At 66.9% G+C, this 57,448-nt stretch carries 47 protein-coding genes (1 of these 47 cut by a window edge); 26 read left to right on the forward strand and 21 right to left on the reverse strand.

All coding sequences use genetic code 11. The annotated features are described in order from the left end of the window. Positions 1–119: 119 nt before the first annotated feature. Positions 120–1,034, reverse strand: coding sequence for an SPFH domain-containing protein (locus ACAH41_RS27050; protein ID WP_370538685.1), 915 nt, complete (start codon positions 1,032–1,034; stop codon positions 120–122). A gap of 23 nt (positions 1,035–1,057) precedes the next feature. Beyond that, on the reverse strand, positions 1,058–1,480 hold the full coding sequence (locus tag ACAH41_RS27055) for an NfeD family protein (protein WP_370538686.1): 423 nt from the start codon (positions 1,478–1,480) through the stop codon (positions 1,058–1,060). Between the two features lie 142 nt (positions 1,481–1,622). Here ACAH41_RS27055 and ACAH41_RS27060 point away from each other — a divergent pair, with 142 nt between their 5' ends. Together ACAH41_RS27060 and ACAH41_RS27065 are read left to right on the forward strand one after the other, a co-directional pair. Then, positions 1,623–3,887, forward strand: coding sequence for an Orn/Lys/Arg decarboxylase N-terminal domain-containing protein (locus ACAH41_RS27060; RefSeq protein WP_370538687.1), 2,265 nt, complete (start codon positions 1,623–1,625; stop codon positions 3,885–3,887). 51 nt (positions 3,888–3,938) lie between these two features. After that, a complete protein-coding gene (locus ACAH41_RS27065) occupies positions 3,939–5,042 on the forward strand; it encodes a GGDEF domain-containing protein (RefSeq protein ID WP_325653097.1) in 1,104 nt (367 codons plus the stop codon). A gap of 80 nt (positions 5,043–5,122) precedes the next feature. Here the strand turns inward: ACAH41_RS27065 and fabI are convergent, their stop codons facing one another. Beyond that, positions 5,123–5,914 (reverse strand): enoyl-ACP reductase FabI, encoded by a 792-nt coding sequence (gene fabI / locus ACAH41_RS27070; protein WP_325653096.1) that lies wholly within the window; start codon positions 5,912–5,914, stop codon positions 5,123–5,125. Between the two features lie 294 nt (positions 5,915–6,208). Between fabI and rimP the strand changes: the two genes are divergently transcribed. From rimP to ACAH41_RS27110, 8 genes are all read left to right on the forward strand, one after another. Continuing rightward, positions 6,209–6,811 carry a ribosome maturation factor RimP gene (gene rimP, locus ACAH41_RS27075; protein ID WP_325653100.1) on the forward strand — a complete coding sequence of 201 codons (603 nt, stop codon included), beginning with the start codon at positions 6,209–6,211 and terminating at the stop codon, positions 6,809–6,811. Continuing rightward, entirely contained in the window at positions 6,808–8,286 is a 1,479-nt protein-coding gene (gene nusA, locus ACAH41_RS27080) for a transcription termination factor NusA (protein WP_325653095.1), read from the forward strand. Before rimP ends, nusA begins: the two co-directional genes overlap by 4 nt. A 56-nt stretch (positions 8,287–8,342) precedes the next feature. Continuing rightward, positions 8,343–11,339 carry a translation initiation factor IF-2 gene (gene infB / locus ACAH41_RS27085; RefSeq protein WP_370538688.1) on the forward strand — a complete coding sequence of 999 codons (2,997 nt, stop codon included), beginning with the start codon at positions 8,343–8,345 and terminating at the stop codon, positions 11,337–11,339. 97 nt (positions 11,340–11,436) lie between these two features. Beyond that, positions 11,437–11,823, forward strand: coding sequence for a 30S ribosome-binding factor RbfA (gene rbfA, locus ACAH41_RS27090; RefSeq protein ID WP_325655357.1), 387 nt, complete (start codon positions 11,437–11,439; stop codon positions 11,821–11,823). A 31-nt stretch (positions 11,824–11,854) separates the two neighbouring features. Beyond that, positions 11,855–12,835 (forward strand): tRNA pseudouridine(55) synthase TruB, encoded by a 981-nt coding sequence (truB, locus tag ACAH41_RS27095; protein WP_325655356.1) that lies wholly within the window; start codon positions 11,855–11,857, stop codon positions 12,833–12,835. A 13-nt stretch (positions 12,836–12,848) separates the two neighbouring features. Further along, positions 12,849–14,672, forward strand: coding sequence for a translational GTPase TypA (gene typA, locus ACAH41_RS27100; protein WP_370538689.1), 1,824 nt, complete (start codon positions 12,849–12,851; stop codon positions 14,670–14,672). A gap of 268 nt (positions 14,673–14,940) precedes the next feature. Further along, complete coding sequence (locus ACAH41_RS27105; RefSeq protein ID WP_370538690.1) at positions 14,941–15,861, forward strand: DMT family transporter; 921 nt, start codon at positions 14,941–14,943, stop codon at positions 15,859–15,861. 135 nt (positions 15,862–15,996) lie between these two features. Beyond that, positions 15,997–17,157, forward strand: coding sequence for an enoyl-CoA hydratase/isomerase family protein (locus ACAH41_RS27110; RefSeq protein WP_325655353.1), 1,161 nt, complete (start codon positions 15,997–15,999; stop codon positions 17,155–17,157). Positions 17,158–17,388: 231 nt separating this feature from the next. Here the strand turns inward: ACAH41_RS27110 and ACAH41_RS27115 are convergent, their stop codons facing one another. Further along, a complete protein-coding gene (locus ACAH41_RS27115) occupies positions 17,389–19,500 on the reverse strand; it encodes a phosphocholine-specific phospholipase C (RefSeq protein ID WP_325655352.1) in 2,112 nt (703 codons plus the stop codon). 156 nt (positions 19,501–19,656) lie between these two features. Here ACAH41_RS27115 and ACAH41_RS27120 point away from each other — a divergent pair, with 156 nt between their 5' ends. The 3 genes from ACAH41_RS27120 to ACAH41_RS27130 all read left to right on the forward strand — a co-directional run bounded on the left by ACAH41_RS27120 (position 19,657) and on the right by ACAH41_RS27130 (position 22,941). Next, positions 19,657–20,880, forward strand: a complete 1,224-nt coding sequence (locus ACAH41_RS27120; protein WP_325655351.1) for an ROK family transcriptional regulator — start codon at positions 19,657–19,659, stop codon at positions 20,878–20,880. Between the two features lie 86 nt (positions 20,881–20,966). Further along, the gene (locus ACAH41_RS27125; RefSeq protein WP_325655350.1) at positions 20,967–21,404 is read left to right on the forward strand and encodes a hypothetical protein; all 438 of its coding nucleotides are present in this window, start codon (positions 20,967–20,969) and stop codon (positions 21,402–21,404) included. Positions 21,405–21,408: 4 nt separating this feature from the next. Next, the gene (locus tag ACAH41_RS27130; RefSeq protein ID WP_325655349.1) at positions 21,409–22,941 is read left to right on the forward strand and encodes a patatin-like phospholipase family protein; all 1,533 of its coding nucleotides are present in this window, start codon (positions 21,409–21,411) and stop codon (positions 22,939–22,941) included. Between the two features lie 9 nt (positions 22,942–22,950). On the opposite strand, the gene ACAH41_RS27135 is transcribed toward ACAH41_RS27130, so the two are convergent. Both ACAH41_RS27135 and ACAH41_RS27140 read right to left on the reverse strand, forming a co-directional pair. Beyond that, a complete protein-coding gene (locus ACAH41_RS27135) occupies positions 22,951–23,313 on the reverse strand; it encodes a GFA family protein (RefSeq protein ID WP_325655348.1) in 363 nt (120 codons plus the stop codon). Between the two features lie 86 nt (positions 23,314–23,399). Next, positions 23,400–24,320 (reverse strand): AraC family transcriptional regulator, encoded by a 921-nt coding sequence (locus ACAH41_RS27140; protein ID WP_325655347.1) that lies wholly within the window; start codon positions 24,318–24,320, stop codon positions 23,400–23,402. A 114-nt stretch (positions 24,321–24,434) separates the two neighbouring features. Between ACAH41_RS27140 and ACAH41_RS27145 the strand changes: the two genes are divergently transcribed. From ACAH41_RS27145 to xylA, 6 genes are all read left to right on the forward strand, one after another. Further along, positions 24,435–24,821 (forward strand): VOC family protein, encoded by a 387-nt coding sequence (locus tag ACAH41_RS27145; RefSeq protein ID WP_325655346.1) that lies wholly within the window; start codon positions 24,435–24,437, stop codon positions 24,819–24,821. Positions 24,822–25,029: 208 nt separating this feature from the next. Further along, positions 25,030–26,073: a D-xylose ABC transporter substrate-binding protein gene (gene xylF / locus ACAH41_RS27150; protein WP_325655345.1), complete on the forward strand. Its 1,044-nt coding sequence runs from the start codon at positions 25,030–25,032 to the stop codon at positions 26,071–26,073. 33 nt (positions 26,074–26,106) lie between these two features. Further along, positions 26,107–27,351 (forward strand): sugar ABC transporter permease, encoded by a 1,245-nt coding sequence (locus tag ACAH41_RS27155; RefSeq protein ID WP_325655344.1) that lies wholly within the window; start codon positions 26,107–26,109, stop codon positions 27,349–27,351. Then, positions 27,351–28,160, forward strand: coding sequence for an ATP-binding cassette domain-containing protein (locus ACAH41_RS27160; protein ID WP_325655343.1), 810 nt, complete (start codon positions 27,351–27,353; stop codon positions 28,158–28,160). The genes ACAH41_RS27155 and ACAH41_RS27160 overlap by 1 nt, the downstream gene beginning before the upstream one ends. A 63-nt stretch (positions 28,161–28,223) precedes the next feature. Next, on the forward strand, positions 28,224–29,705 hold the full coding sequence (gene xylB, locus ACAH41_RS27165; RefSeq protein ID WP_325655342.1) for a xylulokinase: 1,482 nt from the start codon (positions 28,224–28,226) through the stop codon (positions 29,703–29,705). A 53-nt stretch (positions 29,706–29,758) separates the two neighbouring features. Beyond that, positions 29,759–31,081, forward strand: a complete 1,323-nt coding sequence (gene xylA, locus ACAH41_RS27170; RefSeq protein ID WP_325655341.1) for a xylose isomerase — start codon at positions 29,759–29,761, stop codon at positions 31,079–31,081. Positions 31,082–31,327: 246 nt separating this feature from the next. Here xylA and ACAH41_RS27175 read toward each other — a convergent pair whose 3' ends face one another. Next, complete coding sequence (locus ACAH41_RS27175; RefSeq protein ID WP_325655340.1) at positions 31,328–31,837, reverse strand: hypothetical protein; 510 nt, start codon at positions 31,835–31,837, stop codon at positions 31,328–31,330. A 691-nt stretch (positions 31,838–32,528) separates the two neighbouring features. On the opposite strand from ACAH41_RS27175, the gene ACAH41_RS27180 reads away from it, so the two are divergent. Continuing rightward, the gene (locus ACAH41_RS27180; protein ID WP_325655339.1) at positions 32,529–33,470 is read left to right on the forward strand and encodes an AraC family transcriptional regulator; all 942 of its coding nucleotides are present in this window, start codon (positions 32,529–32,531) and stop codon (positions 33,468–33,470) included. Between the two features lie 19 nt (positions 33,471–33,489). Further along, complete coding sequence (locus ACAH41_RS27185; RefSeq protein ID WP_325655338.1) at positions 33,490–33,879, forward strand: VOC family protein; 390 nt, start codon at positions 33,490–33,492, stop codon at positions 33,877–33,879. A 44-nt stretch (positions 33,880–33,923) separates the two neighbouring features. On the opposite strand, the gene paoC is transcribed toward ACAH41_RS27185, so the two are convergent. The 3 genes from paoC to paoA are packed head-to-tail and all read right to left on the reverse strand — an operon-like array spanning position 33,924 to position 37,750. Continuing rightward, positions 33,924–36,131, reverse strand: coding sequence for an aldehyde oxidoreductase molybdenum-binding subunit PaoC (paoC, locus tag ACAH41_RS27190; RefSeq protein WP_325655337.1), 2,208 nt, complete (start codon positions 36,129–36,131; stop codon positions 33,924–33,926). Between the two features lie 3 nt (positions 36,132–36,134). After that, complete coding sequence (locus tag ACAH41_RS27195) at positions 36,135–37,094, reverse strand: xanthine dehydrogenase family protein subunit M (protein ID WP_325655336.1); 960 nt, start codon at positions 37,092–37,094, stop codon at positions 36,135–36,137. Continuing rightward, a complete protein-coding gene (paoA, locus tag ACAH41_RS27200) occupies positions 37,091–37,750 on the reverse strand; it encodes an aldehyde dehydrogenase iron-sulfur subunit PaoA (protein ID WP_325655335.1) in 660 nt (219 codons plus the stop codon). The genes ACAH41_RS27195 and paoA overlap by 4 nt, the downstream gene beginning before the upstream one ends. Positions 37,751–37,956: 206 nt before the next feature. Here paoA and ACAH41_RS27205 point away from each other — a divergent pair, with 206 nt between their 5' ends. Beyond that, complete coding sequence (locus ACAH41_RS27205; protein ID WP_325655334.1) at positions 37,957–38,202, forward strand: hypothetical protein; 246 nt, start codon at positions 37,957–37,959, stop codon at positions 38,200–38,202. A gap of 14 nt (positions 38,203–38,216) precedes the next feature. Here the strand turns inward: ACAH41_RS27205 and ACAH41_RS27210 are convergent, their stop codons facing one another. Continuing rightward, positions 38,217–38,564, reverse strand: coding sequence for a hypothetical protein (locus tag ACAH41_RS27210; RefSeq protein WP_325655333.1), 348 nt, complete (start codon positions 38,562–38,564; stop codon positions 38,217–38,219). 169 nt (positions 38,565–38,733) lie between these two features. Between ACAH41_RS27210 and dusA the strand changes: the two genes are divergently transcribed. The 4 genes from dusA (at position 38,734) to ACAH41_RS27230 (ending at position 44,213) form a co-directional block, all read left to right on the forward strand. Next, entirely contained in the window at positions 38,734–39,774 is a 1,041-nt protein-coding gene (dusA, locus tag ACAH41_RS27215) for a tRNA dihydrouridine(20/20a) synthase DusA (protein WP_325655332.1), read from the forward strand. Next, positions 39,771–40,655, forward strand: coding sequence for an S-methyl-5'-thioadenosine phosphorylase (locus ACAH41_RS27220; RefSeq protein ID WP_325655331.1), 885 nt, complete (start codon positions 39,771–39,773; stop codon positions 40,653–40,655). Before dusA ends, ACAH41_RS27220 begins: the two co-directional genes overlap by 4 nt. 220 nt (positions 40,656–40,875) lie before the next feature. Then, positions 40,876–42,735, forward strand: a complete 1,860-nt coding sequence (locus ACAH41_RS27225) for a DUF1800 family protein (protein ID WP_325655330.1) — start codon at positions 40,876–40,878, stop codon at positions 42,733–42,735. A gap of 32 nt (positions 42,736–42,767) precedes the next feature. Continuing rightward, positions 42,768–44,213: a DUF1501 domain-containing protein gene (locus ACAH41_RS27230; protein WP_325655329.1), complete on the forward strand. Its 1,446-nt coding sequence runs from the start codon at positions 42,768–42,770 to the stop codon at positions 44,211–44,213. Between the two features lie 93 nt (positions 44,214–44,306). On the opposite strand, the gene ACAH41_RS27235 is transcribed toward ACAH41_RS27230, so the two are convergent. From ACAH41_RS27235 to ACAH41_RS27280, 10 genes are all read right to left on the reverse strand, one after another. Further along, a complete protein-coding gene (locus ACAH41_RS27235; RefSeq protein WP_325655328.1) occupies positions 44,307–46,877 on the reverse strand; it encodes a response regulator in 2,571 nt (856 codons plus the stop codon). Between the two features lie 97 nt (positions 46,878–46,974). Further along, positions 46,975–47,844 (reverse strand): DMT family transporter, encoded by an 870-nt coding sequence (locus tag ACAH41_RS27240; RefSeq protein ID WP_370538733.1) that lies wholly within the window; start codon positions 47,842–47,844, stop codon positions 46,975–46,977. 59 nt (positions 47,845–47,903) lie between these two features. Then, entirely contained in the window at positions 47,904–49,238 is a 1,335-nt protein-coding gene (glnT, locus tag ACAH41_RS27245; protein WP_325655326.1) for a type III glutamate--ammonia ligase, read from the reverse strand. Between the two features lie 4 nt (positions 49,239–49,242). Beyond that, entirely contained in the window at positions 49,243–50,733 is a 1,491-nt protein-coding gene (locus ACAH41_RS27250) for an aldehyde dehydrogenase (protein ID WP_325655325.1), read from the reverse strand. 125 nt (positions 50,734–50,858) lie between these two features. Continuing rightward, complete coding sequence (locus ACAH41_RS27255) at positions 50,859–52,232, reverse strand: DUF3138 family protein (RefSeq protein ID WP_325655324.1); 1,374 nt, start codon at positions 52,230–52,232, stop codon at positions 50,859–50,861. Positions 52,233–52,348: 116 nt separating this feature from the next. Further along, positions 52,349–53,194, reverse strand: coding sequence for an ABC transporter permease subunit (locus ACAH41_RS27260; protein WP_325655323.1), 846 nt, complete (start codon positions 53,192–53,194; stop codon positions 52,349–52,351). Next, entirely contained in the window at positions 53,194–54,144 is a 951-nt protein-coding gene (locus ACAH41_RS27265) for an ABC transporter permease subunit (RefSeq protein ID WP_325655367.1), read from the reverse strand. The genes ACAH41_RS27260 and ACAH41_RS27265 overlap by 1 nt, the downstream gene beginning before the upstream one ends. An 8-nt stretch (positions 54,145–54,152) precedes the next feature. Then, positions 54,153–55,295, reverse strand: a complete 1,143-nt coding sequence (locus ACAH41_RS27270) for a polyamine ABC transporter ATP-binding protein (RefSeq protein ID WP_325655322.1) — start codon at positions 55,293–55,295, stop codon at positions 54,153–54,155. A 16-nt stretch (positions 55,296–55,311) separates the two neighbouring features. After that, entirely contained in the window at positions 55,312–56,394 is a 1,083-nt protein-coding gene (locus tag ACAH41_RS27275) for a polyamine ABC transporter substrate-binding protein (RefSeq protein ID WP_325655366.1), read from the reverse strand. Positions 56,395–56,698: 304 nt separating this feature from the next. After that, a protein-coding gene (locus tag ACAH41_RS27280) for an aspartate aminotransferase family protein (protein ID WP_325655321.1) crosses the window boundary here: on the reverse strand, positions 56,699–57,448 show its 3' portion. 663 nt of this gene lie beyond the right edge of the window; the window shows 750 of its 1,413 coding nt (coding positions 664–1,413); the start codon falls outside the window, past its right edge; the stop codon is at positions 56,699–56,701.

The following is a 57,448-nucleotide window of genomic DNA, read 5'->3' on the forward strand; positions in this document are numbered from 1 at the left end:
CCCGGCACGGCGAGGCCGCGGCCCGGGAAAAGATCGAGGAAGTGAGCGAGCTGTTCGAGCACCTGCTGCCGCAAGGCCTGCGGTCACGTCCCAGCCCGCTCAGTTCCACCCCGGATTGATCAGGCGGCTTTCGTTCCCTGCACCATCTTCATGGCTGACCCGATCAGCGCCGACACCTCGGTCATGTTGCTCGGCACGATCAGCGTCGTCTTCGAGTCCGCCGCCACCTTGCTGTAGGCGTCCACCGCGCGCTCGGCCACCTTGAGCTGCACCGCCTGCTCGCCGCCGGGCTGGCGGATGGCCGCTGCGATGCGCTCGATGGCGGACGCGGTGGCATCGGCCACCGCGGTGATCGAAGCTGCCTCACCCTGCGCCTTGTTGATGATCGACTGCTTTTCGCCTTCGGAGCGGGCGATGAAGGCCTCGCGCTCGCCGGTGGCGATGTTGATCTGCTCCTGGCGGCGGCCTTCCGAAGCGGCGATCAGGGCGCGCTTTTCGCGCTCGGCAGTGATCTGCGACTGCATCGCGTGCAGGATTTCCTTGGGCGGCGTCAGGTCCTTGATCTCATAGCGCAGCACCTTCACGCCCCAGTTCAGTGCGGCTTCGTCGATGGCGGCGACCACCTGGGCGTTGATGATGTCGCGCTCCTCGAATGTCTTGTCCAGCTCCAGCTTGCCGATCACGCTGCGCAGCGACGTTTGCGCCAGCTGCGTCACGGCCATGATGTAGTTGGATGACCCGTAACTTGCACGCATCGGATCGGTGACCTGGAAGTAAAGGATGCCGTCCACCTGCAGCTGCGTGTTGTCGCGCGTGATGCAGATCTGGCTTGGCACGTCGAGCGGAATTTCCTTCAGGCTGTGCTTGTAGGCGACCTTGTCGATGAAGGGCACCAGGAAATTGAGGCCCGGGGCGAGCGCGGCGTGGTACTTGCCCAGGCGCTCGACCACCCATGCGTTCTGCTGGGGGACGACCTTGATCGCGCGGTAGGCGAAGATGGCCGCGATGATGACGATGACGATGGCAACTTCCATGGATTTCCCTCCTGTTGAACGGTTCAGATTTTTTCGACGACCAAGCGGCTGCCGACGACTTCGCGGACGCGATGCGCGCCGGCCTGCGGGTTCTCGCCGGGCGCGGCGACAACAGTCCATTGCGCCCCGCGGTATTTGACAGATGCCGTGCCGTCGCTTTCCCATGCCGGCACTTCGATGGTTGCGCCGACATCCTGGTTGACGTCGCGGTTGGAGCCCGTGGGGGCGTCGGACCGCTTGGGCCGCAAGAGGTGCCAGGCAGTCACGGCGCCACTGCAGATCGCGGCAGCCACGAGAAGCTGGACAGTCGGCGCCGCTCCCGCATGCGCCGCGAGCGCACCGGCCGCGAGACCGATGGCGATCATCAGCAGGTAGAAAGTCCCGGTGAGCAGTTCGACGGCGACTGCCGCTCCCGCAAGCAGCCACCAGATGGTTGAATCGGCCATGGCCCCTCCTTCAGGGTTGTGGGTGTCTTGATGGCACCACATTTTGGGTGTATTCAAGCACAGCGCAAGGAGGATGCCGAGGTATTTGCATACACTTCGCGCCTGTTTTTCGCTTTTTCTGGCCCGTGGTCTGGAGCTTTTGATGAAATTCCGCTTTCCCATCGTCATCATCGACGAAGACTACCGGTCCGAGAACACCTCCGGCCTGGGCATCCGCGCGTTGGCGCAAGCCATCGAAACCGAAGGCTTCGAGGTGCTGGGCGTCACGAGTTACGGCGACCTCTCGCAGTTCGCGCAACAGCAAAGCCGGGCCAGCGCGTTCATCCTCTCCATCGACGACGAGGAGTTCACGCCCGGCCCCGACCTGGACCCGGCGGTGCTCAACCTGCGCAGCTTCATCGAGGAAGTGCGGCGCAAGAACAGCGACGTGCCGATCTATGTGTATGGCGAAACCAAGACATCTCGCCACATTCCCAACGCCATCCTGCGCGAGCTGCACGGCTTCATCCACATGTTCGAGGACACGCCGGAGTTCGTGGCCCGCCACATCATCCGCGAGGCCAAGAGCTACGTCGACAGCCTCGCGCCGCCGTTCTTCCGCGCGCTGATGGACTATGCGCAGGATGGTTCGTACTCCTGGCACTGTCCCGGGCACTCCGGTGGCGTGGCCTTCCTGAAGAGCCCGATCGGTCGCATGTTCCACCAGTTCTTTGGCGAGAACATGCTGCGGGCCGACGTCTGCAACGCAGTGGAAGAGCTGGGCCAGTTGCTGGACCACACCGGCCCGGTCGCGGCCAGCGAGAAGAACGCGGCGCGCATCTTCAATGCCGACCACTGCTTCTTCGTCACCAACGGCACCAGCACCAGCAACAAGATGGTCTGGCACCACACGGTGGCACCGGATGACGTGGTGCTGGTCGACCGCAACTGCCACAAGTCCATCCTGCACAGCATCATCATGACCGGCGCTGTGCCGGTCTTCCTGACGCCCACGCGCAACCACTACGGCATCATCGGCCCGATCCCCGAGAGCGAGTTCACCAAGGCCTCGATCCAGGAAAAGATCGCCCGCCATCCGCTGCTGCAGGGCGTGGACCCGGCCAGCGTGCGGCCCAAGATCCTGACCGTGACGCAGAGCACCTATGACGGTGTGCTCTACAACACCGAGTCCATCAAGTCGCACCTGGACGGCTGGGTCGACACCATCCACTTCGACGAGGCCTGGCTGCCGCACGCGGCCTTCCACAAGTTCTACGGCAGCTACCACGCGATGGGCAAGAACCGCCCGCGCCCGAAGGAGGCCATGGTCTATGCCACCCAGTCCACGCACAAGCTGCTGGCGGGCATCAGCCAGGCTTCGCAGGTGCTGGTGCAGGACTCGCAGACGGTGCAGCTCGACAAGCACCTGTTCAACGAGGCCTACCTGATGCACACCTCGACTTCGCCGCAGTACGCCATCATCGCCTCGTGCGACGTGGCTGCGGCGATGATGGAGCCGCCCGGCGGCACCGCGCTGGTCGAGGAAAGCATCCGCGAGGCGCTGGACTTCCGGCGCGCGATGCGCAAGGTCGACAAGGAATACGCGGCCGACTGGTGGTTCACCGTCTGGGGCCCGGATGAGCTGGCACCACACGACATTGGCAAGCCCGACGACTGGGTTCTGAAGGCCAATGAAGAGTGGCACGGCTTCGGCAACCTGGCGGCCGGCTTCAACATGCTGGACCCGATCAAGTCCACCATCATCACGCCGGGGCTGGACATGTCGGGCAAGTTCGCCAAGACCGGCATCCCGGCGTCCATCGTCACCAAGTTCCTGGCCGAACATGGCGTGGTGGTCGAGAAGACCGGCCTGTATTCGTTTTTCATCCTGTTCACCATCGGCATCACCAAAGGCCGCTGGAACACGCTGCTGACCGCGCTGCAGCAGTTCAAGGACGACTACGACCGCAACCAGCCGCTGTGGCGCATCCTTCCCGAGTTCTGCGCCGCGCACCCGCGCTACGAGAAGATGGGACTGAAGGACCTGTGCCAGTCCGTGCACGAGGCCTACGCCGAAGGCGACATTGCGCGCCTGACGACCGAGGTCTACCTTTCGGACCTGGAGCCGGCGATGAAGCCCAGCGAGGCGTTCGCGTACATCGCGCGCCGCGCGACCGAGCGGGTCGAGATCAACCAACTCGAAGGCCGCGTGACCACCGCGCTGCTGACGCCATACCCGCCTGGCATTCCGCTGCTGATCCCGGGCGAGGTCTTCAACCGCCGCATCGTCGACTACCTGCGCTTCACGCAGGCCTTCAACGCCAAGTTCCCTGGCTTCGACACCGATGTGCACGGCCTGGTGGCGGAAGACAATGACAAGGGTGAACGCCACTACTATGTGGACTGCGTGCGCCGCGAGGCGATCTGACGCTTTCTGTGGGGGTGCCCGCCTGAGCCGCGGGCTGACCGGGGCGATCTGATGCGCGCCCTGGTTCGCTCCTTGTCGCAAGGCGGGCGCCTGATCGTCTCCGGCATGCTGATGGCCGCCATCGTGCATGCGGCCTTCGTGGTGCTGTTCCTGGCTGCGGGCGTCACCGGGCTGGCGCTGTTCAATGTCTTCAGCTGCCTGCTGTACCTGCTGATGACGCAGCTGATGCGCCAGACTCGCTGGCACCGGCTGTGCGAGGTGATGGCTGGCGTCGAAGTGGTGCTGCACGCCTGTGTTGCCAGCTGCTGGCTGGGCTGGGACAGCGGCTTTCACTACTACCTGCTGCTGATGCTGCCCACGCTGATGGTCAGCACGCTGGTGCCGCGGCGCGCCAAGTGGGCAGGGGCTGCCGCCTGTGTGCTGCTGTACCTCGCGCTGGACCTGCTGTCGCACCGCAGCCCGCCGCCGCAAGCGCTGCCCGATGGCTGGCTGCAAGGCCTGCGCCTGTTCAATGCGGCGGCCGCGTTATCGATGCTGGCAGGTCTTTCGGCGATCTACTACAACCTGGTGCTGCGGGCCGAGGCCGGCCTGCGCGAGATGGCCAGCCTGGATCCGCTGACCGGCCTGCTGAATCGCCGCAGCCTCACCGAACTGGCACGCCATCAGCTGGAAAAGCTCAACGATGCCAGCGCGCCCCTGAACGCGCTCAGCGTGCTGCTGGGCGACGTGGACCATTTCAAGGCCGTCAATGACCAGCACGGCCACGACGTGGGCGACCAGGTGCTGCGGGCCATCAGCCAGGCGCTGCAAAGCGGCATGCGCCAGGGCGACCTGCTCGGGCGTTGGGGCGGCGAGGAGTTCCTGGTGCTGCTGCCGGGCACCGAGCTGCCGGCCGCGCGGATGGTGGCCGAACGGCTGCGGGCGCTGGTGCAGGCGCGTTCGCTGCGCTTGCCGGAGGTGGCCACGCTGCTGCCGGTCAGCATCAGCTTCGGCCTGTGCCAGGCGCGGGCCGGCGAGCCGCTGGAGCAGGCCATTGCCCGGGCCGACCAGGCGCTCTACCGGGCCAAGCAGGCAGGCCGCAACCGGGTGGCGCTGGCCGATGAGGTGTTGGACACCCAGCCGCCGTCCACCTTGCCTTCTGAAGACTGGGGCTGATCAGGCAATTGTGCCGGAGCGGGATCGACGGGCGTGAAAAAGCCCGGACAGTGCCGGGCTTGAGTGGCGCGGGCGGGACTCTATTCGTCCAGCGGCATGCCGCTCATCACGTGGCTGAAGCCGCCGTCGACGTAGGTGATCTCGCTGGTCACGCCGGCCGACAGGTCCGACAGCAGGAAGGCGGCGACGTTGCCAACGTCCTCGATCGTGACGTTGCGACGCAGCGGCGCATTCTTCGAGAAGATTTCCAGCAGCTTGCCAAAACCCTTGATGCCCGAAGCGGCCAGCGTCTTGATCGGGCCGGCCGAAATGCCGTTCACGCGAATGCCCTTGGGGCCCAGGCTGGCGGCAAGGTAACGCACGCTGGCTTCCAGCGACGCCTTGGCCAGGCCCATGGTGTTGTAGGCCGGCACCACGCGCATCGCGCCCAGGTAGCTCAGCGTCAGCAGTGCAGCGTGCGGGCGCAGCGAGGGCAGGGCAGCCTTGGCCAGGGCCGGGAAGCTGTAGGCCGAAATGTCATGCGCAATGCGGAAGTTCTCGCGGGTCAGCCCATCGAGGAAATCGCCGGCAATCGCTTCGCGCGGGGCGAAGCCGATCGAATGCACAAATCCGTCGAAGCCTTCGGGCCAGGCGGATTTCAGGTCGGCGAAGAGTCGCTCGATGGCGGCGTCGTCGCCCACGTCGCAATCAAATATGAGGCTGGAGCCGAATTCAGCTGCAAACTCGGTGATGCGATCCTTGAAGCGCTCACCGACGTAGCTGAACGCCAGTTCGGCGCCTTCGCGGTGGCAGGCCTTGGCGATGCCATAGGCGATGGAGCGATTCGAAAGCAGCCCCGTGATCAGCAGGCGCTTGCCGGCGAGAAATCCCATGCGGTCTCCGTGGACGGTAAGGTTGCGGTAGGCGGTCCCTGTCCGCAGTGTTCTTGATATGCAGCGCGCAATTCTCGCATGCGCCCAGTCCGGCAGCTTGCTGAAGCCCTGCCTTCGGGCTACAATCAGACTCTTCGCTAGAATTGCACCGAAGCGCTAGAAAGAGTGGGCGGATTTTTCCAGCCCATTTTTTTTGGCGTTTGTGTTTTCAGCCGCGGTTTTCCGCTGCGTGTTTCTGGTGGTCAGGCGTTTCAAGCGCCTTTTTGCTTCTTACTGGAAGGTATTCGCACCCTGATGAGCTGGAGCCAGGCCGTTGATCGTACGGTGACCGGATTGGGCTATGAACTCGTTGATGTCGAGCGATCGGCAGGCGGGTTGCTGCGCGTTTTGATCGACCGGGTGCCCGGTCGGGCCTACCCCACCGGGCCACATGAGTTTGTCACGGTTGAAGACTGTGAGGCGGTGACGCGCCAGTTGCAGTATGTGCTGGAAGTCGAGAACGTCGACTATGCACGGCTGGAAGTGTCTTCCCCGGGGTTGGATCGGCCGCTGAAGACGGCCGCTCACTACCAGCGCTTTGTCGGCGAGCAGGTGCAGATCACGCTCAAGCTGCCGTTCCAGGGCCGCAAGAAATACGAAGGTTTGCTGCAGAAAGCCGTGGGGGCCGAGGAGGCCACGCCGCAGGCTGACGAGCAGGCCGTCGCCACGGATGACACCGGCTGGCAGCTGGTGTTCAACGATGGCAAGGTCGACCAGGTACTGGACTTCAGCCTGGGCGAAGTGCGCGAGGCCCGGCTGGTGCCGGTGCTGGATTTCAAGGGGCGGCGTGGCAAAGCCACCCCGGCTGTGCCGCAGGCAGCGGACGGCGACTCGAACGACGGAGGTCAACAAGAATGAACCGCGAAATGCTGATGTTGGTGGATGCGATCTCGCGCGAGAAGAGCGTGGAGCGCGATGTGGTGTTTGGCGCGGTGGAGGCCGCGCTGGCTTCTGCGACCAAGAAGCTTCACGGCGGTGAAGTGGACATCCGTGTCACCGTTGACCGTGACACCGGCGATTACGAGACCTTCCGCCGCTGGCACGTCGTTCCGGACGAAGCCGGCCTGCAGATTCCTGATGCCGAAATCCTGCTGTTCGAAGCGCTGGAACAGATTCCCGACATCGAGGTGGACGACCACATCGAGGAGCCGATCGAGTCCGTGACCATCGGCCGCATTGGCGCGCAAGCGGCCAAGCAGGTGATCCTGCAGAAGATCCGCGATGCCGAGCGTGAGCAGTTGCTGAACGATTTCCTCGCCCGTGGCGAGAAGATCTTCGTCGGCACCGTCAAGCGCCTGGACAAGGGCGACATCATCGTCGAGTCGGGCCGCGTTGAAGGCCGGCTCAAGCGCGGCGAGATGATCCCCAAGGAGAACCTGCGTTCCGGCGACCGCGTGCGGGCCTTCATGGCCGGCATTGACCCGATCGCCCGTGGCCCGCAAATCATGCTGTCGCGCTCGGCGCCAGGCTTCATGGTCGAGCTGTTCGCCCAGGAAGTGCCGGAAATCGAGCAAGGCCTGCTGGAGATCAAGAGCTGCGCCCGTGACAGCGGTTCGCGCGCCAAGATCGCCGTGGTCTCGCATGACAAGCGGGTCGACCCGATCGGCACCTGCGTCGGCGTTCGGGGTTCGCGCGTCACCGCGGTGACCAACGAACTCGCCGGTGAGCGGGTCGACATCGTGCTGTGGTCGGAAGATCCGGCGCAGTTCGTCATCGGCGCGCTGGCGCCGGCCAACGTGCAGTCCATCGTCGTCGACGAAGAGCGGCACGCGATGGATGTCGTGGTCGACGAGGAAAACCTGGCGATCGCGATCGGCCGTGGCGGCCAGAACGTGCGCCTGGCGTCCGAGCTGACCGGCTGGCGCATCAACATCATGACGGCCGAGGAATCGGCCGCCAAGCAGGCGGAAGAGTCGGGCTCGATCCGCTCGCTGTTTGTCGAGAAACTCGACGTGGACGAAGAAGTCGCCAACATGCTGATCGGGGAAGGTTTCACCAGTCTCGAAGAAGTGGCCTATGTGCCGCTGCAGGAAATGTTGGAGATCGAAGGCTTCGATGAAGACACCGTCAGCGAGCTGCGCAATCGTGCGAAGGATGCGCTGCTGACGATGGAAATTGCCCGTGAAGAAAAGGTCGATGACGTTTCGCAGGATCTGCGCGACCTCGACGGCCTCAACCCCGCTCTGATTGGCCAACTGGCTGATGGTGGTGTGCACACCCGTGATGACCTGGCCGACCTGGCCGTCGATGAACTGGTCGAGATGACCGGTGTGGACGACGTGCAGGCCAAGGCGCTGATCATGAAGGCGCGTGAACACTGGTTCAACGCCTGAGCGCCCAGCCTACCCGCACGTCCCGCACACGGCACCAAGATCAAGGAAACTCAAGAATGGCTGTGACTACCGTCGCCCAACTCGCCGCGGAGCTGAACCGGCCCGCCGGGACGCTGCTCGAGCAGCTGAAGTCGGCCGGCGTCGCCAAGATTTCGCCTGACGATTCGCTCAACGAATCGGACAAGGAGCGCTTGCTCGACTATCTCCGCATCTCCCACGGCTCCACTGCTGGCGCCGACCGCAAGAAGATCACGCTGACCCGCAAGTCGACCAGCGAGATCAAGCAGGCCGATGCCAGTGGCAAGGCCCGCACCATCCAGGTCGAGGTGCGCAAGAAGCGCACTTTCGTCAAGCGCGACGATGCGCCGGGTGGTGTCGAAGACGACGGCGCAGCCGCCGCTGCGGAAGAAGCCGATCTCTCGCGCCGCGAAGAAGAAGCCCGCCTGCAGGCCGAGCAGATCCGTCAACAGGAAGAAGAGCTGGCCGAAAAGCGCCGCCTGCGCGAAGAGCAGGAGCGCCACGACCGCGAGGTCCGGATGGCTGCTGAGGCCGCTGCCGCAAAGGCCGCCGCCGAAGCTGCCGCCGCTGCCGAGGAGGCTGCTGCCAAGGCGGCGGCTGAATCCAAGGCGGAAGCAAAGCTGGAAGCCAAGGCTGCCGCAAAGGCCAAGTCCATTGCCGAGTCGTCGGCCATGTCTGCCGCTGCGCAGGCACCCGCGCCTTCGCGCCGGCAAGCCGCTCCCCCGGCGCCCGCTCCGGCACCCGTGGCCGCTGCTCCCGCGCCTGCGCCAGTCCCGGTGCCTGCGCCCGAGCCGGTCGCCCCCCCGAAGCCCGCATTGCGCGTGGTGAAGGCGGCAGACACCGAAGCCGAAGAGCAAAAGCGCATGGCCGACCTGGCCGCTCGCCGCCAGAAGGCCGAGGCCGAGGCCTCCGCCATCCGCGACATGATGAACCGCAAGAGCAAGGTTCTGGTAGCGAAGAAGCCGGAAGAGCCGCCCAAGCCGGTCGAGGTGCCCAAGGAAGGCATCAAGGGCACGATCCACAAGGCCAAGGGTGCGCCTGGCGCGCCCGCGACGACTGCCGCCACCGCTGCAAAGCCGGGCGACAAGAAGTCGGTCAAGTCCGAGAAGCTGTCGTCCAGCTGGGCTGACGATGCGAAGAAGCGTGGCGTTGGCGCGGCCAAGCCGCGCACCGACGCTGGCAGCAACCGCCCGGGCTGGCGCGCGCCGCGCGGTGGCCGCCGTGGCGACAGCCGCGACATGGGCAACGCCTCGAATTTCCAGGCACCGACCGAGCCGACGATCCAGGAAGTGCATGTGCCGGAGACCATCTCGGTCGCCGACCTGGCGCACAAGATGTCGGTCAAGGCCGGTGAGCTGATCAAGGCCCTGATGAAGCTGGGCCAGATGGTCACCATCAACCAGCAGCTGGACCAAGAGACAGCCATGATCCTGGTCGAGGAAATGGGCCACAAGGCGCTGGCTGCCAAGCTGGACGATCCGGAAGCTTTCTCGGAAGAGGAAGAAGCCGCAGCCTCCGGCGAGGCGCTCTCGCGTGCACCGGTCGTGACCGTGATGGGCCACGTTGACCACGGCAAGACCTCGCTGCTGGACTACATCCGCCGCAGCCGCGTGGCCGCAGGCGAAGCTGGCGGCATCACGCAGCACATTGGCGCGTACCACGTGGAAACCCCGCGCGGCATGATCACCTTCCTGGACACCCCGGGTCACGCGGCCTTCACGGCCATGCGGGCTCGCGGCGCCAAGGCCACCGACATCGTGATCCTGGTGGTCGCGGCGGACGATGGCGTGATGCCGCAGACCAAGGAAGCGATCCACCATGCCAAGGCGGCGGGCGTGCCCATCGTTGTGGCCATGACCAAGATCGACAAGCCGGACTCGAACACCGAACGCCTGAAGGGCGAGCTGGTGGCCGAGCAGGTCGTGCCGGAAGAGTTTGGTGGCGAGTCGCCGTTCGTGGGCGTGTCGTCCAAGACCGGCGTCGGCATCGACGAACTGCTGGAACAGGTGCTGCTGCAGGCCGAAGTGCTGGAGCTGAAGGCACCTGCGCAGGCGATGGCCAAGGGCATCGTGATCGAAGCCCGCCTGGACAAGGGCCGCGGCCCGGTCGCCAGCGTGCTGATCCAGTCCGGCACGCTCAAGCGTGGCGACGTGATCCTGGCAGGCTCGAGCTTCGGCCGCGTGCGTGCCATGCTGGACGAAGACGGCAAGACCTTGGCCGAAGCCGGCCCGTCGATCCCGGTCGAAATCCAGGGCCTGACCGAAGTGCCGCAGGCAGGTGATGACTTCATGGTGCTGTCGGATGAACGCCGGGCCCGTGAAATCGCCACCTTCCGCCAGGGCAAGTACCGCGAAGTGACCTTGAACAGGCGCCAGGCTGCAAAGCTGGAGAACATGTTCGAGACCATGGGCCAAGGTGCTGCACAGGCGCTGCCGCTGATCATCAAGGCCGACGTGCAGGGTTCGCAGGAAGCCCTGGCTTCTTCGCTGCTCAAGCTGTCGACCGACGAGGTCAAGGTGCAGATCGTGCACGCCGCGGTGGGTGGCATCAGCGAGTCGGACGTCAACCTGGCGATCGCCTCCAAGGCCATCATCATCGGCTTCAACACCCGTGCCGATGCCCAAGCCCGCAAGCTGGCCGAGCACAGCGGCGTTGACCTGCGCTACTACAACATCATCTACGACGCAGTGGATGAGGTGAAGGCAGCGATGGGCGGCATGCTGGCGCCGGAACAGCGCGAAGAAGCGCTGGGCACCGCGGAGATCCGCGTGGTCTTCGTGGCTTCCAAGATCGGCACCGTGGCCGGCTCGATGGTCACCTCCGGCCTGGTTCGCCGCAACGCGAAGTTCCGCCTGCTGCGCGACAACATCGTGGTCTACACCGGCGAAGTCGAATCCGTCCGGCGCGAGAAGGACGATGTCCGCGAGGTCAAGGAAGGCTTCGAGTGCGGTATCAAGCTCAAGAACTACAACGACATCAAGGAAGGTGATCAGTTGGAATTCTTCGAGGTCAAGGAAGTGGCACGCACGCTGTAAAAGCGGGGTCGGGTTTCACCCTAGAACCCCGCCGGAAACGGCGGGGTTTTTACTTGGGGCAGAAGCCTGATGCAACGCCGAACCGGAGCACATCCAGATGCGACACAAACGCAACATCCCCAACCGCAGCTTCCGCGTGGCCGACCAGATCCAGCGCGATGTGGCCCAGCTGATCCGCGACCTGAAGGATCCGCGCATCGGCATGGTCACGATCAATGCGGTCGAGGTCACGCCGGATTACGCGCATGCCAAGGTGCTGTTTTCGCTGTTGGTGGGCGACCCGGTCGAGACCGAGATCGCGCTGAACGAGGCTGCCGGCTTTGTCCGCAACGGCCTGTTCAAGCGCCTGGCGATCCACACCGTGCCCACGTTGCACTTCAAGTTCGACCAGACGACTTCCCGCGCTGCCGAGCTGAGCAGCCTGATCAACCGCGCCAACGCCACCCGGGCCAAGGAAGACGAACCCGGCGGTCCGCAGGACTGACCGAGTTTTCCCCTTTTCCAAGACAACGCCGATGAATTCCGCCAAGCCCCGCATCCCGCGCCGTGCCCTGCACGGCGTGCTGTTGCTCGACAAGCCCATCGGCCTGTCGAGCAATGATGCGTTGCAGAAGGTCAAGTGGCTGTACCGCGCCGAGAAGGCGGGCCACACCGGCACGCTGGACCCGCTGGCCACCGGCCTGCTGCCGATCTGCTTCGGCGCCGCGACCAAGTTCTCGCAAGTGAGCCTGGATGCCGACAAGGGCTACCTGGCCACGCTGCGCCTGGGCCAGACCACGGTGGGCGGCGACCGCGAAGGCGAGATCCTCGCCGAGCGGCCGGTCAATGTCACCGGCGAACAGCTGCTTCATGCTGTTGCCAGCTTTCTCGGCTCGATCGACCAGATTCCGCCGATGCAGTCGGCGCTGAAAAAGGACGGCCGGGCGCTGTACGAATACGCCCGCGCCGGCATCGAGGTCGAGCGCGCATCGCGGCGCGTCACCATTCATCGGCTCGACATCGTCTCGTGGCAGCCTGAAGACATGTTGCTCACGCTGGACGTGCGCTGCAGCAAGGGCACCTACGTTCGCACGCTGGCCCAGGACCTGGGCGAGGTGCTCGGCTGTGGCGCGCACCTCGCCGGGCTGCGCCGCACGCACAGTGGCGGACTGGACCTGTCCCATGCCGTCACGCTGACTCAACTGGCCGAGGAGGATGCCGATGCACGCGATGCGCGGCTCCAGCGGCCTGACACGCTGCTCGCGGACTGGCCGGCACTCAGCCTGCCGGACACCGAAGCGGCCCGTTTCCTCACCGGATTGCGCCGTCGCGTGGCGCTTCCAGACACCCCGGCCGTGCGGGTTTACGGCCCTCAAGGAGCCGAGGGGCCGCTCCCGAGGTTTCTTGGCCCCGATTGCTCCGCTGCCTTTCTGGGCAGTGGCCACATTCTTGCTGGCGAATTGATCGCCGACCGCCTGCTCAGCCCCGTCGAGGTGCAGGCCTTGCTGGTTTCTTAGAAAGACCTCTCCCATGAGCCGACAGATCCGCAACATTGCCATCATTGCCCACGTGGACCATGGCAAGACCACCATGGTTGACCAACTGCTGCGTCAGTCGGGCACCTTCGCCGAACACGAGAAGGTGGTTGACACCGTGATGGACAGCAATGCCATCGAACGTGAACGTGGCATCACCATCCTGGCCAAGAACTGCGCCGTCAGCTGGGAAGGCACGCACATCAACATCGTCGACACCCCGGGCCACGCGGACTTCGGCGGTGAAGTCGAACGCGCGCTGTCCATGGTCGACGGCGTGGTGCTGCTGATCGACGCCCAGGAAGGCCCTATGCCGCAGACCCGCTTCGTGACCAAGAAGGCGCTGGCGCTGGGCTTGAAGCCCATCGTCGTCGTCAACAAGGTCGACAAGCCGGGGGCCAAGCCGGACGCCGTCATCAACGCCGCTTTCGACCTGTTCGACAAACTGGGCGCCACCGACGAGCAACTGGACTTCCCGGTCGTCTACGCCTCCGGCATCAATGGCTGGACCTCGCTGACCGAAGGCGCCCCCGGTGAACAGTGGGGCCCGGACATGTCGGCCCTGTTCAACACCGTGCTCAAGCACGTGCCGGCCCAGGAAGGCGATCCGGCCGCTCCGCTGCAACTGCAGATCTCGGCGCTGGACTACTCCACCTTCGTCGGCCGCATCGGCGTGGGCCGCATCAGCCAGGGCACGATCAAGCCGTCGATGGACGTGCTTGTCATGGAAGGCCCGGACGGCAAGGCCACCAAGGGCCGTGTCAACAACGTGCTGACCTTCCAGGGCCTGGACCGCGTGCAGGTCACCGAAACCGGCCCGGGCGACATCGTGCTGATCAATGTCATTGACGAGAGCGGCATCGGCGTCACCGTCACCAGCGTGGCCAACCCGGCCCCGCTGCCGATGCTGAAGGTCGACGAGCCGACGCTGACGATGAACTTCTGCGTCAACACCAGCCCGCTGGCTGGCCGCGAAGGCAAGTACGTCACCAGCCGCCAGATCTGGGACCGCCTGCAGAAGGAACTGCAGAGCAACGTCGCGCTGCGCGTCAAGGAAACCGACGAAGACGGCATCTTCGAAGTGATGGGCCGCGGCGAACTGCACCTGACCATCCTGCTGGAGAACATGCGCCGTGAAGGCTACGAGCTGGCCGTGTCGAAGCCGCGCGTGGTGTTCCACGATGTGGACGGCGTCAAGCACGAGCCGATCGAGCTGGTCACTGCCGACGTGGAAGAAACCCACCAGGGCGGCGTGATGCAGGCGCTGGGTGAGCGCAAGGGCGAGCTGGTCAACATGGAACCGGACGGCCGTGGCCGCGTGCGCCTGGAATACCGCATCCCGGCGCGTGGCCTGATCGGCTTCTCGAACGAGTTCCTGAACCTGACCCGTGGTTCGGGCCTGATCAGCAACATCTTCGACGGCTACGAGCCGCACAAGGGTGACATCGCCAGCCGCAAGAACGGCGTGCTGATCTCGATGGACGCCGGTGAAATCTTCACCTACGCGCTGGGCAAGCTGGACGACCGTGGCCGCATGTTCGTCAAGCCGAACGACCCGGTCTACGAAGGCATGATCGTCGGCATCCACAGCCGCGACAACGACCTGGTCGTCAACGCGACCCGCACCAAGCAGCTGACCAACTTCCGCGTCTCCGGCAAGGAAGATGCGATCAAGATCACGCCCCCGATCGACCTGACGCTGGAATACGGCGTCGAGTTCATCGAGGACGACGAACTGGTCGAGATCACGCCGAAGTCGATCCGCGTGCGCAAACGCCATCTGTCGGAACACGACCGCAAGCGCGCCTCCAGGGGCTGAAGTAGGGCACCCGGTCTCATGAGTACCTGAGACCACCCGCCGGGTGGGTTGGCGGTGCCGCCTTGGGGCGGCCCGGCGCCGGCCCCGCTGGGGATGGCGCACCCGGGTTCGCGAGATACGCGAACCCACCCGCCGAGCGGGTTGGCTCCGCCGCCTTGGGGGCGGCCCGGCGCCGGCTCCGCTGGCGGTCCCCCGCCTTGCGACAAAGCCGCCTTCGGGCGGCTTTGTGCATTTTTGGCAGGCAGCAGTGATGGAACCAGGACAAGCAATGGGGCACGGCCGAGCCGTGGTGACGATGGTGCTGGCCACCTTGATGTGGAGCATCGCCGGCGTGGTCACGCGGCAGCTCGACGCGCCCGGGCTGGCGGCCGAGCAGACCTTCTGGCGTAGCGCCGGTGCGGCCGCGTCGCTGGCGGTGCTGTTGCCGTGGCTGATGGGGCGTGAGGCGCTGCGGCGCTCGCTCACGCAAGGCGGCTGGGCCTTGTGGGCGTCAGCCTTGTGCTGGGCCATGATGTTCACAGCCTTCATGGTCGCGCTGGCGTTGACCACGGTGGCCAACGTGCTGGTGGCCGAGGCACTGGGACCGCTGTTCGCCGCGCTGATCGGCCGCGCCACGCTGGGCCAGCGGCTGCCGCTGCGCACCTGGGGCGCCATCGCGCTGGCGGGCGCCGGCATCGGCTGGATGTACGGCCCGCAGCTGGCCGGCGCCGAGCCGCGTCATCTGTTGGGCAGCGCGCTGGCCATGGTGCCGCCGCTGGCGGCGGCCAGCATGTGGACGTTGCTGCAGGCCAACGAGCGCAAACACCCTGGTGCGCGGGTCGACATGCGGCCTGCCGTGATGCTGGGCGCCACGCTTTCGGCGCTGGCCTGCCTGCCCTGGGCCTGGCCGCTGCGGGCGGGTGCGCATGACGTGGCCTTGCTCGGCGGCCTGGGCCTGGTGCAGCTGGCCATTCCATGCGCGCTGGCCGTGGCCGCCGGCCGGGTGCTGAGCGCGCCGGAGTCCGCGTTGCTGGGGCTGCTGGAAATCCTGTTCGGCGTCGCCTGGGCCTGGGCCAGCGGAGCCGAGGAGCCACCGCCCAGCGTGCTGGCCGGCGGCACGCTGGTGCTGCTGGCACTGGCCGGCCATGAAGCGGTGGCCATGTGGCAGCGCCGCCAGTCGGCGGTCAGGGTGGCCTCAGCCGGCAGCTGAGGCGGCAGATGCGGCAGACACGGTTGAAGCGGCGCGGCGCGGCACAATCATTGCCATCTCGCGGCGTTCACCACCCGGCAGAGCCGCCACCCTCGCATGCAAGACGGGCGACAGCCCGCAGGAGACACTGGTTCCATGACTTCCGCTTCTTCCTTGCCCCCGCTGGTCTCCGGCGGTCAGGTGCTGGCCGAGCAGCAGGGCGACTTCGGCATCATCACGCTGAACCGGGCCGGCGCGCTGAACGCCTTGTCGCTCGGCATGGTGCGTGACCTGACCACGCTGCTGTTGCACTGGCGCGATGACCGCAGCGTCAGCGCCGTGCTGGTGCAGGGCGCGGGCCGCGCAGGCAAGGCGCCGGCCTTTTGCGCAGGCGGCGACATCCGTTTCTTCCATCAGGCCGCGCTTGCGGGCAACCCTCAGCTCGAAGACTTCTTCACCGAGGAGTACGCGCTGAACCACCTGATCCACCGCTACCCCAAGCCCTACATCGCGCTGATGGACGGCATCTGCATGGGCGGCGGCATGGGCATCAGCCAGGGCGCCAGCGTGCGCGTGGTCACCGAGCTGAGCAAGCTGGCGATGCCCGAGACCCACATCGGCCTGTTCCCGGACGTGGGCGGCGGCTGGTTCCTGGCCCGCTGCCCTGGCCACACCGGCGAATACCTGGCGCTGACCGGCCAGACCCTGACTGCGGCGGACGCCATCTCGCTGGGCCTGGCGGACGCACTGGTGCCGTCAGCCGCACTGCCGGCCCTGGTCGCGGCGCTGGCCCAGCCGGCTGCCATGCCCGGCCGTCCGGCCGACATTCCGCACACCGCCGAGGAAACCGCCACCCGCATTGCCGCAGCGCTGAAGCCGCATGCACAAGCCGCAGGCGAGGGCGCCCTGGCAACGCACCGCGGCGCGATCGACCTGCACTTCAGCCTGCCCACGCTGGTCGCCATCGAAGCCTCGCTGGCTTCAGACGATTCCGAGTTCGCCAAGGCCACGCTGGCCACGCTGCACCAACGCTCGCCGATGATGATGGCCGTGACGCTGGAACTCGTGCGCCGCGCCCGCAACATGACGCTGGCCGATGACCTGCGCCTGGAGCGCGACCTGGTGCGCCACTGCTTCCAGCTGCGCCCCGGCACCGCCAGCGAAACGGTCGAAGGCATCCGCGCGCTGGCGGTCGACAAGGACCACCAGCCGCACTGGAACCCGCCGCACATCGCGGATGTGACGCCCGAGCTCATCGCCCCGTTTTTCGCCAGCCCCTGGCCGGCGCACGTGCATCCGCTCAGAGAGTTGGATTGAAGGGCAAGGGATCGGCCTCGGAGCGGTCCCCCACCGTGGTTCAAACAAATGGGGTCAGAGTCCATTTATCTGGGCATTCGGGTAGCGTTGCAATGGGGTATCTCAAGATAAATTGACTCTGACCCCATTTGTTTGTGCGCCGGACTGGGCAGGAACGAAAAAGGCCTCGCGTCGCAGCGAGGCCTTGGGCTTGTTAAGTGGCCCGGCGTGTTCGCGAGGCCGGGTGTTTGGTCAGGCTTTCAGCTGAAGCCCACCCATCATCGGATCGCTGATGCTCGGCTTGCCGTTTTCAATGTGGCCGGCCAGTTGCACCAGGAAGCCGGTGTCGCCATCCACGCGCACGCTCACGTCGTACCAGCCCGAGGTCTTCACCAGGTTCCAGCTGACGGCGCCGGAAGCACCGGCATGCAGCTTCAGGCTCTGGCTCTTGCGGCCGTAGGCGTCGACCAGGCGGACTTCCACCGAGCGCGGGCTGTTGTTGGTGATGTTCAACGTCAGCAACTGCTCGTCGGCCGCGGTGTATTGCGCCTCGACCTGCAGCAGCGCCATGCCGTCACCGCCGGTGCTGCCCTGGAAGGCGCGGTAGAAGCCGTTCGGGCCGTGCACCGCCAGCTTGTACTGGCCATTCTTCGCCGCCCAGTTGCCGCTCAGCGACTTGCCGGCGCCCACGGTGTAGCCGCGCGGTGCGTCCTTGCCATGCAGCGCATCGCGCACATGGAACACGGCGGCCTGGGTGCCGAAGTTGCTGAAGCCGATCTGGTAGCTGCCGTCAGCCGCCACCATGCCGCTGGCGTGCAGCACGTAGGGCAGCGGGCGCGCGTTGCGCACGCCGGTTTCCTGCACCGGCAGCGTCGGGTCGGTCGGCGCCACGACGACGTAGTCCGCATGCCGCACCAGGTCCGGCGGCACGTAGCCGGCGGTGCTGGGCAGCGTGGGCAGCTTGACGTTGGGCTTGGCGAAGTTGAACGCGCCGGTCAGGTCGCCGGTGACGGTGCGGCGCCACTTGGTGATGTTGGTTTCGGTCAGCGCCGGGTTGCCCTGGCCGAAGCGGGCTTCCAGGAAGCGGATCACCGAGGTGTGGTCGAACACCTGCGAGTTGACCCAGCCGCCCTTGCTCCAAGGCGAGACGACGATCATCGGCACGCGCATGCCCAGGCCGTAAGGCGCCTTGGGGTGGCTGTCGTCGCCGGGGAAGATCTCGTTGTGTGTGCTGACGGTGGAAGCGCCCAGCTTGTCGTTCATCGGTGGCGTCGGCGGCACCATGTGGTCGAAGAAGCCGCCTTCTTCGTCGTAGTTGACGAACAGCACCGTCTTGCTCCAGACCTCCGGGTTGGCCGTCAGCGCGTCCAGGAACTGCGAAATGAACCAGGCGCCGTAATCGGCCGGATGGTTCGGGTGCTCGCTGAAGGCTTCCGGCGCGCAAATCCACGACACCTGCGGCAGCCGGTTGTTGGCCACGTCGTCGCGGAATTGGGTCACCAGTTGCATCGGGTCGCGGCCTTGCGCGTCGATGTTGGTGCCGGTCTTGGCCTTGTCGGCCAGCGGCGTGCCCGGTTGCGCGTTCTGGTACTGGTGGAAGTACAGCAGCGAGTTGTCGCCGTAGTTGCCGATGTACGGGTCGCTGGTCCAGCCCCAGTAGCCCGCGGCGTTCAGGCCCACGCCCACGTCCTGGTAGATCTTCCAGCTGATGCCGGCCGCTTCGAGGCGCTCCGGGTAGGTCTTCCAGTCGTAGCCGGCCTCGGCGTTGGTGATGACCGGGCCGCCGGCGGCGCCGTCATTGCCGACCCAGCCGGACCACAGGTGGTAGCGGTTCGGGTCGGTCGGGCCGAGCAGCGAGCAGTGATAGGCGTCGCAGACCGTGAATGCGTCTGCCAGCGCGTAGTGGTACGGAATGTCCGCGCGCTGGTGATAGGTCATGGCCGACAGGCCCTTGTTCGGCACGAACTGGTCCTGGCGGCCCAGGTTCCACGCGGCGTGGGTGTCGTTCCAGCCGTGCGGCGGGTCCGGCAGGAAGGTCAGCCCCAGGTTGTCCACCGGCGGGCGGAACGGCATCACCAGCTTGCCGTCGGCGTCCTTCTGGTACCAGACCGGCTGGCCCGAGGGCAGCGTCACGGCACGCGGGTCGGCAAAGCCGCGCACGCCGCGCAGCGTGCCGAAGTGGTGGTCGAACGAGCGGTTTTCCTGCATCAGGATCACGACGTGCTCGACGTCGTTGATCGTGCCGGTCTTGCTGTTGGCCGGGATGGCCAGCGCGCGGGCGATGCTGGGTGGCAGGGCGCCGGCGGTCGCGGCGCCGGTGGCGCCAAGCAGGTGCAGGAACTGGCGGCGATTGGTTTCGGTCATGTGGCTGGCCTTGGGGGTTGGCAAAGTGCGCGCAGGGTAGGCCCGTCGTTTGACAACAGCGTGTCGTGTACAAGACGCTTACCTTTGCGGGCAGGCGACTTCCATCGCGCTTTGGCCTTGACCGCCGGCGAATAAGTCTATGATTCGAACTAATTGATGGCCAACCTTCCCCCGCCCCGTTCCGAAGGCGTCGCCACTGGCGACCAGAGCCTGCTCAAGCGCATCAACAGCGCCGCCTTGCTGCGGCTGGTGCGGACCGGCAGCGGCCTCTCGCGTGCCGACCTGGCCAAACGCAGCGGCTTGACCAAGTCCACCGTCAGCCTGCTGGTGCAGGAATTGATCGACGACGGCTGGATCCGCGAGGCCGAGGTGCCGGTGTCCGGCGCCGTTGGCCGCCGGCCCACGCCGCTGGCGATGGACAACAGCCGGCTGGCACTGCTGGGCGCCGAGATCGGTGTGGACTACCTGAACGTCGTCGCCTGTGACCTGCAGGGCCGGGTGCTGGGTGAGCAGTTCCAGCCGCATGCGCCAGGGGAGTTGCCCGCCACGCTGGCCACGCTGGTCGCCATGCTGGGGCAGCAGGACGCCGCGCTGGCCCGCCAGGGCCGCCGGCTGCTCGGCGTGGGCGTGGGCATTCCCGGCACGGTGCATGGCGCAGGCCGGCGCATCGGCGTGGTGCCCAACCTCGGCTGGGCAGGGCAGGAGATCGCCGCGCCGCTCGCCGCGCTGCTGGTAAAGGGCGGCGTGCGCGTGGCGCCGCTGAAGGTGCTGAACGAAGCCAACGCGGCGGCGCTGTCCGAATACGTTTTTGGCGACATGGAAGGGTCAGGCGAGGGCGTTCACCCGGATTCGCTCATCTACCTCAGCCTGGGCATCGGCGTGGGCGGCGGCATCGTGCTCGGCGACCGGCTGCACCTGGGCCATGACGGCAGCGCCGGGGAGGTCGGCCACACCATCCTGCAACTGGACGGGCCGCCGTGCCGCTGCGGCAGCCGCGGCTGCGCCGAGGCCTTCGTGTCGCAGCGGGCAGTCAGCCTGGACCTCACCGGCGCCACTGCGCCCATCCTCCCGATTGCCGAACTGGTGGCGAAGGTCAGCGCCGGCGAGCCCGCAGCCGTGGCGGCCACCGAGCGCGCCGGCCGCTACCTGGGCATGCTGATGCAGAACATCTGCAACACGCTGGACCCGGCCGTCATCGTGCTGGGCGGCCCCATGGGCCAGCTCGGCGCACCTTACCTGGCAACCGCCCGCGCCAGCTTCCAGGCGCTGCAAGGCCGCTACGCCTTCCACAGCACCGAGGTGCGGCTTTGCCGCTTCGGGCTCAACGCCTGCGCCGTGGGTGCGGCCGGTGCGGTGCTGCACGACGCGCTGCTGGCTTGAGCGCCTGCCCAAGCCCCCCACATGGGTGGCAGACATGGCCAGGGTCGCATGCCACGATGCCGCACCCTGGTGCCACGGAGCAGGCCATGTCCATCGAGTTCCTGCTGGTCATCTGCCCGGACGCATGCCCGGTCCGCGCAGACGGCAACGGCGTCGGCTTCACCAACCACACGCTGATCCTGCCGTCCGACGAATACACCATCACGGTGGACGCGCAAGGCTGCACGCCCGAGAGCGTGGATGTGGTGCTTTCCGGCACCTCCTTGATCCGCCCTTGCGTCGTGGTGTTCACCCGGGCGGCGGCAACGCTGGCTGCACCCGCACCCGCACCCGTGCCCGTGCCCGTGCCCGTGCCAGCGTCTGCACCAGTGGTGGCTGCCAAGCCGGTTGCCGTGCCGTCCCCGGTGCCGCCGCCTTTGAACCCGCCGGTGACGCCGCCTGTGCTGCCAGCTGCGGCAGCTGTGAAAGCAGCGGCCAAGAACGCCGTCACCAAGCCGGCCGCCACCCCGCCCAAGAAGGCCTGACACGATGCTGCTGCCTTCTCATCGACTGGCCTGGCTGCTCGCCGTCCTGCTCTGCGCAGGCTGCGCCAGCACCCGGTTCGAAAACACGCCGCTCGCCACCGCCGAGCCCAACCCCGAGCGCCGCAGCCTGGACGTTTCCGACCCGCAGCGCCCGCTGGTGCTGGTCGCCATCTCCGGTGGCGGCTCGCGCGCCGCGGCGCTGGGCTGGACGGTGCTCAGCCAGCTGCGCGACCAGGTCATCAGCACAGGAGGCGGCGCACCGCACAGCCTGGCCGACGACATCGGCGTGGTCTCGTCCGTCTCCGGCGGCAGCGTCATTGCCGCGCATTTCGCGCTGGCGGGCAAGGAGGGCCTGGAAGACTTCCGCAAGGACTTCCTGGTGCCGGACAACATGGAGATCATCGCCGCCGATTTCCTGAACCCGTTTGCCATCCTCGGCCGCTCGTTTGCAGGCGAATCACGCACCGACGCGATCCGCGACATGTTCGACCGCGAGCTGTTCCACGGCAAGACCTTCGCTGCCATCAACCAGCCCGGCAAACCGTACCTGATCCTCAATGCCACCGAGATGTCCACCGGCGAAGTCTTCGCCTTCACGCCCGGCCGCTTCGACGACATCTGCGCCAGCCTGGACGCGCAGAAACTCTCGGTCGGCGTGGCCGCCTCGTCGGCCGTGCCCATCGCCGTCGCGCCCATCGCGCTGACCAACTTTTCCGGCCCCGGCTGCCCCGCCAAGCCCGCGTCCAGCTGGCCCGAAAAAGAAGTCCGCAAGACCTACAGCCCCTTCATCAACCTCGAAGCCTTCAAGCGCGCCCGCTACGCCGTGGACCTGCGCCGCTCAAACGACGCCGCCGGCCCCAGCGACCCGCCGGACTTCGCCCAGCGCCGCCGCATCCCCTACGTCTACCTGCTGGACGGCGGCATGGCCGACAACCTCGCGGTGCACGGCCTGATGGAAGTCCTGTCCGCCCCCGACGGCCCGCGCCTCATCGCCAACCCGCTGCCCGGCACCACGATGACCCCCGGCAGCCTGCTCGCCGCCATCAACGGCGGGGCTTTGCGCACTGTCGTCGTCATCGTCATCAACGCCCGCGCCGAACCGGCCAACGACCTCGCCCTGCAAGCCACGCGCCCCGGCATCATCCCGATGATCAGCGCCGTCACCTCGCAGCCCATCGACTCCGCCACCACCAGCATCGCCAGCCAGATGTCCGTGCTGATGGCCCAGTTCAACGCCGCATCCGGCGGCGCCACCGGCGACCCCAAATTCACCGGCCTGCGCGTCTACCCCGTGATGATCGACTTCGACCAACTCCCCGTCGCCACACCCGAGCAACGGGCACTGCGAGAGAAGGTCAAGAACGTCCCCACCAGTTGGAAGATCACCGCCGGCAACCTCGAAGCAGTCCAGCAAGCCGGCACGGTGTTACTGCAGCGGCATCCCTGCTACGAGCGGCTGCTGCTGGACTTAGCGGTGCCGGCGCCGTTTGTGGATGCGAACTGGGCGAGGACGGGGTGCAGGTTTCCGAGCGATTGATTCTTTCGCTCACTCGTCCATGTAGGTCCACGTCTCCGCCCCATCAAACCGCCGCACCCGCACCGCCGCAATCAACGCCGGATCGAAGTTGCCGAGGTTGATGCCTTGGCGGGGGCACGCAACCGGGTCTAGGGGTTCCCAGTGGGTGACGACGCCGCAGGTGCGGCAGCGGATGTTGCGCAGCGTGCGGTCGCCCCAGATGTATTCGGTGGTGGACTCCGGGTGGCCTTCGATCTTCACCGTGCCCAGCGGGAAGTAGACCCAGGGGCCGCCGCTGCGGCGGCAGAGGGAGCAGTTGCAGGCCGTGGCCACCTCGGGCGTGGAGGGCAGGGTCAAGCGGACGGCGCCGCAGTGGCAGGAACCTTGGTGCATCGGTGGCCTCCGGTAGGCGGGTTGGGGCGTTGCGGCAAACGGCAGGGCAACGCACGGCGGAAGATTGCATGATCAGGGCCCATGGTTCAGGCGGGCCTGATCGGCAGCTGGCAAGCGAGTTCGAAATGAGCGTTGCCGTGGGCAAAGGGCCGGCCTATCCAGGCTTCGAAGGCGGGTTGATCGTCGGGCACATGACCGCTTCGCGGCAGCCATGTCTTGTAGAGCCAGTCGAACGCGCGGGCCTCCAACGCGCCGTCGCCACGCATCAGGACCTCGGCCACGCGCATGGCCGGGAAGTCGAAGCGGCCAATCTCGCCAGCAGTTTCAACATCGCCTTCGACCACCAGCGCCACGTCGTACCGGCATTTGGCGAGGCTGACGGTCTCGGGTTCGTCCCACATGTAGCCCAGCCACTGGCCGCCAGCGAGTCCGCGGGCAGTCGCCCAGGCCAGCAGCCGCTCGCAGGCTGCCTGCACGGCACCCTCGCGGTACGGGTCCAGCACGCGAAGGTAGGCCACGGTGCGTGCGGGCAGTTCGCGAACGTTCGCCACGAACCCGTCCGGGTTCTGACCTGCAGGCAGGGCGGTGAAACGAGGGGCACCTTCCTGTGCCGATACCACGCGCTCGAAATCGTCGCGGCGTGCATCGCGGAAGCTTTCAAGGTCGAACACGCTGGGAGGCTGTCCGTAGTGCTGCTTGAAGCTGCGCGAGAAGTCGGAGGAAGAAGCGAAGCCGCAGTCCAGGGCCAACTCGGTGAGCGAACGGCCGGGCGCGTGGGACATGAGGTAAAGCGCCCGTTCGAGCCGCTGCCGCTTGATGAACTGGTTCAGCGTCTCGCCCAGCAGCGCCTTGAAAACACGATGAAAGTGGAACGGGGAGAAGCCGGCCGCGCCCGAAACCGAGCCCAGCCGCAGCGGTTGGTCAAGGTTTCGCACGACATGGTCGATGGCGCGGTTGACGCGTTCGACATAGTTCGCAGGAACAGCCAGTTCGCCTTCCGGGTCCATTCGCAAGATTTGGCAAGCCGCCTTTTCGATTCTTGGGCATCGTAGCGTCAAGGTGCGCCGGCCTCGGTGTTCAGGTCGAATGCGCGTCCCTCAACATCCCACATTGGAGGTTCCATGAAACGAGTCACCGGCATTGGCGGCATTTTCCTGAAAGCCAAGGACGCGCCTGCGCTGCGGCTTTGGTACCAGCAGCATCTTGGCATCGACGTTCAGGCCTGGGGCGGCACCGCGTTCGCGTGGACCGACGCCGACGGCAAACCCACGGGCGGGTCGACCGTCTGGTCGATTGCCAGCGAGGACAGCACCCAGTTCGCGCCCAGCAGCGCTTCTTTCATGGTGAATTACCGCGTCGAGGACCTTCACGCGGTGGTCGCAGCGCTCAAGGCGGAAGGCTGCAAGGTGCTCGACAAGATCGACGAGTCCGAGTACGGGAAGTTCGCCTGGGTCATCGATCCTGAAGGCAACAAGGTCGAGCTCTGGCAGCCGCCAGCCGGCCAGTGAACGCACCGGCGCCGGCCACTGCGCTCGGGCAGCGCCGCGCCGCCAACCTCGGGAAAGCCACAGGCCCGCAGCCTTGACGCGGCCGGCGTCTGACGATATTGTTTGTTTGTCGATCAAACTAAATAAGCGAACCGATCGGCGCTTCGTTCACGGGGCTTCGCGAAGACGTGCTGCCAGTCGCACAGACGGCAGTCAAGGAGACAGACAAATGACCCTCAACACCATTGCGGCGCGGCTGCTGCTGGCTGGCCTGCTCGGAGCCTCGGCGCTGGCCCAGGCGAAAGACTTGGTCGTAGGCGTGTCCTGGTCCAACTTCCAGGAAGAGCGCTGGAAACGCGACGAGTCGGCCATCAAGGCAGCGCTGGAGAAGCTGGGCGCGAAGTACATCAGCGCGGACGCCCAGGGCTCGAACGAGAAGCAGCTGGCGGACGTGGAAGGCCTGATCACGCGCGGCGCGAACGCGCTGATCGTGCTGGCCTATGACGCCGACGCGGTGCTGCCGGCGGTGCGCAAGGCCAAGGACGAGAACATCCCCGTGCTGGCCTACGACCGGCTGATCCAGGACACCGGCGTGCTCTACCTGACCTTCGACAACGTCGAGGTCGGCCGCATGCAGGCGCGCGAGGTGCTGAAAGCCAAGCCTGCCGGCAACTACGTGTTCATCAAGGGCTCGCCCACCGATCCGAACGCCGACTTCCTGCACGCCGGCCAGTTGGAGGTGCTGAAGGGCGCCATCGCCGGCGGCAAGATCAAGGTCGTCGGCGAGCAATACACCGAAGGCTGGTCGCCCGAGATCGCGCAGAAGAACATGGACCAGATCCTCACGCGCAACAGCAACAAGGTGGACGCAGTGGTCGCCTCCAACGACGGCACCGCCGGCGGCGCGGTCGCGGCGCTGAAGTCGCAGAACCTGCGTGGCATTCCGGTCTCTGGCCAGGACGCCGACATTGCCGCGCTGAACCGCGTGGCCCGTGGCGAGCAGACGGTCACCGTGTTCAAGGACACGCGCACCCTGGGCGAGGCCGCGGCCCGCTTCGCGGTGGCGATGGCCAAGGGCACGGCCCCTGCATCGGTGCAGGGCGCGGCCATCTGGAGCGGTGGCACCAAGAAGCTGGCCATTCCGTCGGTCTTCCTGAAGCCGGTGGCCATCACCACCGACAACCTGGACTACGTGGTCTCGGCTGGCTGGGCGACCAAGGCCCAGGTCTGCGGCGGCGTGGACGCTTCCAGCGGCCCCAAGGCTTGCCGCTGAACGGCTGAGCGAAGCAAGCAAGACGCACCCACCATGACCACGCTGAGCCGCCCCACGGCGTCCACCCTGCGGCCTTCGCTGCAGGGCTTTTTCCAGAAGACCGGCTTCGACCCGCGCTTCACCTCGATGCTGCTGGTGCTGCTGGCTGTGTGGGTGGGGCTGGGGCTGTTGACCGAAGGCACCTTCCTGTCGCCACGCAACCTGTACAACCTGTCGATCCAGACCTGCGTCACCGGCGTGATGGCCTGCGGCATGGTGTTCCTGATCGTGGCGCGGCAGATCGACCTCTCGGTCGGCTCGCTGCTGGCGTTCAGCGGCATGCTGATCGCCTACACCCAGGTGGTGCTGTTTCCGCCGGAGGCCGGCTGGGGCTGGCCGCTCAGCATCGTCGCCGGCCTGGCTGGTGGGCTGCTGGTGGGCGCGTTCCAGGGGTGGTGGGTGGCCTACCGCCAGGTGCCGGCGTTTGTCGTCACGCTGGCCGGCTACCTGATGTACCGCGGCGCCGCCTTCCTGGTGGCCGACGGGCAGACGCTGGCCCCGCTGGCGCCTGACTACCAACTGCTGGGCGGCGGCCTCTCGGGCGCCATCGGCCCGCTGTGGAGCAGCGTGCTGGGCCTGCTGGCCTGCGTGTTCGTGGTCTGGCAACGGGTGCAGGTGCGCCGCAGCCGCACGGCCTACGGCGCCGATCAACTGGCGCTGTGGGCCGACGGCCTGCGCGTGCTGCTGCAGTGCGCCGCCATCATCGGCTTTGTGTGGGTGATGAACAGCTACACCGCCTTCAATGCGCAACAGGAGCGGGTGGGCAAGGGCATTGCGGTGCCGGTGCTGATCCTGATCGCGGTGGTCCTGGCGATGAGCTTTGTCGCCACGCGCACCCGCTTTGGTCGCTATGTGTTTGCGATGGGCGGCAACCCGGACGCCGCGCTGCTGTCGGGCATTCCTACGCTGCGCGTGATGCTCACGCTGTTCATGCTGATGGGCGCGTTGGCAGCGCTGGCGGCGGTCATCACCACGGCGCGGCTGAATGCCGGCGCGAATTCGATCGGCCAGATGGCGGAGCTGTACGTGATCGCTGCCGCGGTGATCGGCGGCACCTCGCTGGCCGGCGGCGTGGGTTCCATCGCCGGTTCGGTGGTGGGCGCGCTGCTGATCCAGAGCCTGGACAACGGCATGGTGCTGATGGACGTGTCCAGCGCCAAGCGGCAGATCTGCATCGGCCTGGTGCTGATCGGTGCGGTGTGGTTTGACGTGGTCTACAACCGCAGGAGCAGCCGGTGATGCGAGAGAATTTTTCCGCACTGCCGGCGCTGGTCGAGGTGGACCACGTCAGCAAGCATTTCGGCGGCGTGATGGCCGTCGACGACGTCAGCTGCGACCTGCGGCCGGGGGAGGTCGTCGGCCTGCTGGGGCACAACGGCGCCGGCAAGTCCACCCTCATCAAGATGCTCTCCGGCGTGTACGCGCCCGACAGCGGCGAGTTCCGAGTCGAAGGCAAGCCGGTGGCCTTTGCCAGCCCGCGGGACGCCCGCGCCGCCGGCATCGAAACCATCCACCAGACGCTGGCGCTGGCCGACAACCTGGACGCCGCCGCCAACCTGTTCCTCGGCCGCGAGCTGATGACGCGCTGGGGCACGCTGGACACGCCGCGCATGGAACACGAGGCGCGGCAGATCGTCGCCAAGCTGAACCCGCATTTCACGCAGCTGCACCGGCCGGTGAAGGCCATGAGCGGCGGCCAGCGGCAGACGGTGGCGATTGCCCGCGCGCTGTATTTCAACGCCCGCATCCTGATCATGGACGAGCCTTGCGCCGCCCTTGGCCCGGCCGAAACGCGCATGGTGATCGACACCATCCACCGCCTGAAGGCGCAAGGCATCGGCATTTTCCTGATCAGCCACGACATGCCCGACGTGTTCGAGGTCTGCGACCGCGTGACGGTGATGAAAAACGGCCGCGTGGTCGGCACCGAGGCGGTGGCCGATGTCACGCAGGACGAGGTGCTGGGCATGATCATCGGCGGCCGCCAGCCGGCGCACCGAACCGCGCGCAACCCGGACCTGCATCCGGTTTTGGCCACTGGAACCTGAGTCCTTCTCGACTTCGTTACTCCGTGCCTGCCACCTGAAACAGGCACCTCAAGAAAGCTCCCAATGTTCATTGGCATGGACCTCGGCACGTCCGAGTTGAAGCTGCTGCTTTTGGACGAGCGCCACCAGGTGCTCGCCACCGTCAGCGAGCCGCTGCAGGTCTCGCGCCCGCAGCCGCTGTGGTCCGAGCAGGCGCCGGGCGACTGGTGGACAGCCACCGATGCAGCCATGGTTCGCCTGGCCGCCGCTGAACCCGAGGCCATGCGGCGCGTGCGCGCCATCGGCCTGTCCGGCCAGATGCACGGCGCCGTGGTGCTGGACGCCAATGACATGGTGCTGCGCCCGGCCATCCTGTGGAACGACGGCCGCAGCGGCGCTGAATGCGAATGGCTGATGCAGGCGCTGCCGCAACTGCCGGCCATCGCCGGCAACCTGGCGATGCCGGGTTTCACGGCGCCCAAGCTGGTCTGGCTCTCGCGCCACGAGCCGGCGCTGTTCGAGCGCATTGCCAGTGTGCTGCTGCCCAAGGACTGGTTGCGGCTGCAACTCACCGGTGACAAGGTCAGCGAGATGTCCGACGCAGCCGGCACTTTGTGGCTGGACGTGGCCAAGCGCGACTGGTCAGACGAACTGCTGACCGCCTGCGGCCTGAGCCGCGGCCAGATGCCGCGGCTGGTCGAAGGCAGCGAGGTCAGCGGCCGGCTGCGGTCTTCGCTGGCGCAGCGCTGGGGCCTGCCGGCGGACGTGCTGGTGGCCGGCGGCGGCGGCGACAACGCGGCCAGCGCGGTCGGCATTGGCGCGGTCAGGCCAGGGCAGGGCTTTTTGTCGCTGGGCACCTCGGGCGTGCTGTTTGTCTGCAACGACCGCTTCCGGCCCAACCCCGCCTCCGCGGTGCATGCCTTTTGCCATGCCTTGCCCGGCCGCTGGCACCAGATGAGCGTGATGCTGTCGGCCGCCAGCTGCCTGGCCTGGGCCGCGAAGCTGACAGGCCAGCCCGACGTGGCCACGCTGCTGGCCCAGGCTGCCACCTTGAGCGAGGCCGAGAAGGCGGCGGCGCCGATGTTCCTGCCTTATCTCTCTGGCGAACGCACGCCGCACAACAACCCGCACGCCAGCGGTTCGCTTTCCGGGCTCACCCACGAACACGGCCCCGCGCACATTGCCCACGCAGTGATGGAAGGCGTGGCGTTTGGCCTGCGCGACGGCTGGCGCGCGCTGGCTGCGGCAGGCACCGAGGTCGGCGAGCTGTCGCTGGTGGGCGGCGGTGCCCGCAGCGCGCTGTGGGCGCAGATGCTGGCCTCGGCGCTGGACCTGCCGCTGGTCGGCCATGCCGGCAGCGAAGCCGGCGGCGCACTGGGCGCCGCGCGGCTGGGCTGGCTGGCTGCGGGCGGAGACGAAGCGTTGGTCTGCATCGCGCCGCCGGTCGCCCAACGCTGGTTGCCCGAGCCCGCGGAACGCGAGCGCCTGTTGGCCCGGTACGCACGCTTCACTTCGTTGTACCCGGCACTGCACCCGACGCCACACCCGGCTGCGCCGTCGCACTGATCACGTCTTTTCACTTCCTTCACGCTCGCCCAGCGGGCAGAAAGCAGGCCACCATGAGCTCCGAATCCTCCTACTTCGCCAGCGTGGCACCCGTCCGCTACCAAGGCCCCACCAGCGAAGACCCGCTGGCATTCCGCTGGTACGACAAGGACCGCCTGGTGCTGGGCAAGCCCATGGCTGAGCACCTGCGTTTTGCCGCCTGCTACTGGCACAGCTTCGTCTGGACCGGGCTGGACCCGTTTGGCGGCGACACCTTCCAGCGCCCATGGTTCTCGGGCGGCAGCCCGATGGAACTGGCCGCGCTGAAGGCCGAGGCCGCGTTCGAGTTCTTCAGCAAGCTCGGGGTGCCGTACTACTGCTTCCATGACCGCGATGTGGCCCCCGAAGGCGCCACGCCCCGCGAAACCCTGGCCAACTTCGAGCGCATGGTCGAGAAGCTCGCGGCACACCAGCAGCGCACCGGTGTGAAGCTGCTGTGGGGCACGGCCAACCTGTTCAGCCACCGGCGCTTCATGTCCGGCGCCGCCACCAACCCGGACCCGGAAATCTTCGCGATGGCCGCCACCCAGGTGAAGGCCGCGATGGACGCCACCAAGCAGCTCGGCGGCGAAAACTACGTGCTCTGGGGCGGCCGAGAAGGCTACGAAACCCTGCTCAACACCGACCTGCCGCGCGAACTGGACCAGCTTGGCCGCTTCCTGAACCTGGTGGTCGAGTACAAGCACCGGATCGGCTTCGAAGGCACCATCCTGATCGAGCCCAAGCCGCGCGAGCCGACCAAGCACCAGTACGACTTCGACGTCGCCACCGTCTACGGCTTCCTGTGCCGCTATGGCCTGGAAAGAGAGGTCAAGGTCAACATCGAGGCCAACCACGCCACGCTGTCCGGCCACAGCTTCGAACATGAAATTGCCACCGCGCAGGCCCTGGGCATCTTCGGCAGCCTGGACATGAACCGCGGCGACGCCCAGCTCGGCTGGGACACCGACCAGTTCCCCAACAACCTGCCCGACACTTCGCTGGCGCTCTACCACGTGCTCAAGGGCGGCGGCCTCACCACAGGCGGCCTGAACTTCGACGCCAAGGTCCGCCGCCAGTCCATCGACGCCGTCGACCTGTTCCACGGCCACGTCGGCGCGATGGACCACTGCGCCCACGCGCTTGAAATAGCGGCCCGCATGGTCGAGGAAGGCCGCCTCGCCGGTGCCGTCGACCAACGCTACGCCGGCTGGCGCGAACCGTTTGGCCAACAGGTGCTGGAAGGCAAGTTGACGCTGGAGGCGCTGTCCGAACACGTGCTGTCCCGCAACCAGGACGTGCTGCCGGTTTCGGGGCGGCAGGAGGCGATGGAGAACCTGGTGAACAGGTACCTGTGAGAATTTGGGAGACCCTATCGCTGCGCAACTCGGCGCTTTTTGTCCATTCAGGCTGAGCGCGTCGAAGCCAACCCTTCGACGCGCTCAGGGCGAATGGTTTGCACGGCGCGGCGAGTTGCCTGCCCCGTTTGGGCAGAGCCTGTCCAAGCCCTGGACTTTCGACAAGATCAAAGGCGAACGGGTTCAATGTCAACCCAAATCCGACTGCATCGCCTTCGCGTCCGAGAAGGGCGTGGCCTACGCGGTTCAGTCGTTGACCGCAAACACCGCGTAGCCCAGTGCAGGCAGGACCAGTAAAGTCGCTTTTGGTGCCATCGTGTAGTACGCCCCCTCAAACTTCGCTGCGGCCACGATCTCGCTCTCAAGCCTGCTGCTGATGGCTGAGCACACAAACCACGACCCATCGTTTGTCCAGGGGGCCGGGACCGGCGTTCTTTGCCACGGCTGGTAGGTGTAGTAATGGCCGTCGCGGTCTTCCGGTTCACGGTGACCTCTCGCTCGGGTGGCGCTCTCGAAGAACGACAGCTGGTCTTGCTTCACGGCTTTGAGCGTCCGGTCTGACAGGCTATAGACCGCGACACCGCAACCTCCCCTGAACGCGAACTCTTCACCAACGGAGACCGGATAGGCGACCTCCAGCTCTGGCGGCAGTGCCTGTGCATACCAGTGGCACTGGTAGACCTTGTACGCAACGAATGGCAAGGCAGCGGCGACCAGCAGCGCCAAAAACAGCACTTTGCGCCGATGCTCTTTCATGAGCCGACCAAGCATGGACACCCCGCGTGTAAATGCGCCAGCCTACCTGCGTCAACTGGCGCACGCAGCTCGCTTGCGGCCCACCACGAGGCTCGCACCCGGCACTGCCAGCTTCGGGTATCGACGGCATGTCAAAGTTGCTGGGCCGAGAGGATGTCCGCACCCGCACCCGCAGCCGGTGGTTGTCGTTCATCGCAGTGCGATGGCTGGTGATGCTGTGATAGCCCATTTAAGGGCTGAAATGTCCTCATTTTGGACATAACGACCCATGAATGGGCTTTTACGTCGCCGAAAGGCGCTACCCGTGTTCGCGTCCGAAAGGCCAAGCCGCCTTTGGCTTGACCAAGCTGGAGAAGACAGGCGCCGCTGCGCTGTACGCGACGGCGGACTCCAGTAGTCTGGCCGAAATGCCACCCATCGCGCGCATCGCTGCTGGCACTGGCCAAGGCCTGCGACGTCGACGCGGCATTCGCGCTGCGCACCATCGACCAGGTGTGCGGCGTCGCCCAATCCCTGGAGTCCCTGCTGGACAGCAACGGCGTCCGCCGCGCTACCCGCAAGACCATCGGCGACTTCGTCTCAGCCAACGTTGCGCGCTGCCTGCCGCCAACCATCACCCTGAGGCAAAGCTGATTCACAACGCAGCCCGTGGCGCCGCGAGGCACTGGGGCGCACCAGCATCGGCTTGCGCATGGTCGGCACGCGCCAGGTCCGAGCATGGAACTCCTGCGACGATCAAAAGGCAGGACGGGTCGTTGCGGTACGCTGCCGCATGCCTCTTCCTTCGGACTACACGGAGCTGTCTGCCGCAAACCTCGACGGCCGGCGCGTCGAAGCACTTTGGACGTTCCGCGCCTCGTCTGCTGGCGACCACTTGGTGCTGCCAGACGGGCGGATGGACCTGATCGTGCGGTTTCGGGTGTCGGAAGAAGGTGAAATTCTGGCGCCCAGGTTGGTGCTGATCGGGCCGTCTCAGCGGCCGTCCCATGTGCCTTGCGAGCAAGGGGACTGCTTCTTCGGCCTGCGGTTTCGGGCGGGCTGGGGCGGGGCTTGCCTTGGCCTGGCGCCAGCGAGCTTGAGAGACTCTGCCCTCAGAGGGGACGCCGCGGCGAAGCACCTTGGGCCGGATGCGACGCTGCTGCTCAGTGCAGGCCGCATGCCGGTGCTTCAGGCGCGCATGGTGGCGTTGGCCGGACGCCGGGCCCAGCGCGCCACCGGCATCGCCGGCGGTGCCATGGACGCTTTGAACCTGATGCACCTGAGCGCGGGCCGGCTCACGCTCACGGAGGTGGCCAGGCTGGTGGACGTGCCGGAGCGCAGCCTGCGTCGCCAGATCACCGCCGCGGTCGGCCTGCCGTACAAGGCCTTCGGTTCGGTACTGCGCTTCCAATGGACGCTGCGCCTGTTGTCCCAGGCCGGAAGCACCTCACCACTGACGTTGGCCCAGGCGGCCGCAGAAGGCGGCTACAGCGACCAGGCCCACATGACGCGCGAGTTCCGTCGCCACGGCGGTTTCACGCCCGGGCGGCGTCAGCCCGCAACACTGGTTGGCCTGCCACTTGGCACCGAGGCCGATGCGGCCGAAATCTTCAAGACCCGAGCCAGTGGCGCTGCCTATGCTGGCGCTCATTGATCGACATAAAGAACCTGCCATGCAATTCGCCTACACCATCCTCTACGTGCCCGATGTGCCCGCAGCGGTGGACTTCTATGAACGCGCCTTCGGCCTGGCGCGCCGCTTCGTGCACGAAGGCGGCCAGTACGCAGAGATGGAAACCGGCGCCACGGCACTGGCCTTTGCGTCCGAGGCGCTGTCCGAAGCCAACGGCCTCGCCATCCGGCCCAACACATCGCGAGACATCGCCGCCGGCATCGAGATCTGCCTGGCCACCGAGACGCCCGAGCAGGCTTACGAGCGGGCTGTGGCCGCCGGCGCCACGCCGTTGAAGCCGGTGACGCAGAAGCCTTGGGGCCAGCGTGTGGGGTATGTGCGGGACCTGAACGGCTGCCTGGTGGAGCTGTGCTCCCCGATGGTGCCGTGAGCACCTGTCCATGTCTTGCGGGGCTCGCGCGGTGAGGCGCCAGCCTACGCCACCGCTGGCAAGTGGGCCAGCAACTTGTCCAGCGTCACCGGATACTCCCGCACCCGCACACCCGTCGCGTTGTAGACCGCGTTCGCAATCGCCGCGGCCACGCCGCAGATGCCCAGTTCGCCGACGCCCTTGGCTTTCATGGGGGACGAGATCGGATCGGTCTCGTCGAGGAAGATCACGTCCTGGTGGGGCATGTCAGCATGCACCGGGACTTCGTAGCCGGCCAGGTCGTGGTTGACGAAAAAGCCTTTGCGGGTGTCCACGGCGAGTTCTTCCATCAGCGCGGCGCCTGCGCCCATGGTCATCGCGCCGATGACCTGGCTGCGGGCGGACTTGGGGTTCAGGATGCGGCCGGCGGCGCAGACGGCCAGCATGCGGCGGATGCGGATTTCGGCGGTGGCAACGTCCACCGCCACCTCCACAAAATGGCCGCCGAAGGTGGACTGCTGGTAGCGCTTGTCCAGGTCGCCGTAAGTCATGGTGTCTTCGGCGACGGTGCCGTCTTTGCCCGCTGCCTCGGCCAGTGACATGCGGCGGTTGCCGGCACGGATCTCGCCGTCGGTGAACATCACCTCGGCGAGGTTGAAGCCGTGCCGGGCGGCGAGGGTGGCGCGCAGCTTGGCGCAGGCAGCATAGACGCCGGCGGTGGAGCTGTTGGCGCCCCACTGGCCACCGGAGCCGGCCGAGATGGGGAAGGCCGAATCGCCGAGCTGCACCTTCACCTGCGCCAGCGGCACGCCCATCATCTCGGCAGCGGTCTGCGCAATGACGGTGTAGCTGCCGGTGCCGATGTCGGTCATGTCGGTTTCGACCGTGACGATGCCTTGCTTGTCCAGCTTCACGCGGGCGCCGGACTTCATCACCAGGTTGTTGCGAAACGCCGCGGCCACGCCCATGCCAATCAACCATTGGCCTTCGCGGCGCTGACCGGGCCTGGCTGAGCGCCGGGACCAGCCGAAGCGCTCGGCGCCGGTGCGCAGGCATTCGGTGAGGCGGCGCTGGGAGAAGCGGCGGTCCGGTTTTTCGGGGTCGACCTGTGTGTCGTTGAGGATGCGGAATTCGATGGGATCCAAGCCCAGCTTCTCGGCCATTTCGTCGATGGCGATTTCCAGCGCCATCAGGCCCGGCGCCTCGCCCGGCGCGCGCATGGCGTTGCCTTCGGGCAGGTCCAGCACGGCCAGGCGCATCGCGGTCATGCGGTGGGCGCCAGCGTAGAGCAGGCGGGTTTGATTGACGGCTGTTTCGGGCTGGCCTTCGGGCAGGTCACCCGACCAGCTTTCATGGCCGATGGCGGTGATCTTGCCGTCCTTCCCGGCGCCGATGCGGATGCGCTGGAGAGTGGCCGGCCGGTGCGTGGTGTTGTTGAACATCTGCGGCCGCGCCAGCATGACCTTGACCGGCCGGCCGGCGGCCTTGGCGCCCAGTGCGGCGAGCAGCACGTCGGCCCGCAGGAACAGCTTGCCGCCAAAGCCGCCGCCAATGTAGGGCGAGACCAGCCGCACTTTTTCCTTGGGCATCTTCAGCGTGGCGGCCAGGTCGGTGCGGCCCCAGTCGACCATCTGGTTCGAGGTCCAGACGGTCAACTCGTCGCCCTTCCAGGCGGCGAGCGTGGCGTGCGGCTCCATCATTGCGTGGGCCTGGTCAGGCGTGTGGTAGGTCGCGTCCAGTTGGACCGGCGCGGCGGCGAAAGCGCCAGCGAAATCGCCCACCGCGCTGTCGGGTTCCGGGTCCTGCTTGGGCGTGGGTTTCTTCGCCGAGTCCTTGGCTGCGGCAAGGTCGAAGCTGCCCGCTGCGGCTTCGTATTCGACCTTCACCAACTGCGCCGCGGCGCGCGCCTGCTCGAAACTCTGTGCCACGACCAGTGCCACAGCCTGGTGGTAGTGCTGCACCTCTGGCCCGGCCAGCAGCTTGGCTGTGTTGCGCTTGCCCTTGCCGAGCTGGCCGGCGCTGCCGGCCGTGACGATGGCGATGACGCCCGGCGCGGCCCGCGCGGCGTTCAGGTCCATCGCGGTGATACGGCCCTTGGCAATCGTCGCGCCGACCACCTGACCGTAGGCCGGGTTGGGAGCCACGTCATGCCGTTCGTAGGCATACGGCGCAGTGCCGGTGGTCTTGCGCGGGCCGTCGATGCGGTCGGTCGGACGGCCGACGACCTTCAGCTGGTCGATCGGGTTGATGCCGGCGGGGGTGTCGAATTTCATGGCTCAGCCTCCCACTTGTCTGGCCTGGACCAGCACTGCGGCCAGCGTGCGCTCGGCAAGCTGCAGCTTGTAGGCGTTGTCATCGCTGGGCTTGGCGCCGGCCAGCAATTGGGCGGTCACCGCCTTGGCGCCTTGCGGCAGCGCGGCCTCGGCCGTTTCGATGCGCCAGGGCTTGTGCGCGACGCCACCCAGCGCCACGCGGCCGCTGCCGTCCGGCTGCAGCACCGCGGCCACCGAGACAAGTGCAAACGCATACGAAGCCCGGTCGCGCACCTTGCGGTAGACGTGCACGCCGCCCAGGGGCTTGGGCAGCGTGACACTGGTGATCAGCTCGCCGGGCAGCAATGCTGTCTCGACCTGCGGCGTGTCGCCGGGCAGGCGGTGGAAATCGGCGATGGGGATGTGGCGGGCCTGGCCGTCGGGGCGCACGGTGTCGACCGTCGCGTCCAGCACGCGCATGGCCACCGCCATGTCGCTCGGGTGCGTGGCAATGCAGGCCGCGCTGGTGCCGACGATGGCGTGCTGCCGCGTCACGCCGCCAATGGCGCTGCAGCCGCTGCCGGGCTGGCGCTTGTTGCAGGCTTGGGCGGTGTCGTAGAAGTAGGGGCAGCGGGTGCGCTGCAGCAGGTTGCCGGCGGTGGTCGCGCGGTTGCGCAGCTGGCCCGAGGCGCCGGCCAGCAGCGCGCGGGACAGCACCGCGTAATCGCGCCGCACGCGCTCGTCGGCGGCGAGGTCGGTGTTGCGCACCAGCGCGCCGATGCGCAGGCCGCCTTCGGGCGTCGGCTCGACCTGGTCCAGCGCCAGGCCGTTGACGTCGATCAGGTGCGAAGGCACCTCGATCTGCAGCTTCATCAGGTCCAGCAGGTTGGTGCCGCCGGCAATGAACTTGGCGCCGGGGTTGCGCGCTGCGGCGGCTGCCGCTTCGGGGGCGCTGCTGGCGCGTTCGTAGGTGAAGGACTTCATGCTTGAGCTCCTTGCTGCTGCGCGACTTCGGTGATCGCCTCGGCAATGTTCGAGTAAGCACCGCAGCGGCAGATGTTGCCGCTCATGCGCTCGCGCAGTTCCTCGGCCGTGAGCAGCGGGCGCTCGGCGAGGCTCGCGCTCACATGGCTCGGAATGCCGCGCTTCAGCTCGTCCAGCATGCCGACGGCCGAGCAGATCTGCCCCGGCGTGCAGTACCCGCACTGGTAGCCGTCGTGCTTCACGAAGGCGGCCTGCAGCGGGTGCAGCCGCTCAGGCGTGCCCAGGCCTTCGATGGTCGTGACCTTCGCGCCTTGGTGCATCACCGCCAGGGTCAGGCATGAGTTCAGCCGCCGGTCATCCACCAGCACCGTGCAGGCGCCGCACTGGCCGTGGTCGCAGCCTTTTTTCGTGCCGAACAGCTGCAGGTGCTCGCGCAGCGCGTCCAGCAGCGTGGTGCGGTTGTCCAGTTCCAGCGTGCGCGGCTGGCCGTTGACCTGCAAGGTGACCTTGGACATGGGCACGCCGGCGGCGGGGGGCAAGGGCGCTGGCGTGGGCGCGCCCGCGGCGTCTGCCGCGGGCACCACGCTGGCCGTGGAAGCAGCGCCGGCAATCAGCAGGTCGCGGCGGGAAATGGCGAGGTCTGGCTGGCAGTGCATGGCTTGATCGGCTCCCCGTTGGCACGTTGGCAACAGTGGGCGGCGCTGCCTTGGAACGGCCGGGCGCTGGCCACTGGCGGAGGTGGGCAATCGGCGCGCCCGGCCACGCGGTGGCACGCGTCCCTGCCGGCACCGAGGCTGTCACCTTGGTGGGCTGACCCGCGCCGCATACTGGCGGCTGCCACAGTCAAAACGGGAGCGTCAAAATGGAAAAATTGCAGACTGGCTACCTCGGCCACTTCACGCTGCGCGGCTTCAGCCAGGCGCAGCCGGACGGGCGTTTCGAGGCCCATTTCAGCGTCACCGAAGACGACCCCGAAGCCGACGCCTCGGTCACTGGCGACACCGGCATGCTCTACGGCACCGAAGCCGAAGCAGCAGACGCGGGCCTGCAGGCCGCAATGATGTGGGCCAACGAGAACAACCCGGACGACCGGCAAGGGCGCAACTGAGCGGCTGGACCCGATCAGTCCGCGGTGCAGGCGATCATCGCCAGCTGAGCGGCGAGCGTGGGCGGTGCGGAGGGCAAAGCCGGTGCTGCTTGAGCGCTTGGCGCAGCGCCCAGCTTGACCTCGGCGCCGGCAGCCTGCATGCGGCTCGCCACCCGTTCCAGCTCCTCGGGCGAGAGCGCCAGCCGCGCCGCCGCGAAGAACAGCATGTGCAGGCCCATGCCGCGTGGCGCCTGGCCGCCGGTGTACTTGCGCCATTGCTGGCCACCGGCCAGGCCGAACAGCTCGGCCATCTCGACCCCGGTCATGCCGAGTTCTTCCTTCAGGCGGCGCAGGTCCGCAGGCGTGGGAGGGCTGTAGTGCATGGGCCGACTGTCCACTTGAAGCATGAACAGACTGTGACGGTCGCAGTTGGTTTGTGTCGGCCGTCATCAAACGCAGGCGCCCGCCTGGACCACGAAACCGGACATTCGCCTCGGACAAGCCGCGCCGTACCAGCTGTGGCTGGTCGTTGCTTGGGATAATCGCGCCCACATGACGAACCCCGACACCAGCGCCGAGCCCGGCGCAGCCCACAGCCCCTGGCGCCTTTCGGTGGCGCCGATGATGGACTGGACCGACAGGCATTGCCGGGTCTTCCACCGGCTGCTGACCCGCCACACCCGCCTCTACACCGAGATGGTGACGACCGGGGCTTTGCGGCATGGGGACCAGCCGCGGCACCTGGACTTTGATGCGGCGGAGCAGCCGCTGGCCTTGCAGCTGGGTGGCAGTGAGCCGGGCGAACTGGCTTACAGCACCGCGCTGGCGCGGCAGTGGGGCTACCAGGAGGTGAACCTGAACTGTGGCTGCCCGAGCGAGCGGGTGCAGCGCGGGGCGTTTGGCGCCTGCCTGATGGCCGAGGCGCCGCTGGTGGCGGACTGCGTGAGGGCGATGGTGGAGGCGGCCCAGCCGCGGGCGGCCGGCGAGGCGGCGCTGCCGGTCACTGTCAAGCACCGCATTGGCATCGACAAGGAAGAGAGCTACGCGTTCGTGCGCGACTTCGTGGGCACCGTGGCAGAAGCCGGCTGCGAGGTGTTCATCGTGCATGCGCGCAATGCCTGGCTCAAGGGCTTGAGTCCAAAGGAAAACCGCGAGATTCCGCCGCTGCGTTACGAGCTGGTGCATCAGCTCAAGCGCGAGTTTCCGCAGCTGACCATCGTGCTGAACGGTGGCGTGAAGACCTCGGACGAGATCGCCCACCAGCTGCAGTTCGTGGACGGCGTGATGATCGGCCGCGAGGCTTATCACAACCCTTGGGTGATGGCCGACTGGGATCAGCGATTCTTCGGCGATGAGGCCTCGGGGAACGACCGCATCGACATCGAACGCGCGATGGCGCGATACATGGCTGAGCGCCATGTGGCCGCCGGCACGCCGTGGGCGCACATTGCTCGCCACATGCTGGGCCTGTGGAACGGCACGCCGGGCGCGCGCCGTTGGCGGCAGGTGTGGTCGGACCACAAGCTGAAGGCAGAGACACCGGATGCGGTGCTGCGCCTTGCGCATCCTGAAGCAGCAACGGTGGCTGCATGAGCACACAGGTCTTGGGCGTTCTCGGTGGCAGTGGCCTATACGAGCTGCCAGGTTTGACCGACACGGCCTGGGTCACGGTGGACACGCCGTGGGGCGCGCCTTCGGACCAACTGCTGACCGGCCGGCTCGGGGACGCGCGGCTCGTGTTCCTGCCGCGCCACGGCCGTGGCCACCGCGTGCCGCCGGGCGAGGTGAACTACCGGGCCAACGTCGCGGCGCTGAAGCAGCTGGGCGCGACGGACGTGCTGTCGGTCAGCGCGGTGGGCGGGCTGCGGGCAGACCTGCCGCCGGGTACCTTCGTGGTGGTGGACCAGTTCATCGACCGCACCGTGGGCCGCGCTTCGTCGTTCTTCGGCACCGGTCTGGTCGCGCATGTGGCGATGGCAAGGCCGACCTGCCACCGGCTGGGTCGCCATGTGCTGGGCCAGTTGGCGGCGCAAGGTGTGCCGCATGCGGACGGGGGCACCTACCTGGCGATGGAAGGCCCGCAGTTCTCCACGCTGGCCGAAAGCCGCCTGTACCGCAGCTGGAACTGCGACGTGATCGGCATGACCAACCAGCCCGAGGCCAAGCTGGCGCGCGAGGCCGAGCTTTGTTATGCGTCGGTGGCGATGGTGACGGATTTCGACTGCTGGCACCCGCAGCACGACAGCGTGACGGTGGACGCCATCGTCAAGGTGCTGCTGGGCAACGCCGACAAGGCGCGTTCGCTGGTTGCCGCGCTGGCCGGCCAGGTCACAGGCGACGAACACGGTGCCGGCTGCAACTGCCGCCGGGCGTTGGACCATGCGCTGATCACCGCGCCTGCCGTGCGCGACCCGGCGATGGTGGCCAGGCTGCAGGGCATTGCGGGCCGCGTGCTGGGAAGCACGGCACCCTGAACGGCGGGTGGGCCTGACATAAATCGTCGGTTCCCTTACGGCACAGAAACTGCTGATTGACAGGGCAATTGATGCGATCGGCGCATCAACTGCTCACAGCTTCCCGAAGGCGACCCCGGCAGAATTTTGTCTGTTGCCCGGGTTTGCTTTTCCGGTGACCTGACCCGCCCACCTTGCCACTGACAACGGGCTGCTTTGCACGGCCCGAAGGGACTTTGACATGCCGACTCCTGTTCGCCACGCTGGCGTAGACGCCAGCGTGTGCCGGCGCTCGCCTGCGCTTTCCACGTTGCCATGGCGCCGCGCTGGCGCCATCCTCGGTGCCGTCGCCATGAGCTGGGTGCTCGCCGGCTGCGGCGGCAGTGCCAGCGAGGGCAGTTCGAACGAGGCAACTGCTGCCGAAGCCCGCCGCAGCGCGCTGGCCGTCTCGCAGCTGACCGCGCCTTCGCAGCTGACCGCGCCTTCGCAGCTGGACGCGGTGCGCTTCGCCCAGCAGGCGACGATGGGCGCCAACGAGGCCCTCGTCACCACGCTGCAGAGCCGCGGGTTGCCAGGCTGGCTGAAGGACCAGATGGCGCTTTCCAGCTCGCGCTACACCTCGGGCGCGGCGAATGGCGATGCGATCCACAAGAACGTCAACGAGGTCGGCTTTTGCGACCAGCCGGCCCAGTCCGGCAACCCGAACTGCTGGCGCGACTACTTCTCGACCGACCCGCTGATCTGGGACTTCTACCGCAACGCCACCGGCCAGACCGACCAGCTGCGCCAGCGCGTGGCCCTGGCGCTGCACCAGATCCTGGTCATCAGCGGCTACGAGGTCAGCGGCACCTACGGGCTGCGCAACTACCAGAACAACTTCCTCACGCTGGCCTTCGGCAACTACCGCGACGTGCTGCGCAAGGTGGTGCTGTCGCCGGTCATGGGTGACTACCTGGACCACGTCAACAACTCCCCCACCGCGCCGAACGAGAACTTCGCGCGCGAGATGCTGCAGCTGTTTTCGCTGGGCACCTGCCAGCTGCAGAAAAACGGCAACTACGTGGGCGGCAAGTGCCAGCCGGTCTATGACAACGACATGGTGCGCAACTACGCTTTTGCCCTGACCGGCTGGACCTACCCGGTGGGCGGCAGCGCCAGCTGGGGCTGCTGGCCCACTGGCGCCAACTGCCAGTACTACGGCGGCGACATGGTGCCGGCCCCGGCGCTTCGCAACACCAGCGCCCGCACGCTGCTGGGTGGCGTGGCGGTGCCGGCAGGGGCAGACGCTGCCGCCGCGCTGGAACGTGTGCTCGACAGCGTGATGGGCCACGCCAACGTCGGTCCTTTCCTGGCCAAGCAGCTGATCCAGCAACTCGTCAGCAGCAACCCGACGCCGCTCTACGTGCAGCACGTGGCCACCGCCTTCAACAATGGCAAGTTCAAGTACGTGGACGGCGACAAGACCATCAGTTTCGGCGCCGGCGTGAAGGGCGACCTGGCCGCCACCGTGGCTGCGGTGCTGCTGGACCCGGAGGCCCGCGACACCAGCGTGAACCCGGCCAACGGCGGCAAGCTGCGCTCGCCCGCGCTGTTCTTCACCAGCGCGCTGCGCGTGATGAACGGCTTCAGCGATGGCGCCGCGCTCAGCTGGTGGTGGGGCGAGTCCCTGAAACAGCACATGTTCAACCCGCCTTCGGTCTTCAGCTACTACCCGCCGCGCTATCCGGTGGCCGGCACCAACAAGCTGGTCGGCCCCGAGTTCGGCATCCACAACGCCAACGGCGCACTGAACCGGCTGAACTACCTGACCTACCTGTTCGACTGGGACGGTTCGACGCCGGACGCCACGATCCCGAACGCCGTCGGCACCAAGATCAAGGTGGACGCCTTCCTCAGCAGCGCTTCTGATGCGACCGCGCTGGTCGACCGCATGTCGCTGGTGATGCTGGGCCAGCCGCTGGCCGCGACGCCGCGGCAGAAGGTGATCGACGCGGTGGCCTGGTGGACCTCGCAGCGCGACAGCCAGAACTGGCAGTCCAAGCGCGTGCGCGCCGCTGCCTATCTCATCATGGCCTCGCCCGACTACCAGGTCGCCCTGTGACCGCGCCCCGTCAACGATCTGGAAGCATCCCCATGTCGCATGATCATCACGACTCCTTTTCCCCGGCACGCCGTCAATGGCTGCGCCGCTCCGGCGGCATGCTGGCCGCCTCGCTCGGCGCCGGCAGCGTGGCCAACCTGCTCAGCGTTGGCCCCGCGTATGCGGCCGACTACAAGGCGCTGGTCTGCGTCTTCCTGTATGGCGGCAACGACGGCATGAACATGGTGGTGCCGACCGACACCAGCCGCTACAGCCAGTACGCCGGCGTGCGCAGCACCTTGGCGCTGCCACGCGAGCAGCTGGTCGCGCTGACCGGCAGCGACTACGGCCTGCACCCGGCCATGGCCGCGCTGCAGCCCTGGTGGGCCAAGGGCCAGTTGGCGCCCGTCATGAACGTCGGCCCGCTGGTGGGGCCGCTCACCAAGGACCAGTACCGCTCGCAACCCGATGGCTCGGCGCTGATTCCGGACAGCCTGTTCTCCCACTCCGACCAGCAGGCCCTGTGGGAAACCGGCACTGGCGACTCGGACTACCGCACCGGCTGGGGCGGCCGCAGTTCGCAGGTCATGAAGACCCTCAACCCGGTGATTGCCATTGGCAGCAACGGCCGCTTCGGCGTGGAAGACCTGCGCACGCCGCTGGTGTTGCCCACTGCCGGCAACGTCTTCGGCGCCTACGGTCTGCAGCCTGCGGACCTCAGCTGGGAGCCGAACGCGCTGCGCAAGACCGCCATCGACGCGATGTATTCGCAAACCAGCGGCGTGGGCCTGCGCGATGCCTACAGCAGCCAGCAGCGTGACGCTTTTGCAGTCTCGCAGCGGCTGGGCACGCTGGTTGCGTCCAAGCCGGGCGATGCCAACTCGGTGCCGGCGGTGGACAGTGCATTTGCCGCGCTGATGGTCAACGGCGTGGTCGCCGAACCGCTGGCCGCGCAGCTGTACCAGACGGCGCGGCTGATCGCGCAGAACGCGGTGGTGCAGGGCAATCGCCAGATCTTCTTCGTCACGCAAGGCGGCTTCGACACGCACAACGACCAGATCGGCCAGAGCGCGCTGGATGGCACGCACGCTGGCCTGATGAACACGCTGGCCGTTGCGCTGGCGGCGTTCCAGACGGCCATCACCGCCATCGGCCTCGGCCCGAAGATCACCACCTTCACGCAAAGCGACTTCGGCCGCACCTTCGCGCCCAACGCCAGCGCCGGCACAGACCACGCCTGGGGCAACCATCAGCTGGTGCTGGGCGGCGCAGTGAAGGGCGGCCAGGCCTACGGCCGCTACCCGGAGCTGGTGCTGGGCGGGCCGGACGACGTGGGCGTGGACAGCTGGGAACTGCAGGGTCGCTGGATCCCCAGCAGCTCGGTGGACCAGTACGCGGCCACGCTGCTGCACTGGTTCGGCGCGAAGGATGCGCAGCTGGACAAGATCCTGCCGAACCTGGTGAACTTCGGCAGCGCGAGGTCGTTGGGGTTTGTTTGAGAGAGAGGCACGACCCTTCGACAAGCTCAGGGAGAACGGAGCGTGTTCCGTTCGGGCTGAGCCTGTCGAAGCCCAGCAACCGCTGCAGGACTTTTACAGTGCCGGCCGCGCCAGGGCCCGCTGCACTTCCCCGACAAACTCGCCATGCGCGAAGTCGGCGTGGGCGACCAGGCCCTGGATGCGGCCGTTGAGCTGCTGCCGGTCAGCCAGGCTCAGGTCGCCAGCGGTCACCGCAACGATGGGGATGTGCCGCGTGGCCGGGTGGTTCTTCAATGCCTCGGCCACGTCGAAGCCGCTGACTTCGGGCATGGCCAAGTCGAGTGCGATCAGGTCCGGCCGGAAGCGCTGCGCCAGCTCGATGCCTTCCTGCCCGCCCAGCGCGCGCAACACCACGCAGCCGCGCTGGCGCAGCTGTCCAGCCAGGCGCTCGACGGCGACGGGGTCGTCGTCCACCACCAGCACTGTTGCCCTGCGTTCGGCATCCACCGCCAGGCCCATGCGCTCCAGCCCGAGGGCCAGCGCGTCTCGGGCAATTGGTTTTTGCAGCACCAGCGCGGCACCCAGCGAATAGCCGCGGCCGTGGTCGGCCACCACCGAGACCACGACCACCGGCACGCTGGCCCAGGCCGGCAGCCCGCGCATGCGCGCCAAAAATTGCCAGCCGTCCATGCCGGGCAGCAGGATGTCCAGCGTGATCAGGTCCGGTGTGCATTCGCTGGCCAGTTCCAGTGCCTCTTCGGCCGAATGCAGCCAGCGCACTTCGAACCCTTGTTCTTCGAGCTGCACCTGCATCAGCGCCGCAGCGTCGGCGTTGTCTTCGACCACCAGGGCCAGCCGGCGCGAGGTGTCGGTCGGCCGGGCGCTGTTGGCGCTCCAGGCGGGTTGCGAAGCGGTGGTTGCCTCATCCTGCAGCGGCAGCCAGACGGTGAAGCAGCTGCCGCGGCCGGGCTCGCTGGTCACTGCGATCATGCCTTGATGCAACTCCACCAGCCGGTGCACCATCACCAGGCCCAGGCCGGTGCCCTCGGCCTGGCGGGTCACTGCGTTGGCAATCTGCGTGAAAGGCTTGAACAGCTTGTGCAGGTCCGCGGCACTGATGCCGATGCCGGTGTCGGTGACCGAAATTTCCACATAGCGCGTGGGGCGCACCGCGGCGGCATCGGTCAGCACCGGTGGCGGCATGCGCAGGCCTTCGCGGAAGCCGGGCAGGGCTGTGTTGGCGCGCTCGGCATCGGCCCATTGCACCTGCATGCTGACCTGTCCGCCATCGGGGCTGAACTTGACGGCGTTGGACAGCAGGTTCAGCAGCAGTTGCTTCAGGCGCCGGCGGTCGGCCCGCAGCATGCCCAGCGGACCGGGCTTGGCCAGCAGCAGCCGGACTTGGCGGGCGCGGGCGCGCTCGTCCACCATGGCCAGGGTTTCGGTCAGCAAGGCCTGCAGCGGCACCGCTTCCAGCTCGATGTCGACCTTGCCGGCCTCGATCTTGGACAGGTCCAGGATGTCGTTGATCAGCGCCAGCAGGTGGTGGCCGCTCTGGAAGATGTGGGTGGCGAAGGTGCGCTGCCGGTCGCTCAAGGGCCCGGCCATGCTGGCCTTCAGCATCTCGGAAAAGCCGATCACCGCGTTCAGCGGCGTGCGCAGCTCGTGCGCCATGTTGGCCAGGAATTCGGACTTGAAGCGGCTCTGTTCTTCCAGCTGCCGGTTGCCGGCGGCCAGCTGCGCGTTGGCCGCCTGCAACTGCTCGGTCAGGGTGTTCAGCTCGATGCTGCGCCGCCGCATGCGGTCATGGGCATGGGACAGCCTGGTGTAGAGCACATTGCTTTCGAGCAGCAGCCGCCCGAGCACGAAGCTGGCGCCCATCAGGCCGAAGATGCGGCCGGCGTAAAAGCCCAGGTCGAAGCGCGCGGCATTGAACAAGGCCGACAGCCCCACGTCCAGCAGCCACACGCCCATCACCACGACCAGCCACAGGTCCAGCACGGTGAACGGCCGGCGCCGCCAGACCAGCATGCCCAGCGTGCCCAGGCAGATCGCCCAGACGGTGCTGACGACCAGCGTGAGGTTGGAGAGGTAGCTGTGCTGATCGGTCATCAGCGCGGGCAGCGCGTCCTGGCCCAGCGTGGTCCATGCAACGGCGAGGCCGGCCGCGAGCAGCGCGAGGCCAGAGCCTGCCATGCTGGCGAGCAATGGCGAGCGCCCATGCGGCAAGGCCTCCCGCGGGCTGCCACGCAGCATGGCGTAGGCCAGCACATAGAGGGGAAAGCCACCGTGCCAGAACATGTAGATCCAGGCGGTGGTGTGGCGCCCCGCACCGAGCAGGCCGGCGGGGCTGAACACGCCCGGGTAGGTCAAGGCATGCAGCGTGGTGATGCTGGCGGTGAACAGGTAGCCGCAGGCCAGCACCAGCAGTGCGCGCGAACGGGTCAGCCGGAACTGGCCCAGCAGCAGCACGAAGGTGATCAGGTCAGTGACGACCAGCGCCGCCTCGTAAGCCGGAATGAAGGGCCAGAGCTGCCCCAGCGGCCGCTTCGCAAACGGCACCGCGCAGGCAAACAGCAGCGCGCAAACGCACAGCAGGGCCAGCGCCATGTGGCGCTCCCTGCGGCTGGCCAGCCAGCCGGCCAGCGAAGTGGGCTGCAGGCTGGGGTCGGACCTGGCGTCCAAGGTGTTGGGTGTTGCGCTAGCACCCGCAGAAGTCATGCCTCATTACAGCAGAGCGGCCTGGGCGAACACAGCTGTCAATGTTGACAGTCGGGTTTCCTCACCCCGCAGGCGGGCGATCACCTGGGGAAGACCCTGGCCAGGTCGCCAGCAACAGGCCAGCCAGTGCCAGGCCCAGTGCCAGTGCCTGGGCCAGCCCCAGCGACTCGCCCAGCCACAGCACGCCGACTGCGGTGGCGGCAAGCGGCAGCATCACGCTGAACACCCCCGCCTGCTGGGCCGGCACATGGCGCAGCCCAGCCATCCACAGCCACACGGTGACCATGCTGGCCGCCACCGCATAAAACAGCAGCAGGCCCCAGCTGGCCGGCGCGACGATGGCGAAGTCGAACCGCGTGGCCTGCCACAGGCCCAGCGGCGTGACCAGCGCCAAGCCCCAAAGGTTGATCAGCGCGCTGATGCGCTTGGGCGAAACCTGGGCCGTCAGCCGCTTGCCGATGACCACGTAGCAGGCCTCGCAGAACACCGCGCCCAGCAGCAGCACATAGCCCCACCAGGGCGCCTGCTGCGCCGCCGGCTGGCTGCCGCGTGCCAGCGCCAGCAGCGCAATGCCGGCCACCGCGCAGGCAATGCCGGCCATCACGCGTGGCTGCAGCTTCTCGCCCAGCCAGAAGCGCGACAGCAGCGCCACCGCCGCCGGAATGCCGGCCATCACCACGCCGGCCGCCACGGCCGAGGTGGCCTGCACGCCGAACAGCATGCAGATTGAAAACAAGAAGTTGCCCAGGAAGCTCTCGAAGAACAGCAGCTTGCGGTCGCCGGCGCTCAGCCGCGGCTCGGCCGGCGCGCGCCGCACCCAGCCCAGCATGGCGATCGCGGCAATGCCAAAGCGCAACCAGGCGAGCAGGAAGACCGGGAACACGGCCACCAGCGACTTGGACAGCGCCACGTAGCTGCCCACCAGCATCATGCTGGCCGCGAGGCAGGCATAGGCCAGCCCGCGGCCTCTCACGTCATGCGCGCTCAACTTCAGAACGCTGCCGCGTAGCGCTGCAGTTCCCAGTCGCTCACATGGCGGGCATAAGCCAGCCACTCGGCCTTCTTCAGCCGCACGAACTCGGCACTCAGCACCGGGCCGAGCGCGGCTTGCACCACTTCGTCCGCGGCGAGTGCGTCTGCCGCTTCGTCCAGCGACTGCGGCAGCAGCGCGATGCCACGCGCGCGGATCTCGCCCAGCGACAGCGCGAACAGGTCCTCGGTGCAGTCCGGCCCCGGGTCCAGCTGGCGGTCAATGCCGTCCAGCCCGGCGGCAATCAGCGCCGCGGTCGCCAGGTATGGGTTCGCGCTGGCATCCGGCAGGCGCCATTCGAAGCGGCCGGGCAGGGTGCGCACGACCGCGGTGCGGTTGTTCGGCCCGTGCGCCACACAGGCCGGTGCCCAGCTTGTGCCCGACAGCGACTCGCCGACCACCAGCCGCTTGTAGCTGTTGACCGTGGGCGCGGCCAGCGCGCACAGCGCCGCCGAGTGCGCCAGCACGCCGCCGATGAAGTGGCGCGCCAGCGGCGACAACAGCGCGCCCGGCTCGTCCGCCACCGGCGCAAACACGCAGCGGTTCGCCTCGTCCCACAGCGACACATGGAAGTGCAGCCCGCTGCCCGGCTGGTTGGCAAACGGCTTGGGCATCATCGAGAACACGGTGCCGTGCTGCTCGGCCAGCGTGTGCGCGGCGAGCTTGAACAGCATCAGGTGATCGGCGCTGGCCAGCGCTTCGTCGAACGCGAAGTTCACCTCGTACTGGCCGTGCGCGTCCTCGTGATCCAGCTGCAGAACATCCAGCCCGGCGTCCGTCAACGCCCGGCCCAGCGCCTGCAGGAAGGCGGCCTGGCGCGGCATGGACTTGAGGTCGTAGCTGGGCTTGTCCAGGCGGTCGGCGTCGTCGGCTGGCAGCCACCGGCCGCCTTGTTGCTTCAACAGGAAGAACTCCGGCTCGATGCCGGTCTTCAGCCGCCAGCCCCGTTCGGCCAGCCGCGCGGTGGCACGCTGCAGCACCTGGCGCGGGCAAGCCTCGAAGGGCTGCCCGTCCACGAAGCCGCTGCTGGTGGCCAGCGCGTAACCGGGCATCCAAGGCAGCGCCTGGATGTTGTCCTCGGCCGGCCGCGCGTAGTACTCGGCCCGCGCACCGGTGCGCGGCAAGGCCGTGCCCCAGATGGACGGGCCGGCAAAGCCGGCGCCCGTCTTGAGCAGATCGTCCAGGTGCGCCAGCGGCACGTACTTGCCTTTGGCGGTGCCGTGCACGTCGGCGAACTGGGCGATCAGCGTGTGCACGCCCTGCGCGGCGAGGCGCGCTTTCAATTCCTCCACCATGCGTTCAATCCAGCCGGATCCAGGTCGTCTTCAACTCGGTGTACTTGTCGAACGCGTGCAGTGACTTGTCGCGACCGTTGCCGCTCTGCTTGTAGCCGCCAAACGGCACGGTGATGTCGTCTTCGTCATACTGGTTGACATGCACGGTGCCGGCGCGCAGTGCGCGCGAAACGCGGTGGGCGCGGTTCAGGCTGTCACTCCACACGCTGGCCTGCAGGCCGTAACTGGAGGCATTGGCCATCGCGACGGCCTCGGCTTCGGTGTTGAAGCGGATGATGCTCATCACCGGGCCGAAGATTTCCTCGCGGGCGATCTTCATGTCGTTGGTCACGCCGTCGAACACCGTCGGTTCGACGTAGTAGCCACCGGTTTCGCTGCGCGCCTGGCGGCCGCCGGCCACGCAGCGTGCGCCTTCGGTGTTGCCTGCGTCAATGTAGCCGAGCACGGTGCGCATCTGGGTTTCGTCCACCAGCGCGCCGAGTTCTGCCTTGCCGCTCAGCGGGTCGCCCGCGGCGTACTTCGGCGCCTCGGCGGCCACCAGCTTGACGAACTCATCCGCCACGCTATCGTGCACCAGCACGCGCGAGGGCGCGTTGCAGCTTTCGCCCTGGTTGAAGAACATGCTGCCGGCGACGGTTTGCGCGGCGCGGGCGATGTCCTTGAAGTCGTCGAATACCAGGAAGGCGGACTTGCCGCCCAGCTCGTTGTAGACGCGCTTGAGGTTGGAGCGGCCTGCGTAGTCCAGCATGCGGCGGCCCACGCGGGTGGAGCCGGTGAAGCCGATGGCGTCCACGTCCATGTGCAGCGCCAGCGCCTCGCCGGCCTCGTGGCCATAGCCGGGTACGACGTTGAAGACGCCGGGCGGCAGGCCGGCTTCCACGGCCAGCTCGGCCAGGCGGGCGGCGGTGTACGGGCTCTTTTCGCTGGGCTTGAGCACGACGGAATTGCCGGCGGCCAGGGCCGGGCCCAGCTTCCAGGCGGCCATGATCATCGGGTAGTTCCAGGGCACGATGGCGCCGATCACGCCCATGGCCTCGCGGGTGATGAGGGCCAGCGCGCTGTCACCAGTCGGCGCGATCTCGTCGTAAACCTTGTCCACGGCTTCGCCGTACCAGGCGATGCAGCGTGCGGTGGCTGACACGTCCACGCCCAGCGAATACTGCACCGGCTTGCCCATGTCCAGCGTCTCCAGCAGCGCCAGTTCTTCACCGGCGGCCAGGATCTTCTCGGCAAAGCGCTGCAGCACCTTCTTGCGCGCGGCAGGCGGCTGGCCGGCCCAGCGGCGGTCGTCGAAGGCCGCGCGGGCGGCCTTCACGGCGGCGTCGACGTCGGCCGCCTGGCCGCGGGCGACGGCGCCGAGCAGGCGGTTGTCCACGGGAGAGTGCTTGGCAAAGGTCTGGCCATCCAAAGCGGCGACCCGTTGGCCGTTGATCACGGCGCGGCCGTCGAACTGCAGCGTGGTGGCGCGTTCGGTCCAGTTGATGGGAGTGCTCATCTGAAGTCTCCGGAGTGTCGAGAAAGAAAGGGCCGCCTCATGGCGGCCCCGCAGGCAAGGCGGTGGTCCGCCTTTGTATGGCTTGCCGGCGCAAGGCGGTGTGTTCGCCCTGCGCGCAGTGCTGCTTAGAAGGCCACGACGACCGAGGTGGCGATCATGCTGTTGGTCTTCTTGAACGTGCCGTTGCGCACGTCTTCGAAGACCGGGCGGTCGGCGCCGTCCAGGCGGTACTCCAGCTTGACCGTGGTGGCGGTGTCGACCGCGTACTTGCCGCCGATGGTCACCGCGAAGCGGTTCGCACCCTTGTCCAGGTCGCCGTTCAGGTCCGGGCCCAGGCCGTTGCGACCGTCGTTGCCATAGGCCAAGTCGCCGTTTTCGTCGGCACCGGAGTAACCGTTGTAGCCGAACAGGCCGCCGCCGTTCTTGCGGTTGTAGATGTAATCGGCACGCAGCAGGCCCTGCAGGCGCGGCGTGAACATGAAGCCGACCAGGCCCGAGGCGCCGATCCAGCGTGAGTCGCGCCAGCTGCCGTCGGCCGCGGGGGTGATCGCGCCTTCCTTCTGCTGGCCGTAGGCGACCTGGCCTTGCAGCGTCAGGTCACCGCGGGTGAAGTAGCCGTCGGCCTCGGCGATGAAGGACATCGTGTTGGTCCCGGTGTTGAAGTTCGGCGTCTTGCCGACCACGCTGGCAAAGCCCCAACCGTCGTATTCGCCCTTGGCGTAGTCCAGCCGCAGCGCCCACACCGCGGACTTGTCGCCGGCCTGGTGAACTGGGGCATTCAGGTTGGCGATGGCGGTGCGCACCCACCACTTGCCGTCCTTCAAGTCCAGGCCGGCGCCGGTGTAGCCGACGGGCAGTGTGAAGTCATACAGCAGGTTGTGGCTGGTCAGCGGGTTCAGCGTGGGCTGCTGGTATTCGTAGCCGGACCAGTCCGGGATCTGGCCGGCGATGAAGCGGGTGTTCTGGTCGGTCAGCGCGACCGAGACGGTGGCTTCCTGCACGATGCTGGCGCCATCGATGGCGGCGCCCACGCCGCGGTTCGGTGCCAGCGTCAGGTGCCAGATCGTGCCGCTGTCGGTTTCCTTCAGGAAGTCGATCGAGGCGGCGCCGAAGTACGAGGTGTCGTAGGCATAACCGTCGGACTGCTGGTTCAGGAACTGGAAGCCGGCCCGGTTCTGGCGCTGGTTCCACACATAGGTGGGTTCGATGTAGCCGGAGATCTTCAGGCCCATGAAGCCCTTGTCCTGCAGGTTGTCCTGGATGGCTTCGGTCTTCGCGGCGATGCGGTTGAACTCTGCCGACTGCTCGGGCGTCATGCCCCATTGCGGCTGCGTGGCGGGCGCGGCTGGCGCCGGCGTGGCGCCCAGCTTGGCTTCCAGCTGGCCGATGCGGGCCTTCAGGGCCTGGAGTTCCTTCAGCAGTTCCTCGTTGGACTGCGCCATCGCCGGGAAGGCGGCGGCCAGTGCGAGCATCAGCAGGGAGGGGCGGAGAACGTTCATCGTGGATGCCTTCTTTCTGGGTTTTCGACGTGAGCTGCGGGTCCGGGGGCGGACCTATCCAAACCAGGCTGGCGTGCCTCCTCAGGCAGCAACCAGTCGGCACATGAGCACGGGATTCAATTGCGAGCGGCGGCGGCCATTTCCTGTTGGCGGCGTCGCTCGCCGCGGGCGATCAGGTAGCTGGCCGCGATCACGCCGATGGACACCGCCAGCACGATCAGCGTGGCCACCGCATTGACGCTGGGATTCAGCCCCAGCCGGGCGCGAGAGAAGATCACCAGCGGCATGGTCGTGGAGCCAGGGCCGGACAGGAAGGCCGACAGCACCACGTCGTCCAGCGACAGCGTGAAGGTCAGCAACCAGGCCGACATCAGCGCCTGCGAGATCATCGGCAGCGTGACCAGGAAGAACACCTGGCGCGGGCGCGCGCCAAGGTCCATCGCGGCCTCTTCCAGCGAGGGGTTCAGCTCCTGCAGCCGGGCCTGCACTACCACCGTGGCATAGGCCATGCCCAGCAGCAAATGGCCCAGCCAGATGGTGCTGGCGCCACGCTCCGGGAAGCCGGTGATGCGCTGCACCGAGACCAGCATCAGCAACAGCGACAGGCCGACCACGACCTCGGGCATGACCAGCGGCGCGTTGACCATGCCGGAGAACAGCGTGCGGCCGAAAAAGCGCTTGTACTTGACCAGCGCGAAGGCCGCGAAGGTGCCCAGGATGACCGAGCCGCAGGCGGTGAAAAATGCGATCTTGGCCGACAGCCAAAGGCCGCTGAGCATCTCGCCGTCGCGGGCCAGCGCGCTGTACCACTTCAGCGTGAAGCCGCGCCAGACGTTGGCCACCGGCGAGTCGTTGAACGAGAACAGCACCAGCGCCAGGATGGGCAGGTAAAGGAAGGCATAGCCGAGGACCAGCCAGGCGCGGCCGAAGCAGCGGTTGAAAGCGGGAGAGGTGCGCAACATCAGCGGGCCTCCTGGGCTTCTGCCTGGTATTTGCTGAAGAAGGCCAGCGGCACGATGATCAAGAGGATCATCACCACGGCCACGCTGGAGGCCATCGGCCAGTCGTTGTTCGAGAAGAACTCATCCCAGACCACGCGGCCGATCATCAGCGTCTCCGGGCCGCCCAGCAGCTCAGGGATGACGAATTCGCCGACGCAGGGGATGAACACCAGCATGGTGCCGGCGATGATGCCGGCCTTGGACAGCGGCACCGTGATCTTCCAGAACGCGACCCAGGCAGTCGCGCCCAGGTCTGCCGCCGCTTCCAGCAGCCGCACGTCCATCTTCGACAGGTTGGAGTACAGCGGCAGGATCATGAAGGGCACGTAGGTGTAGACCATGCCCAGCACCAGCGAGAACGGTGTGTTCATCAGCTTGCCCGGCGCGGGGATCAGGTGGGCCCAGGCCAGCACCTGGTCCAGCCCGGTGCCGATGAGGAAGTCCGAAACCCAGCCGTGTTCGCTCAGCAAGCCTTTCCAGGCATACACGCGCAGCAGGAACGAGGTCCAGAACGGCAGCATCACCAGCATCAGCAGGGTTGGCTGCAGCGTGCTCTTGGCCCGGGCCATGAAGTAGGCGAACGGGTAGCCGATCAGCAGGCACAGCACGGCGGTGATGGCCGCGTACTTCAGGCTGGCGACGTAGGTCATCCAGTACAGCTCGTCTTCGGTGATGAAGACGTAGTTGCCCAGCTTCAGTGTCAGCGTCAGCAGGCCGTCCTTGTAGCTGACCAGGTCCTTGGCCACCACCGCGCCCATCTCGGACACGCTGAAGTTGACCAGGATCAGGAAAGGCAGCAGGAAAAAAACCAGCAGCCAGCCGTAGGGCAGGGCAATGACGCCGAAGCGGCCGGTCAGCCACTTCGGCCGTTTGCGGGCAGGCGTGGTTGCGACAGTGGCGGGGGTCGACACGGCGGCGCTCACTGGGTCAGCACCACGTGGGACGAGCGCGACCAGTGCGCCCAGACGCTGTCGCCCCAGGTCAGCGCGTCTTCGCGCTGGCGCACGGTGTTGGCCATGCTGACCTTCAGCATCTCGCCGCTCGCCAGCTTCAGCCGGTAGACGGTGAAGCTGCCGAAGTAGGACATTTCCTCGATCGTGCCCTGCACCCGGTTGAACTCGTCTGGCGGTGGGCTGCGGTCGATGACGATCTTTTCCGGCCGCAGCGCGACGGTGACCTGCATGCCCAGCGTGCCGGTGATGCCATGGCCGACGTAGTGCTTGCAGTCCGGGCTGGCGATGATGACGTGGTCGGCCTCGTCGACCTCGACCGTGCCTTCCATCAGGTTCACGTTGCCGATGAAGTCGGCGACGAAGCGGGTCTGCGGGGTCTCATAGACCTCGCCCGGCGTGCCGACCTGCAGGAAGCGACCTTCGCTCATCACCGCGATGCGCGAGGCCATGGTCATGGCTTCTTCCTGGTCATGGGTCACCATCACGCAGGTCACGCCGACCTGCTCGATGATGTTGACCAGCTCGATCTGCGTTTCCTCGCGCAGTTTCTTGTCCAGCGCACCCAGCGGTTCGTCGAGCAGCAGCATCTGCGGCTGCTTGGCCAGGCTGCGCGCCAGCGCCACGCGCTGCTGCTGGCCGCCGGACAGCTGGTGCGGCTTGCGCTTGGCGAACTTGGCCAACTGCACCAGTTTCAGCATGGCTTCCACGCGCGCTGCGACCTGCTCCTTGGGCAGGCCGTCGCGGCGCAGGCCGAAGGCGATGTTGTCCCACACGGTGAGGTGAGGGAACAGCGCATACGACTGGAACATCATGTTCAGCGGCCGGTCGTAAGGCGGCAGCCCCGCCAGGTCCTGGCCGTTCAGGATGATGCGGCCGGACGTGGGCGTCTCGAAGCCCGCCAGCATGCGCAGCAAGGTCGTCTTGCCGCAGCCCGACGAGCCGAGCAGCGCGAAGATCTCGCCCTTGGCGATGTCCAGGCTGACGTTGTTGACGGCCTTGTAGCCACCGAAGTCCTTCACCACGTTCTGGATCTGGAGGTAGGTGCTGTCAGCGCCGGAAGTGCTAACGCTGCTGGTCGGGCGGGAGACGCTGGCGGGAGAGTTCGTCATGATGCGGGCGGGCGCCTTACAGACCGGTCTTGAACGAGGTGTAGGTGCGCGTCATCAGGCGGCGCAGGTCGTTGTTCAGCGAGTCCGGTGCGGCCATCTTCTGCAGGTCGGCGGGCGACAGGAACACGGTCGGATTGGTCGCCACTTCCGGCTTGACGAACTTCAGCGATTCCTTGTTCGGGTTGGCGTAGAAGACCTTGTTGGTCAGGCTCGCATCGACCTCGGGGCGCATGATGTAGTTGATCCACTTGTGCGCATTGCCGGGGTGGGCGGCGTCGGCCGGGATGACCATCACGTCGAAGAACAACAGGCCGCCGGTCTTCGGGATCAGGGCTTCGAGCTTCTGGCCGGTCTTGCCTTCGATGGCCCGCTGGCGCGCGATGTTGATGTCACCGGACCAGCCCAGCGCCAGGCAGACCGAGCCGTTGGCCATGTCGTTGATGTAGCCCGACGAGCTGAACAGCGTCACATAAGGACGCACGGACTTCAGCAGCGTGGTGGCGGCAGCGTAGTCGCTGGGCGACTTGCTGAACGAAGGCTTGCCGAGGTAGTGCAGCGCGGCCGGCACGACTTCGGTGGCGGAGTCCAGGAAGGACACGCCGCAGGACTTCATCTTGGAGATGTATTCCGGCTTGAAGACCAGGTCCCAGACGTTGTCCGGCATCGGCGTGCCGCCCAGCGCCGCCTTGACCTTGTCGACGTTGATGCCGACGGTGGTGTAGCCCCACAGCCAGTCGACCATGTACTGGTTGCCCGGGTCCATGTTGGCCAGCTGGGCCTGGATCGCCGGATCCAGGTTCTTCAGGTTGGGCAGCAGCGATTTGTCCAGCTTGCGCAGCAGGCCGCCTTCGGCTTGCAGCTTGGCCCAGTTCGACGAAGGCACGACCACGTCGTAACCCGTCTTGCCGGCAACCAGCTTGGCATGGACGATTTCGTTGTTGTCGAAATTGTCGTAGCGGACCTTGATGCCGGTTTCCTTCTCGAAGTTCGCGATCGTGTCTTCGGCGATGTAGTCGGACCAGTTGTAGATGTTGAGGACCTTCTCCTCTTCCTGGGCCATGGCGGCGCCGCCGACCATTGAGAGCGAGAGCGCGGCCATGGCCAGCGACAGAACCGAACGCACAGACTTGAACTTCATGAAGATATTCCTCCGGGGGGTCACAGATGCGGGTTGTCAAACTCAGGGCACACGCCGGTGGGGCAGCGGTGCACTGCTTCAGCTTGCAGTCTAGGAGACGAACAGGGCCGTGACGCCCCGGGCGAACACGAAAAAGCTGGCGCTGCAGGTGGGCGCGGTAACGCCTGGGGCAGCGCGGCGGCGGCATGAGAAACCGCCGGGCCGCCCCAAGGTTTCTCATCCCCCTCGGGGGGCCTGACGCGAAGCGACAGGTCTGGGGGCACCCTTAAATCCAGCCGTTTTTTGTGGCGTCGGCCAGCGTCAGGTCGAGGCAGCGGCGGATCAGCGCCATCATCTCGTCGATCTGAGCGCGGGTCATCACCAGCGGTGGCGCGATGATCATGCGGTCGCCCACCGCACGCATGATCAAGCCGTTGGCGAAGCAGTGGCCGCGGCACACCATGCCGATGTCCACTTCGCCTGGGAAGGTCGTGCCGGTGGATTTGTCCTTCACCAGCAGCATCGCACCCATCAGTCCGCATGTCTCCGTTTCGCCGACCAAAGGATGGTCGCGCAAGCTTGCGAACTGCTGTGCAAGATACGGGCCGACATCGTCGCGAACATGCTCGACCAGCTTGAGCTGCTGGATCAGCTTGATGTTGGCCACCGCCACTGCGCAAGCCACCGGATGGCCCGAGTAGGTGAAGCCGTGCTGGAACTCGCCGCCTTGCTCGATCAGCACCTTGGCCACGCGCCCGCCGACGGCCACGCCACCCAGCGGGATGTAGCCGGAGGTCACGCCCTTGGCGAAGGTCATCAGGTCGGGCTTGCTGCCCATGGTCTCGCAGCCGAACCAGTTGCCCGTGCGGCCGAAGCCGCAGATGACTTCGTCGGACACCAGCAGGATGCCGTACTTGTCGCAGATGCGCTGGATCTCGGGCCAGTAGCTCTTCGGCGGAATGATCACGCCGCCAGCGCCTTGCACCGGCTCGCCGATGAAGGCCGCGACCTTCTCCGGGCCGACAGCGAGGATCTT

Source organism: Ideonella sp. (genome assembly GCF_041287625.1).
In the GTDB taxonomy this organism is placed as follows: domain Bacteria; phylum Pseudomonadota; class Gammaproteobacteria; order Burkholderiales; family Burkholderiaceae_C; genus Ideonella.

Bases quoted from the DNA above. Each gene is read 5' to 3' on its own strand.
- dusA (WP_325655332.1), top strand. From the start codon at position 38,734: ATGACGAACCCCGACACCAGCGCCGAGCCCGGCGCAGCCCACAGCCCC.
- ACAH41_RS27055 (WP_370538686.1), bottom strand. From the start codon at position 1,480: ATGGCCGATTCAACCATCTGGTGGCTGCTTGCGGGAGCGGCAGTCGCC.
- ACAH41_RS27225 (WP_325655330.1), top strand. From the start codon at position 40,876: ATGCCGACTCCTGTTCGCCACGCTGGCGTAGACGCCAGCGTGTGCCGG.
- ACAH41_RS27210 (WP_325655333.1), bottom strand. From the start codon at position 38,564: ATGCACTACAGCCCTCCCACGCCTGCGGACCTGCGCCGCCTGAAGGAA.
- fabI (WP_325653096.1), bottom strand. From the start codon at position 5,914: ATGGGATTTCTCGCCGGCAAGCGCCTGCTGATCACGGGGCTGCTTTCG.
- ACAH41_RS27135 (WP_325655348.1), bottom strand. From the start codon at position 23,313: ATGCACCAAGGTTCCTGCCACTGCGGCGCCGTCCGCTTGACCCTGCCC.
- ACAH41_RS27105 (WP_370538690.1), top strand. From the start codon at position 14,941: ATGGGGCACGGCCGAGCCGTGGTGACGATGGTGCTGGCCACCTTGATG.
- ACAH41_RS27205 (WP_325655334.1), top strand. From the start codon at position 37,957: ATGGAAAAATTGCAGACTGGCTACCTCGGCCACTTCACGCTGCGCGGC.
- ACAH41_RS27140 (WP_325655347.1), bottom strand. From the start codon at position 24,320: ATGGACCCGGAAGGCGAACTGGCTGTTCCTGCGAACTATGTCGAACGC.
- ACAH41_RS27060 (WP_370538687.1), top strand. From the start codon at position 1,623: ATGAAATTCCGCTTTCCCATCGTCATCATCGACGAAGACTACCGGTCC.
- ACAH41_RS27260 (WP_325655323.1), bottom strand. From the start codon at position 53,194: ATGTTGCGCACCTCTCCCGCTTTCAACCGCTGCTTCGGCCGCGCCTGG.
- ACAH41_RS27255 (WP_325655324.1), bottom strand. From the start codon at position 52,232: ATGAACGTTCTCCGCCCCTCCCTGCTGATGCTCGCACTGGCCGCCGCC.
- nusA (WP_325653095.1), top strand. From the start codon at position 6,808: ATGAACCGCGAAATGCTGATGTTGGTGGATGCGATCTCGCGCGAGAAG.
- ACAH41_RS27275 (WP_325655366.1), bottom strand. From the start codon at position 56,394: ATGGCCGCGCTCTCGCTCTCAATGGTCGGCGGCGCCGCCATGGCCCAG.
- rimP (WP_325653100.1), top strand. From the start codon at position 6,209: ATGAGCTGGAGCCAGGCCGTTGATCGTACGGTGACCGGATTGGGCTAT.
- paoA (WP_325655335.1), bottom strand. From the start codon at position 37,750: ATGCACTGCCAGCCAGACCTCGCCATTTCCCGCCGCGACCTGCTGATT.
- ACAH41_RS27115 (WP_325655352.1), bottom strand. From the start codon at position 19,500: ATGACCGAAACCAATCGCCGCCAGTTCCTGCACCTGCTTGGCGCCACC.
- ACAH41_RS27185 (WP_325655338.1), top strand. From the start codon at position 33,490: ATGCAATTCGCCTACACCATCCTCTACGTGCCCGATGTGCCCGCAGCG.
- ACAH41_RS27175 (WP_325655340.1), bottom strand. From the start codon at position 31,837: ATGAAAGAGCATCGGCGCAAAGTGCTGTTTTTGGCGCTGCTGGTCGCC.
- typA (WP_370538689.1), top strand. From the start codon at position 12,849: ATGAGCCGACAGATCCGCAACATTGCCATCATTGCCCACGTGGACCAT.
- ACAH41_RS27120 (WP_325655351.1), top strand. From the start codon at position 19,657: ATGGCCAACCTTCCCCCGCCCCGTTCCGAAGGCGTCGCCACTGGCGAC.
- ACAH41_RS27050 (WP_370538685.1), bottom strand. From the start codon at position 1,034: ATGGAAGTTGCCATCGTCATCGTCATCATCGCGGCCATCTTCGCCTAC.
- xylF (WP_325655345.1), top strand. From the start codon at position 25,030: ATGACCCTCAACACCATTGCGGCGCGGCTGCTGCTGGCTGGCCTGCTC.
- ACAH41_RS27125 (WP_325655350.1), top strand. From the start codon at position 20,967: ATGTCCATCGAGTTCCTGCTGGTCATCTGCCCGGACGCATGCCCGGTC.
- ACAH41_RS27220 (WP_325655331.1), top strand. From the start codon at position 39,771: ATGAGCACACAGGTCTTGGGCGTTCTCGGTGGCAGTGGCCTATACGAG.
- truB (WP_325655356.1), top strand. From the start codon at position 11,855: ATGAATTCCGCCAAGCCCCGCATCCCGCGCCGTGCCCTGCACGGCGTG.
- xylA (WP_325655341.1), top strand. From the start codon at position 29,759: ATGAGCTCCGAATCCTCCTACTTCGCCAGCGTGGCACCCGTCCGCTAC.
- ACAH41_RS27065 (WP_325653097.1), top strand. From the start codon at position 3,939: ATGCGCGCCCTGGTTCGCTCCTTGTCGCAAGGCGGGCGCCTGATCGTC.
- infB (WP_370538688.1), top strand. From the start codon at position 8,343: ATGGCTGTGACTACCGTCGCCCAACTCGCCGCGGAGCTGAACCGGCCC.
- ACAH41_RS27270 (WP_325655322.1), bottom strand. From the start codon at position 55,295: ATGACGAACTCTCCCGCCAGCGTCTCCCGCCCGACCAGCAGCGTTAGC.
- ACAH41_RS27130 (WP_325655349.1), top strand. From the start codon at position 21,409: ATGCTGCTGCCTTCTCATCGACTGGCCTGGCTGCTCGCCGTCCTGCTC.
- ACAH41_RS27195 (WP_325655336.1), bottom strand. From the start codon at position 37,094: ATGAAGTCCTTCACCTACGAACGCGCCAGCAGCGCCCCCGAAGCGGCA.
- paoC (WP_325655337.1), bottom strand. From the start codon at position 36,131: ATGAAATTCGACACCCCCGCCGGCATCAACCCGATCGACCAGCTGAAG.
- ACAH41_RS27240 (WP_370538733.1), bottom strand. From the start codon at position 47,844: ATGATGCTGGTGGGCAGCTACGTGGCGCTGTCCAAGTCGCTGGTGGCC.
- xylB (WP_325655342.1), top strand. From the start codon at position 28,224: ATGTTCATTGGCATGGACCTCGGCACGTCCGAGTTGAAGCTGCTGCTT.
- rbfA (WP_325655357.1), top strand. From the start codon at position 11,437: ATGCGACACAAACGCAACATCCCCAACCGCAGCTTCCGCGTGGCCGAC.
- ACAH41_RS27250 (WP_325655325.1), bottom strand. From the start codon at position 50,733: ATGAGCACTCCCATCAACTGGACCGAACGCGCCACCACGCTGCAGTTC.
- ACAH41_RS27180 (WP_325655339.1), top strand. From the start codon at position 32,529: ATGGTCGGCACGCGCCAGGTCCGAGCATGGAACTCCTGCGACGATCAA.
- ACAH41_RS27230 (WP_325655329.1), top strand. From the start codon at position 42,768: ATGTCGCATGATCATCACGACTCCTTTTCCCCGGCACGCCGTCAATGG.
- ACAH41_RS27110 (WP_325655353.1), top strand. From the start codon at position 15,997: ATGACTTCCGCTTCTTCCTTGCCCCCGCTGGTCTCCGGCGGTCAGGTG.
- ACAH41_RS27160 (WP_325655343.1), top strand. From the start codon at position 27,351: ATGCGAGAGAATTTTTCCGCACTGCCGGCGCTGGTCGAGGTGGACCAC.
- ACAH41_RS27155 (WP_325655344.1), top strand. From the start codon at position 26,107: ATGACCACGCTGAGCCGCCCCACGGCGTCCACCCTGCGGCCTTCGCTG.
- ACAH41_RS27145 (WP_325655346.1), top strand. From the start codon at position 24,435: ATGAAACGAGTCACCGGCATTGGCGGCATTTTCCTGAAAGCCAAGGAC.
- glnT (WP_325655326.1), bottom strand. From the start codon at position 49,238: ATGGTGGAGGAATTGAAAGCGCGCCTCGCCGCGCAGGGCGTGCACACG.